The organism is Psychrobacillus sp. FSL K6-2836 (assembly GCF_038003085.1).
Classification (GTDB): Bacteria; Bacillota; Bacilli; order Bacillales_A; family Planococcaceae; genus Psychrobacillus.
In genome coordinates, this window is sequence record NZ_JBBOOM010000004.1 from 1 (window position 1) to 57,671 (window position 57,671).

The 57,671-nt window shown below is 36.1% G+C and carries 58 protein-coding genes (1 of these 58 running past the window's edge); 43 read left to right on the top strand and 15 right to left on the bottom strand.

The window, feature by feature from the left end:
* Window positions 1-110 precede the first annotated feature (110 nt).
* From MKY37_RS21920 to MKY37_RS21940, 5 genes are all read left to right on the top strand, one after another.
* Window positions 111-581 carry a DinB family protein gene (locus tag MKY37_RS21920; RefSeq protein WP_340780330.1) on the top strand — a complete coding sequence of 157 codons (471 nt, stop codon included), beginning with the start codon at window positions 111-113 and terminating at the stop codon, window positions 579-581.
* A 78-nt stretch (window positions 582-659) separates the two neighbouring features.
* Window positions 660-1,064: a VOC family protein gene (locus MKY37_RS21925; RefSeq protein WP_340780331.1), complete on the top strand. Its 405-nt coding sequence runs from the start codon at window positions 660-662 to the stop codon at window positions 1,062-1,064.
* Window positions 1,065-1,133: 69 nt separating this feature from the next.
* Complete coding sequence (locus tag MKY37_RS21930) at window positions 1,134-1,532, top strand: nucleoside 2-deoxyribosyltransferase (RefSeq protein ID WP_340780332.1); 399 nt, start codon at window positions 1,134-1,136, stop codon at window positions 1,530-1,532.
* 358 nt (window positions 1,533-1,890) lie between these two features.
* Window positions 1,891-2,142, top strand: coding sequence for a hypothetical protein (locus MKY37_RS21935; RefSeq protein ID WP_340780333.1), 252 nt, complete (start codon window positions 1,891-1,893; stop codon window positions 2,140-2,142).
* Between the two features lie 94 nt (window positions 2,143-2,236).
* On the top strand, window positions 2,237-2,776 hold the full coding sequence (locus MKY37_RS21940) for a GNAT family N-acetyltransferase (RefSeq protein WP_340780334.1): 540 nt from the start codon (window positions 2,237-2,239) through the stop codon (window positions 2,774-2,776).
* 128 nt (window positions 2,777-2,904) lie between these two features.
* Here the strand turns inward: MKY37_RS21940 and MKY37_RS21945 are convergent, their stop codons facing one another.
* Window positions 2,905-3,444, bottom strand: a complete 540-nt coding sequence (locus MKY37_RS21945; protein WP_340780335.1) for a TetR/AcrR family transcriptional regulator C-terminal domain-containing protein — start codon at window positions 3,442-3,444, stop codon at window positions 2,905-2,907.
* 140 nt (window positions 3,445-3,584) lie between these two features.
* Between MKY37_RS21945 and MKY37_RS21950 the strand changes: the two genes are divergently transcribed.
* Window positions 3,585-4,970 carry a DHA2 family efflux MFS transporter permease subunit gene (locus MKY37_RS21950; protein WP_340780336.1) on the top strand — a complete coding sequence of 462 codons (1,386 nt, stop codon included), beginning with the start codon at window positions 3,585-3,587 and terminating at the stop codon, window positions 4,968-4,970.
* A 138-nt stretch (window positions 4,971-5,108) separates the two neighbouring features.
* Here MKY37_RS21950 and MKY37_RS21955 read toward each other — a convergent pair whose 3' ends face one another.
* Window positions 5,109-5,711 (bottom strand): phosphatase PAP2 family protein, encoded by a 603-nt coding sequence (locus tag MKY37_RS21955; protein WP_340780337.1) that lies wholly within the window; start codon window positions 5,709-5,711, stop codon window positions 5,109-5,111.
* 344 nt (window positions 5,712-6,055) lie between these two features.
* On the opposite strand from MKY37_RS21955, the gene MKY37_RS21960 reads away from it, so the two are divergent.
* The 5 genes from MKY37_RS21960 to MKY37_RS21980 all read left to right on the top strand — a co-directional run bounded on the left by MKY37_RS21960 (window position 6,056) and on the right by MKY37_RS21980 (window position 9,531).
* A complete protein-coding gene (locus tag MKY37_RS21960) occupies window positions 6,056-6,244 on the top strand; it encodes a hypothetical protein (RefSeq protein WP_340780338.1) in 189 nt (62 codons plus the stop codon).
* A 36-nt stretch (window positions 6,245-6,280) separates the two neighbouring features.
* The gene (locus tag MKY37_RS21965; protein ID WP_340780339.1) at window positions 6,281-6,916 is read left to right on the top strand and encodes a class I SAM-dependent methyltransferase; all 636 of its coding nucleotides are present in this window, start codon (window positions 6,281-6,283) and stop codon (window positions 6,914-6,916) included.
* A gap of 559 nt (window positions 6,917-7,475) precedes the next feature.
* Window positions 7,476-8,603, top strand: coding sequence for a serine hydrolase domain-containing protein (locus tag MKY37_RS21970; RefSeq protein WP_340780340.1), 1,128 nt, complete (start codon window positions 7,476-7,478; stop codon window positions 8,601-8,603).
* 38 nt (window positions 8,604-8,641) lie between these two features.
* Window positions 8,642-9,073 carry a GNAT family N-acetyltransferase gene (locus MKY37_RS21975; RefSeq protein WP_340780341.1) on the top strand — a complete coding sequence of 144 codons (432 nt, stop codon included), beginning with the start codon at window positions 8,642-8,644 and terminating at the stop codon, window positions 9,071-9,073.
* Between the two features lie 161 nt (window positions 9,074-9,234).
* Entirely contained in the window at window positions 9,235-9,531 is a 297-nt protein-coding gene (locus tag MKY37_RS21980; protein ID WP_340780342.1) for a hypothetical protein, read from the top strand.
* A 488-nt stretch (window positions 9,532-10,019) separates the two neighbouring features.
* On the opposite strand, the gene speD is transcribed toward MKY37_RS21980, so the two are convergent.
* The 3 genes from speD to serC all read right to left on the bottom strand — a co-directional run bounded on the left by speD (window position 10,020) and on the right by serC (window position 13,690).
* Window positions 10,020-10,835 (bottom strand): adenosylmethionine decarboxylase, encoded by an 816-nt coding sequence (speD, locus tag MKY37_RS21985; RefSeq protein ID WP_340780343.1) that lies wholly within the window; start codon window positions 10,833-10,835, stop codon window positions 10,020-10,022.
* A gap of 664 nt (window positions 10,836-11,499) precedes the next feature.
* Complete coding sequence (locus tag MKY37_RS21990; protein ID WP_340780344.1) at window positions 11,500-12,468, bottom strand: NAD(P)-dependent alcohol dehydrogenase; 969 nt, start codon at window positions 12,466-12,468, stop codon at window positions 11,500-11,502.
* A gap of 124 nt (window positions 12,469-12,592) precedes the next feature.
* Window positions 12,593-13,690, bottom strand: a complete 1,098-nt coding sequence (gene serC, locus MKY37_RS21995; RefSeq protein WP_340780346.1) for a 3-phosphoserine/phosphohydroxythreonine transaminase — start codon at window positions 13,688-13,690, stop codon at window positions 12,593-12,595.
* Window positions 13,691-14,069: 379 nt separating this feature from the next.
* Here serC and MKY37_RS22000 point away from each other — a divergent pair, with 379 nt between their 5' ends.
* The 6 genes from MKY37_RS22000 (at window position 14,070) to MKY37_RS22025 (ending at window position 20,460) form a co-directional block, all read left to right on the top strand.
* On the top strand, window positions 14,070-15,824 hold the full coding sequence (locus MKY37_RS22000; protein WP_340780348.1) for an ABC transporter ATP-binding protein: 1,755 nt from the start codon (window positions 14,070-14,072) through the stop codon (window positions 15,822-15,824).
* The gene (locus MKY37_RS22005; protein WP_340780350.1) at window positions 15,824-17,608 is read left to right on the top strand and encodes an ABC transporter ATP-binding protein; all 1,785 of its coding nucleotides are present in this window, start codon (window positions 15,824-15,826) and stop codon (window positions 17,606-17,608) included. Before MKY37_RS22000 ends, MKY37_RS22005 begins: the two co-directional genes overlap by 1 nt.
* 239 nt (window positions 17,609-17,847) lie before the next feature.
* On the top strand, window positions 17,848-18,492 hold the full coding sequence (locus tag MKY37_RS22010) for an SDR family oxidoreductase (protein WP_340780351.1): 645 nt from the start codon (window positions 17,848-17,850) through the stop codon (window positions 18,490-18,492).
* A gap of 322 nt (window positions 18,493-18,814) precedes the next feature.
* Window positions 18,815-19,525 carry a cytochrome c biogenesis CcdA family protein gene (locus tag MKY37_RS22015; RefSeq protein ID WP_340780352.1) on the top strand — a complete coding sequence of 237 codons (711 nt, stop codon included), beginning with the start codon at window positions 18,815-18,817 and terminating at the stop codon, window positions 19,523-19,525.
* A 19-nt stretch (window positions 19,526-19,544) separates the two neighbouring features.
* A complete protein-coding gene (locus MKY37_RS22020) occupies window positions 19,545-19,910 on the top strand; it encodes a response regulator (protein WP_340780353.1) in 366 nt (121 codons plus the stop codon).
* Window positions 19,911-19,983: 73 nt separating this feature from the next.
* The gene (locus MKY37_RS22025) at window positions 19,984-20,460 is read left to right on the top strand and encodes a CcdC family protein (RefSeq protein ID WP_445323082.1); all 477 of its coding nucleotides are present in this window, start codon (window positions 19,984-19,986) and stop codon (window positions 20,458-20,460) included.
* Window positions 20,461-20,491: 31 nt separating this feature from the next.
* Here MKY37_RS22025 and MKY37_RS22030 read toward each other — a convergent pair whose 3' ends face one another.
* Window positions 20,492-20,944: a DUF2621 domain-containing protein gene (locus tag MKY37_RS22030; protein WP_340780357.1), complete on the bottom strand. Its 453-nt coding sequence runs from the start codon at window positions 20,942-20,944 to the stop codon at window positions 20,492-20,494.
* Window positions 20,945-21,059: 115 nt separating this feature from the next.
* On the opposite strand from MKY37_RS22030, the gene MKY37_RS22035 reads away from it, so the two are divergent.
* The 4 genes from MKY37_RS22035 (at window position 21,060) to MKY37_RS22050 (ending at window position 22,397) form a co-directional block, all read left to right on the top strand.
* Window positions 21,060-21,275 (top strand): DUF1659 domain-containing protein, encoded by a 216-nt coding sequence (locus MKY37_RS22035; protein WP_340780358.1) that lies wholly within the window; start codon window positions 21,060-21,062, stop codon window positions 21,273-21,275.
* A gap of 24 nt (window positions 21,276-21,299) precedes the next feature.
* Window positions 21,300-21,512: a DUF2922 domain-containing protein gene (locus MKY37_RS22040; RefSeq protein WP_340780359.1), complete on the top strand. Its 213-nt coding sequence runs from the start codon at window positions 21,300-21,302 to the stop codon at window positions 21,510-21,512.
* Between the two features lie 67 nt (window positions 21,513-21,579).
* Window positions 21,580-21,702: a YvrJ family protein gene (locus MKY37_RS22045; protein WP_093535645.1), complete on the top strand. Its 123-nt coding sequence runs from the start codon at window positions 21,580-21,582 to the stop codon at window positions 21,700-21,702.
* A gap of 104 nt (window positions 21,703-21,806) precedes the next feature.
* On the top strand, window positions 21,807-22,397 hold the full coding sequence (locus MKY37_RS22050; protein WP_340780361.1) for an SCO family protein: 591 nt from the start codon (window positions 21,807-21,809) through the stop codon (window positions 22,395-22,397).
* Between the two features lie 36 nt (window positions 22,398-22,433).
* Here MKY37_RS22050 and mscL read toward each other — a convergent pair whose 3' ends face one another.
* Window positions 22,434-22,811, bottom strand: a complete 378-nt coding sequence (gene mscL / locus MKY37_RS22055) for a large conductance mechanosensitive channel protein MscL (RefSeq protein ID WP_340780362.1) — start codon at window positions 22,809-22,811, stop codon at window positions 22,434-22,436.
* A 134-nt stretch (window positions 22,812-22,945) separates the two neighbouring features.
* Between mscL and MKY37_RS22060 the strand changes: the two genes are divergently transcribed.
* Window positions 22,946-24,433 carry a putative bifunctional diguanylate cyclase/phosphodiesterase gene (locus MKY37_RS22060; protein ID WP_340780363.1) on the top strand — a complete coding sequence of 496 codons (1,488 nt, stop codon included), beginning with the start codon at window positions 22,946-22,948 and terminating at the stop codon, window positions 24,431-24,433.
* A gap of 17 nt (window positions 24,434-24,450) precedes the next feature.
* Entirely contained in the window at window positions 24,451-25,119 is a 669-nt protein-coding gene (locus MKY37_RS22065; protein ID WP_340780365.1) for a lytic transglycosylase domain-containing protein, read from the top strand.
* A gap of 237 nt (window positions 25,120-25,356) precedes the next feature.
* Here the strand turns inward: MKY37_RS22065 and MKY37_RS22070 are convergent, their stop codons facing one another.
* From MKY37_RS22070 to yfkAB, 3 genes are all read right to left on the bottom strand, one after another.
* A complete protein-coding gene (locus MKY37_RS22070) occupies window positions 25,357-25,608 on the bottom strand; it encodes a GlsB/YeaQ/YmgE family stress response membrane protein (protein WP_211894362.1) in 252 nt (83 codons plus the stop codon).
* A gap of 76 nt (window positions 25,609-25,684) precedes the next feature.
* The gene (locus MKY37_RS22075; protein ID WP_340780366.1) at window positions 25,685-26,236 is read right to left on the bottom strand and encodes a cysteine hydrolase family protein; all 552 of its coding nucleotides are present in this window, start codon (window positions 26,234-26,236) and stop codon (window positions 25,685-25,687) included.
* A 594-nt stretch (window positions 26,237-26,830) separates the two neighbouring features.
* Window positions 26,831-27,931: a radical SAM/CxCxxxxC motif protein YfkAB gene (gene yfkAB / locus MKY37_RS22080; RefSeq protein ID WP_445323083.1), complete on the bottom strand. Its 1,101-nt coding sequence runs from the start codon at window positions 27,929-27,931 to the stop codon at window positions 26,831-26,833.
* A gap of 141 nt (window positions 27,932-28,072) precedes the next feature.
* Between yfkAB and MKY37_RS22085 the strand changes: the two genes are divergently transcribed.
* From MKY37_RS22085 to MKY37_RS22095, 3 genes are all read left to right on the top strand, one after another.
* Window positions 28,073-28,570 (top strand): DinB family protein, encoded by a 498-nt coding sequence (locus MKY37_RS22085; protein WP_340780369.1) that lies wholly within the window; start codon window positions 28,073-28,075, stop codon window positions 28,568-28,570.
* Window positions 28,571-28,690: 120 nt separating this feature from the next.
* Entirely contained in the window at window positions 28,691-31,399 is a 2,709-nt protein-coding gene (acnA, locus tag MKY37_RS22090; RefSeq protein WP_340780371.1) for an aconitate hydratase AcnA, read from the top strand.
* A 149-nt stretch (window positions 31,400-31,548) separates the two neighbouring features.
* Window positions 31,549-34,758, top strand: coding sequence for a BTAD domain-containing putative transcriptional regulator (locus tag MKY37_RS22095; RefSeq protein ID WP_340780373.1), 3,210 nt, complete (start codon window positions 31,549-31,551; stop codon window positions 34,756-34,758).
* 41 nt (window positions 34,759-34,799) lie between these two features.
* On the opposite strand, the gene MKY37_RS22100 is transcribed toward MKY37_RS22095, so the two are convergent.
* The gene (locus MKY37_RS22100) at window positions 34,800-35,048 is read right to left on the bottom strand and encodes a hypothetical protein (protein WP_340780374.1); all 249 of its coding nucleotides are present in this window, start codon (window positions 35,046-35,048) and stop codon (window positions 34,800-34,802) included.
* A 692-nt stretch (window positions 35,049-35,740) separates the two neighbouring features.
* Here MKY37_RS22100 and MKY37_RS22105 point away from each other — a divergent pair.
* From MKY37_RS22105 to MKY37_RS22160, 12 genes are all read left to right on the top strand, one after another.
* Window positions 35,741-36,952, top strand: coding sequence for a substrate-binding domain-containing protein (locus tag MKY37_RS22105; protein ID WP_445323084.1), 1,212 nt, complete (start codon window positions 35,741-35,743; stop codon window positions 36,950-36,952).
* 98 nt (window positions 36,953-37,050) lie between these two features.
* Window positions 37,051-37,818: an ABC transporter ATP-binding protein gene (locus MKY37_RS22110; protein WP_340780376.1), complete on the top strand. Its 768-nt coding sequence runs from the start codon at window positions 37,051-37,053 to the stop codon at window positions 37,816-37,818.
* Window positions 37,802-38,509: an ABC transporter ATP-binding protein gene (locus tag MKY37_RS22115; RefSeq protein ID WP_340780377.1), complete on the top strand. Its 708-nt coding sequence runs from the start codon at window positions 37,802-37,804 to the stop codon at window positions 38,507-38,509. Before MKY37_RS22110 ends, MKY37_RS22115 begins: the two co-directional genes overlap by 17 nt.
* A 12-nt stretch (window positions 38,510-38,521) precedes the next feature.
* On the top strand, window positions 38,522-39,382 hold the full coding sequence (locus MKY37_RS22120) for a branched-chain amino acid ABC transporter permease (protein WP_340780379.1): 861 nt from the start codon (window positions 38,522-38,524) through the stop codon (window positions 39,380-39,382).
* 6 nt (window positions 39,383-39,388) lie between these two features.
* Window positions 39,389-40,393: a branched-chain amino acid ABC transporter permease gene (locus MKY37_RS22125; protein ID WP_340780380.1), complete on the top strand. Its 1,005-nt coding sequence runs from the start codon at window positions 39,389-39,391 to the stop codon at window positions 40,391-40,393.
* Entirely contained in the window at window positions 40,390-41,397 is a 1,008-nt protein-coding gene (locus tag MKY37_RS22130; RefSeq protein ID WP_340780382.1) for a 3-oxoacyl-ACP synthase, read from the top strand. The genes MKY37_RS22125 and MKY37_RS22130 overlap by 4 nt, the downstream gene beginning before the upstream one ends.
* 13 nt (window positions 41,398-41,410) lie before the next feature.
* Window positions 41,411-42,292, top strand: coding sequence for an intracellular short-chain-length polyhydroxyalkanoate depolymerase (gene phaZ / locus MKY37_RS22135; protein ID WP_340780383.1), 882 nt, complete (start codon window positions 41,411-41,413; stop codon window positions 42,290-42,292).
* A 15-nt stretch (window positions 42,293-42,307) separates the two neighbouring features.
* Window positions 42,308-43,048 carry a 3-oxoacyl-ACP reductase FabG gene (gene fabG, locus MKY37_RS22140; RefSeq protein ID WP_340780385.1) on the top strand — a complete coding sequence of 247 codons (741 nt, stop codon included), beginning with the start codon at window positions 42,308-42,310 and terminating at the stop codon, window positions 43,046-43,048.
* A gap of 18 nt (window positions 43,049-43,066) precedes the next feature.
* The gene (locus tag MKY37_RS22145) at window positions 43,067-44,578 is read left to right on the top strand and encodes a class I adenylate-forming enzyme family protein (protein ID WP_340780387.1); all 1,512 of its coding nucleotides are present in this window, start codon (window positions 43,067-43,069) and stop codon (window positions 44,576-44,578) included.
* Between the two features lie 76 nt (window positions 44,579-44,654).
* The gene (locus MKY37_RS22150; protein WP_340780388.1) at window positions 44,655-45,266 is read left to right on the top strand and encodes a hypothetical protein; all 612 of its coding nucleotides are present in this window, start codon (window positions 44,655-44,657) and stop codon (window positions 45,264-45,266) included.
* Between the two features lie 84 nt (window positions 45,267-45,350).
* Window positions 45,351-45,776 (top strand): acyl-CoA thioesterase, encoded by a 426-nt coding sequence (locus tag MKY37_RS22155; RefSeq protein WP_340780389.1) that lies wholly within the window; start codon window positions 45,351-45,353, stop codon window positions 45,774-45,776.
* Complete coding sequence (locus MKY37_RS22160) at window positions 45,776-46,087, top strand: hypothetical protein (RefSeq protein WP_340780390.1); 312 nt, start codon at window positions 45,776-45,778, stop codon at window positions 46,085-46,087. Before MKY37_RS22155 ends, MKY37_RS22160 begins: the two co-directional genes overlap by 1 nt.
* Before the next feature lie 387 nt (window positions 46,088-46,474).
* Here MKY37_RS22160 and MKY37_RS22165 read toward each other — a convergent pair whose 3' ends face one another.
* On the bottom strand, window positions 46,475-47,536 hold the full coding sequence (locus MKY37_RS22165) for a YeiH family protein (RefSeq protein ID WP_340780391.1): 1,062 nt from the start codon (window positions 47,534-47,536) through the stop codon (window positions 46,475-46,477).
* Window positions 47,537-47,665: 129 nt separating this feature from the next.
* On the opposite strand from MKY37_RS22165, the gene MKY37_RS22170 reads away from it, so the two are divergent.
* Window positions 47,666-48,568, top strand: coding sequence for a LysR family transcriptional regulator (locus tag MKY37_RS22170; protein WP_340780392.1), 903 nt, complete (start codon window positions 47,666-47,668; stop codon window positions 48,566-48,568).
* A 684-nt stretch (window positions 48,569-49,252) separates the two neighbouring features.
* Here the strand turns inward: MKY37_RS22170 and MKY37_RS22175 are convergent.
* Both MKY37_RS22175 and plsY read right to left on the bottom strand, forming a co-directional pair.
* A complete protein-coding gene (locus MKY37_RS22175; RefSeq protein ID WP_340780393.1) occupies window positions 49,253-49,546 on the bottom strand; it encodes a HesB/YadR/YfhF family protein in 294 nt (97 codons plus the stop codon).
* Window positions 49,547-49,570: 24 nt separating this feature from the next.
* A complete protein-coding gene (gene plsY / locus MKY37_RS22180) occupies window positions 49,571-50,176 on the bottom strand; it encodes a glycerol-3-phosphate 1-O-acyltransferase PlsY (protein WP_340780394.1) in 606 nt (201 codons plus the stop codon).
* 807 nt (window positions 50,177-50,983) lie between these two features.
* Between plsY and parE the strand changes: the two genes are divergently transcribed.
* A complete protein-coding gene (gene parE, locus MKY37_RS22185) occupies window positions 50,984-52,954 on the top strand; it encodes a DNA topoisomerase IV subunit B (RefSeq protein WP_340780395.1) in 1,971 nt (656 codons plus the stop codon).
* Window positions 52,951-55,377: a DNA topoisomerase IV subunit A gene (gene parC, locus MKY37_RS22190; RefSeq protein WP_340780396.1), complete on the top strand. Its 2,427-nt coding sequence runs from the start codon at window positions 52,951-52,953 to the stop codon at window positions 55,375-55,377. The genes parE and parC overlap by 4 nt, the downstream gene beginning before the upstream one ends.
* 500 nt (window positions 55,378-55,877) lie before the next feature.
* Here parC and MKY37_RS22195 read toward each other — a convergent pair whose 3' ends face one another.
* Window positions 55,878-56,096, bottom strand: coding sequence for a hypothetical protein (locus MKY37_RS22195; protein WP_340780399.1), 219 nt, complete (start codon window positions 56,094-56,096; stop codon window positions 55,878-55,880).
* Window positions 56,097-56,237: 141 nt separating this feature from the next.
* Here MKY37_RS22195 and MKY37_RS22200 point away from each other — a divergent pair, with 141 nt between their 5' ends.
* Complete coding sequence (locus MKY37_RS22200; protein WP_340780401.1) at window positions 56,238-56,786, top strand: copper resistance CopC family protein; 549 nt, start codon at window positions 56,238-56,240, stop codon at window positions 56,784-56,786.
* On the top strand, window positions 56,783-57,671 hold the 5' portion of the coding sequence (locus tag MKY37_RS22205; RefSeq protein ID WP_340780403.1) for a copper resistance D family protein. Its footprint extends 218 nt past the window's final position; 889 of the gene's 1,107 nt are visible here — the first part of the coding sequence; the start codon lies at window positions 56,783-56,785; its stop codon lies beyond the right edge, outside the window. The genes MKY37_RS22200 and MKY37_RS22205 overlap by 4 nt, the downstream gene beginning before the upstream one ends.

Genomic DNA, 57,671 nt, shown 5'->3' on the forward strand with positions numbered 1-57,671 from the left:
GAAATGACTTCCAATGCGGAAGTCATTTTAATATGGAGGAAGGGATTTAGTGCGTTTGAGGAGAATACATTCAAGGGCAGGAGTATTAAACGAAAATAGGGGGAGTAGTATTGGAACAAACAATTTTTAATCATATGCAGGTAGTACGAGGGATAACAGAAAAATCTATCCAGCAAATACCCGAGGAACTAGCAGATATTGTTCCAACAGGATTTACGAATAATATTCGCTGGAACTTTGGTCATATTGCGTATATACAGGAAAAACTTCTATTTGGTGTTTCTGGGCAGAAGATGACTCTTCCTGAAGCATATGAAGTTTTTTTTAGTGCAGGTACGAAACCAGCTAATTGGATTGAAACTCCACCTTCACTCACAGCAATTTCAGGTGAACTGATTGCACAAAAACAACGAATAAGAGATTACCTACCTGGAAATCTTCAGAAAAGATTGCCCGAGCCATTCACTAACAAAGCTGGGATTACTTTTCACACACTCGGAGAAACATTTCTATTTAGTTTCTATCACGAAGCACTACATATGGAATCCATCAAAAGGATTTATAGAGCTATTAAAAACTGAAAAGGTCTATTGCAAAAAATTTTAGGGTAAATTCCACTAATCACAGTATCAATAATAATGGTAACAGGAGGAACTAAATTGGAATATGTCTTAGATCACGTTGGAATTGCGGTTAGAAATATTGATGACGCTCTTCCATTTTATCTTAATGTATTAAATGGATTACTAGAGGATCGTTACACAAGTGACACCCCTGGAGTTGAAGTACACGTAGCTGTTGTAAGAACTAATGATAAAGTAATTGAATTACTAGCACCAACCAACAAGAACTCACCAATGGCTCGCTTTATAAAGCAACGAGGAAAAGGTGTACATCATATTGCCTATCAAGTGGACGATTTAGAGAAAGCAATACTCGAGGCAAGAAATAATGGAATTCGTTTTCTAGAGGAGACACTACGTACTAACAAACGTGGTAGAAGGCTCATTTATATTAATCCCGTATCAACTGATGGAACTTTAATAGAACTTTGTAGTTATTAAAACTTAGACAAATTAGAGAGTTAATCCAATAATATTTACAGTGAATTTGTAATAAAAAGGGGAGAAATTATGAAGTTTTATATTGCATCTAGCTTTAAAAATATAGACATGGTGAGAAATGTAAGTGAAAAATTAAAGAATAAAGGATATATCCTTGTATATGATTGGACTGTAAATGAAAATGTAACAACTTTGGAAGAGCTAAGGGTGATAGGTGAAAAAGAGAAAACTGCTGTAATAGAAGCTGATGTGGTTGTAGTTTTATTACCAGCAGGTAAAGGAAGCCATATTGAACTAGGTATCGCTATTGGAAATGGTAAAAAAATATATCTGTATTCACCAAACAAAGAAATAGATAATATTGAAACAACGAGTACCTTTTATCATTTACCCGAAATCGAAAAGTGTTTTGGAACATTAGATGAGTTAGTTGAAATTATAGACAATACATCACTAAAGCTATCGTAAGCAAGATGGCCCAATATGACAGTCAAGAGTGTTGTTCAACTAAAGGTATAGTATAGTTACATATTTTAGGAACGATAGGTGTGCAAATTCGTCTTCTATTAAGGGTGATGTTCTGAAAAAATGGATAATTATTATACTTTTTTTATTAGCAGTTACATTATTTTTTATTTGGAATAAAACCACTTTAATAAATCCACTTGGGATCGTACATTCGTACAAAACGGAATGGGGAATTAAACTTCCAGTACCAGAGAAAAGGGAAGAGGTATGGAGGTCTCAAGCAAGTTTCCAGGGAGATGGAGAATGGTTCAATGTTTTTCAATACGCTACCCCAAAAATCTCTATTGTCGATAGTGGCATGATTGCACTATCGACAGATAATGTAGATGAGGCTAAAAAGAAAATTGATCACTTTATAACTACTACCATTACAATGTACCAATTCCAGGGAAATGAAGAACAGGTAAAAGAGGCATTTGCACATTATCCAATTGAACCTCAAATAGGTGATTTTTACTTTTATAAAGAAAAAAATGGTGGGTTTGATTACTTTATTGCTCTATTTAAACAAGACGAAAATAAATTGTATACATTTGAGTGGCATCAATAGATTTCTCAAATGGAAGTATTAAAATAATTTTTCTACTCGACTAATGCAAGTAGGTAAAGATAATTCGATGAAATTAGGGAGGAAGAGAAAATCTATGAGATTTCCAATATTGGAAACAAAACGACTGAAATTAGTTCAAGTTGAAAAAGAACATACCCAAAGTTTTTACGACATTATGTCAAGAGACGAAGTGACGAAGTATTATGGAATGGAGAGCTTGAAAAGTATAGAAGATGCTTCAAAAATAGTCGAGTCTTTCCAAAACACATATGAGAGCAAAAGGGGTATTAGATGGGGAATCGTATTAAGAGAGACAGGGGAGTTTGTTGGGACGTTGGGATTAAACAATCTTATCACTTGGAGTAAAAAGGCTGAAATTGGTTTTGAGCTGCATCCTTCATATTGGAACAAAGGAATTACGACTGAAGCAGTAAAAGAAGTATTACGATACTCATTTGAGGATTTAGAAATATTTAGAATAGGTGCCATAACTTATCCACAGAATGAGCCGTCTAAACAATTATTAAAACGGTTGGGTTTTAACGAGGAAGGATTATTAAGGGGTTACCTCTATCAAAATAATCAGTCTCACAATGCTTTAGTTTTTTCATTGTTAAGAACAGAATGGCAATAATAAGAGTGAATAGTTGAATTAGGTTAACATACTGTGGATTAAAGCCATTTGTAGCGGCTAATGAGAACATGCCAAAATGTTGTGAAATCAATGTTTTGGGATTTCATATTTTTTAATAGAAAATACAATTATGATCGATACATAAGATTAATCTGCTCGGCAATATATGCTGAATCCAGATGTAAGCCATCTTTTAACCACCACATAATGATGCCGACAATGGAAGCAGTTTTAATATCAGGATCTACAATGATTTTTCTTCCTATATTCTTAGATTGACTTCTTCGGTTTACTATTAAATCTTTCATCAACAAAAGTAAATGCTGCTCTACTTGTTCAAACTGTACTAAAGCCAAAATGGAATTCCTTTGTTCAACAAGATAATCCAATAGCTGTATTAAGTGCTCTTTTCGATTCCTATCAAAAATGGAGTTTAAAGCTTCTATTTTGTCAGTTAACGCTTGTAAAATATCATTTATTAAATGTTCCTTTAATTCATTAATATTCTGATAGTGTAAATAAAAGGTCGTACGGTTCAATTTTGCTTTCTGTGTTAAAGTTTGAATCGAAATTTGATGGAGTGAGTGGCCTTCTTGTAATAGAGTTAGTAGGGCTTCTTTTAGCATTTCCTGCGTACGAATGGCACGAGGATCTTCTTTAAAAGTCATGTAAATCATTCCTTTTTAATATTATATTGTCTACTAATCGACAGAAATGACCTGATTGTATATGGCTGTTATAATTCTTCTGCTATTATATTTTTTAGACACTTTGTCGATAATATATATTATATGGGAAGGAATTTTATATGCAAAATGAAATGTCGAGTAGTACTAAAAAATTACTACTTATAATAATGATAACAGGAACCTTTTTTTCTACATTAAATCAAACATTGTTAAACGTTGCACTTAGTGATTTAATGGTTGTTTTTGATGTAAATACCGCAACAATTCAATGGTTAGCAACTGGCTTTATGCTTGTAAATGGTGTGTTAGTACCAGTTACAGCTTACTTAATGAAACGTTTTTCAACACGTCAGTTATTTATCAGCTCATTGTTATTTTTACTAATCGGCTCTATTATTGCAGCATGTGCGAATAATTTCGGCGTACTATTAACAGGTAGAATGATTCAAGCAGTGGGTGCTGGAATTATCATCCCTTTAATGATGACTGTAATTGTTTATCTATACCCAGCGGAAAAACGTGGAGCAGTTATGGGGAATATCGGCTTTGCCATTATTTTTGCACCAGCAATTGCACCAACACTATCAGGGTTTATATTAGAGTATTTATCTTGGCGATGGTTATTTATCATCATGATTCCATTCGTAGCAATAATCATCATTCTAGCTAACAAATATTTAGTTAATGTAGCTGAAACGTCAAAAGTAAAGCTCGACGTAGTTAGTGTGATTTATTCGACTGTTGGCTTTGGACTTGTTCTTTTTGGCTTTAGTAGTGCAGGCAGCCGAGGATGGGATGATTATATCGTCATTACATCAATTGTTGGGGGTTTGCTCGTAACAATCTTGTTCTGTCATAGACAAATAAAGTCTGCTGAACCTTTATTGAGCTTAAATGTCTTCAAATTTAAAGTATTTACGATGACGACGGTAGTTAATATTGCAATTACCATTTTAATGTATGCCGATTTAATATTACTGCCAATTTATCTGCAGGATGGACGAGGTTTTACAGCACTTGATGCAGGATTGTTATTATTACCGGGTGCCATCATTAATGCAATGCTTTCCCCAGTAACTGGAAAGCTATTCGATAAATTTGGGGCAAAACCTTTGTTCATTCTAGGAACAGGTTTAATCGCGATATCGATGCTTGCGGTAATTGACTTATCATCAGAAACAACAACAGTATATATTTTAGTTCGTACAATTTTATTGCGTATTGGTTTAGCGTTTATTACGATGCCGTTAAACACAGCTGCTTTAAATGCATTACCAAGAGAACTAGCCTCTCATGGGTCTTCGATTAATAACACAATTCGCCAACTAGCTGGAGCAATTGGTACAGCAGTTATTATGACGATTTATACTATTCAATTATTGAATGTTTCGTTAGAATCTAAGACAGGTTATATTAGTGCCGCGAGTAACACGTACTTGTATATGTTTGTTATCTCTATAATTGCGTTCATAATCACATGGTTTACGCCGAAAAAGACGAGTTAACTTAAATACGAAAATACTAGTGGCGTTAATATATGGATACATAAAAAGACTTAAGTCCTTACTAATTGGACTTAAGCCTTTTTATTAGTTTGTGACAGTTTGGTTGATACAGAAATTGAGAGAAAGAAGGTAGCACACTTATTTGCTAAAATCGTGATTTCCTCTTTTGTACCACCATAAGCAAAGGACAAACCAACTATATCCAAGCAACCAACCAGCTAAAACATCAGAAGCAAAGTGACGTCCCTCTGTTATTCGAGAGAGCCCTATTAATAAGGCGAATAGAATGGCTGCTATCCAAACGATGATTGAAGCCCTTTTTGAAGTGACAGTTCGATTAAATAGATAGGCGATTGTTAATAAAAACAATAAACCATGCATTGCATGTCCAGAGGGAAAACTAAAAGTGGAAAACTGATCTACAATCTCAGGACGTGGTCTTTCAATTACACGTTTTAAAAATTGATACAAGCCATATCCCACACCAACGGATAAAAATACAAAAACCATCAATTTATAGTTCTGCTCACGAATCCAAATAATGAGTAAGACAATTAATGTGACAGCAAATATAAACTTGGTTTCACCTAAATAATGAAACATTGTGATGAATTTGTTTCCATATAATGAATCAGAAGTTATTCTGTCGAAAGCTTGTATGAATGGTGTCTCATAGGTCATCCATAAAATACAGAATACAACGAAAGTACAGAAAGCTAAAACATATTGCAACTTGTTCATATTACCATCCCTTCTAAAATTATACTTAGGTTTAAATAATGTGAGCAGGTCTCAATAAATAAAGAGAAAATAGAACAAATTATTACTATGATGAATATTGGTCTTTTTGTCCTTATATCAAGAAATATATTTTAGTATGGCTAAGCTTTAATTAAAAATACTAATTATGTAATATAGAACATAACTTAGTGCAGAAATGCTTGCCCTTACAAGTTCCCCTTATAATGTATTTATAAACTATTTATTCAAGAAGGAGAATTGCTCTTTGTTATTGAAATAACTGAGAGTAGCAACAAGTAGTTTTATGCTATAAAGTACTATACTTTAATATATGTACCAAAAAGATGGAGGTAAGAAAAATAAGGAAAAAGCATATCATAAATCTTATTGGTTGGATTTTCATTATTTTCCTAACAATAATTAAGTTTAACTTTTCGGAACAATTTTCAATTATTACAACTGGTTTTGGTGGATTAATCTGCATAGTAATAGGAGCAGTTTTAGTATTTTATAAGCCAAAGAAGAAAGATTGAAAAGATTTATAGTTTTAATAAAAGGAGATAAATATAATGGAATTTTGGGAATCGAGTTTTATCGAAAAACAAACTATGTGGGGATTTGAACCTACTGACTCTGCAATCTTAACAAAGGATTTTTTCCTTGAAAAAAATGTTAAGGATATTTTGATACCAGGTATTGGGTACGGTAGAAATGCAAAGGTTTTTATTGATAATGGAATAAATGTTACAGGTATTGAGATTTCAGAAACAGCGATTGATTTGGCGAGGCAAAATGGACTTGATATAAGCATTTTTCATGGTTCTGTAACTGACATGCCTTTTGATAACAAACTCTATGACGGTATATTTTGCCATGCACTTCTCCACTTATTGAATAAGCATGAAAGAGAAAAGTTTATTAATGATTGTTATAGTCAGTTAAAGCCAAATGGTTATATGATTTTTACAACTGTTTCAAAAAAAGCCACAATGTTTGGTAAGGGAAAACAATTGGATAAAGACTATTTCGAAATAATGGAAGGCGTAAAAATGTATTTTTATGATTCGGACTCCATTAAACGAGATTTTGGAAAGCACGGACTAGTAGATTTTACAGAAATTGATGAGCCGAATAAAGATATGAAAAACAAACCTTCTATAAACTTTATCGTTGTAAAATGTAAGAAAAGTTATAAGAATAATTGATAGAAAGGGTATTTCTAGCATATAGAAAGTGGATATTCTAAATGCTGCTCTTTTAAAATAGACCATTTCGATGGTCTATTTTTGTATCCAAAACATCATGAAGAGTTCAAGGTTCCGTTGTTAAATTTACAAAAAATTGCAACTTCTAATTGTGTTGAACGTATTAAAGTAAAGACGGGGATTAAGTGAAATAAACGAACATAAAAAAAGATTGCAATTTTAGTATGAATTGTACTATCTATTTCCGCAGTCTGTTATTTTTCCAAAAGGGTACTTCGTATTCAGAACCTCAGGAAGCTTTATTTGCATTTGAAAAAGATTTATTGTTAATTTCAGTCTATAAATTAAACGAAGATTCCTTTTCTTCTTCATAAAAAATAAGAATAATATCGGAGCTGCATATCTTCAAGAAGGACTACTTGGATAGATGAACATCACTTAGAGGATTTGTGCATTTGGTATTTTGAAAATGAAACTGTGCTAAGCGAAAATATATACACTTAAACCAACGACCAAACTGGAAATAAATTTTTTTTATTAAAGAAAAAGGAGATCGTGTATGAACAAAACTAATTACAAACTAAGTCTAATAACGGATTATATTAACGAAATTATTAATATAGAGCAGGGTGTTGGATTAAGCGTTGGAATTGTTAAAGACTCAGATATTATCTATTCAAAAGGTTTTGGGTACTCTCAGCTCCAACCTGTAAAACGCCCAATTGATGGGGATACTTTGATGAGCATTCAAAGTATTTCAAAAAATTTTATGGCAGTTTCTATTATGCAGCTTGTTGAAAAGAACTTGATTTCCCTGGATCATCCTGTTGTGAAACATTTGCCATACTTCAGAACAAAATATAAAGAACATAGTGATACAATCACCATACGACAACTCTTATCCCATACGGCAGGGTTTCCTTCGAACTTAGGAATTGCTAATATGATCGCTCCTAATGTAAAAGAAATTTTCTCAGATACACCTACAGAATTTCAAGAGGCATTGGATTATTACAACCTTACAGAAGAAGAGATTAGAACTATTCAAACTCGAGATGATATAACGAAGTGGTTTAAAAAAGTAGAGTTAGAATATCCCGTAGGTCAGGGGTGGAATTATTGCACAGATGCATATGTAATTCTTGCTGATTTGTTCGAAAAAATAACAGGTTCCAATTGGGAAAACTGTCTTAAAGATGAAATCCTCACCCCACTGAAAATGAATCGAACAACTAATGATTCACGAATCGTTGAAATGGATATGAACAGTGCCAGATATTATTTAGGCCAGGGTAGAATAGAAACTCCTTTTCCAAAAAACTCTACTTCAGCTCCAATAGGGTACTTATATTCTACAGCAAATGATTTAGGAAAATATATGTTATTCCATTTGAATACACACTCCAAAATTTTACAGCCAAATTTAGTTGAAGAAATGCAAAATGCTATTCATCTTGTCAGTGAGGAATGGCGTTTCGAAAGTGATATCAGAAGTTACGGACTCGCATGGTTTATAGATAAATATAGAGGATTAAGAATAGTAGAGCATGGAGGCGGTCAATTGGCCGTAAGATCACTGATGTCAATTGTACCTGAACTCAATTTAGGTGTAGTGATTTTACTAAATTTTGATGGAACCATTCATCATGATATTTGTAAAAAAATAATAGACATTTTTATAGATTAATAAAATAAAGATCAAATTTGGATAAGGGGAATTTTAATATGGAACATTTGGTTAAATGTAAATTTAGTGATTTAGATGAAATAGTGAAAATTGATATAGAAGTAATAGGTAATGATAGCAGACGAAAATACATAAACAAAGCTATTGAGGAAGATAGATGTATAGCTATTAAAAATGAGTCCTCAGTTGTAGGATTTTTAATATTTGATATTCATTTCTTTAATTGTAGCTTTATATCTTTGATAATTATTAAACCGACTGAAAGACGAAAAGGATATGCAACATCCCTTATAGAATATTTTATAAGCATATCGCCAACTAACAAAATATTCTCTTCAACCAATCAATCAAATATAACAATGCAAGAAGTATTTAAAGCAATTGGATTTATGCAAAGTGGAATTATTGAAAATTTAGATGAAGGAGATCCAGAAATAATTTACTTTATATCAACAAAAGCAACAGTTTAGTATTATAAAATACAACATGGGGTTGTGGAAAATGAACTGCGATACCTGATAGTCAAAATATTGGAGAGTGTAAATGAAAAATGGATAAGCCGAGCTATTTTAACGAAAAAACCTGTTTAGAACATGCTTTAAAACTACTGATTAAAGTTGGAGAAGTGCAATTGAATGAAGTTATAGTACAAAGAACTATTAATGAAGAAAATTACCCAGAAGGTCATTATGAAGACCTATATAATCTTTTACAAAGAACTCAATTTAAAGAAAAGTATAAAAAAGCTGTTTTAGATAATCCATATATGCGTAAACAAACTGAATTTGATGCAAGGGTCTGTCTGTCGGTGGCGTTATCATTTCTAACCGATATAGGAGAATTGGAAGGAGAAGAAATAGCGAAAATTATCATAAACGAAAGTTATCGAGGTGTATATAAACTTTTAGAGAGAGGTATTCAAAAGTAATAGTTCGAAGTTGGTAGACTGATGACCGATGGAGTAGTACCACGCATGAATATGGTTTACCAGCAGTTGTCAGGGAAGAAAATGCCACCTAATAAATAAAGACCGTCAACGGATTCGCGTGCATGGAACAGAAGGGTATAAGGTAATTAGTGCACTACAGAAGGATTTTTAAAATAGCTGAGCCTTCAGAATAATTATATTGAGCTAATAGGTATCAAGAAAAAATTCCATTCTTCCTGGAATAAAGGCAGCGGTGAAATTCCTAAGTAGGATTAATATCTCCCTTGAGTACGCCAGTTGGGATGCGCCTTGATCGTTTAAGTCAGCCTAACGGGGGAGCTTGGTTAAACAAGGAGTTCAAAGGACGATTAGAGAAAGTTAGCTAATAAAAATAAACTCGGGATCGGAAATGACAAGTTCTTATTAGTTTAAAAACGGAAAGAATAAGTGCATAAATAAAAAGGACAAAAAATGTGGTCCTAAAACTTTTATTCAGCTCTTGACATGTTTTTAGCGTAGAAAATCTCATCCATTTCTGTTTTTAACTTCTTCGTAATAGATTTTATTTCTTCATCAGTTAACTCGTCTTCTGTGTAGCCAAAGAGGTAGTTATTTAAATCAAATTCCTTGAGTTTACATTTTGTATGAAATATATTTTCCTGGTATACATTTACATCTATCATTTGATAATATTCCTGTAAGCCAAGGGGAATATAGTTTTGAATGGAATTAATGTCATGATCGATAAATAATTTATGACCCGTTACGTCTCTAGTAAAGCCACGTACACGATAATCCATTACCATAACATCTGTCTCAAATGAATGAATTAAATAATTCAGCGCTTTCAAAGGGGAAATCTCTCCACAGGTGGAAATATCAATATCCGCACGGAATGTGCTAATCCCTTCATCCGGGTGATACTCTGGATAAGTATGAACGGTTATATGACTTTTATCTAGATGTCCCACTACTGTTTCAGGTAGCGGTCCTGGTGATTCTTTAAAAGAATCCACTGGAGAATCATCAACAGGTCCTTCCGAAACCAAAATAGTTACACTTGCTCCCTGTGGTTCATAATCTTGCTTTGCGATATTTAAAATATTTGCCTCAATAATGTCCGACACTTTGGTTAATATTTTAGTCAACCGATCCGCATTATATTGTTCATCGATATAATCAATATAAGCCTCTCTTTCTTCTTTTGTTCTTGTGTAGCAAATATCATACATGTTGAAACTTAAAGACTTCGTTAGGTTATTAAAGCCATGTAACTCAATTCTTTGCTTAGGAGTTAAACTCATATTGAACTCACCTCTTTCACTTGAATTTTTAGACCCAGTTAATTATAAGTATGCGTTAAAACTAGTATTACATTCCCTGTAGTTTATTTTCCCACAAACAACGTATTCTGAAACATAATGTTCTTTTTTTAGTATATCTCCAAGGGGAAGTATTAACGCTCTCTTTGCAGCCATTCGACTAGGGATATGGACTTAGAACTTGTTGATTATTGTATCAAAAGAACAACTTATGAAAGCATGGTAAAGGTTAAAGTTTACTTGCATTTATGGCTAATGGGGCAGATTAGTTCAATAAGGAGATCGAAATAGAAGTTGAGGATCTCGAGTTTGAATAAAGGAGAGGCTGGTACAATAACCAGAGTAGTGCTACTCATATTGAGCGCTAGAGTCTGTTAATTTAAACAACTTTAATGGCCTTACTATATAGTTAATGTAGTACGGTTGTAGTTTTATTAGAAGAAAATTAAATTTTATTTCAATGCATAAGTTTATTTAGCCGTGATTTGACGTACCTATGTGTGAGTTATGAAGAACAGTCCAAGCGCCCTTCAAAGAAAAATCAGCCATAAATGGTCTTGTAAGATCCTGAGAAGTTATTTTGTCCGGACGTTAATTCATACGCAAAGTAAAAATTAGCGCAACTTTCTATTTTATCAAATTTTTTTCACATAGTGATAACGATTTTACCTTGAGTATGCCCTTCTTCAAAATATCTAAAAGCGTTTGGGACTTCACTCAACTTATAGTATCTGTCAATTACAGGTTTTATTTTTCCAACTTCTAGAAGGTCTTTGATGAAAATCAAATCATTTTGATTTGGCCTTTGCAGAAAGCTCCCTAGTTTCTTACTCCCTGTCATGGAAAGTAAAGGACCTAAGATCATAGCTTGAGTTAATTGTACTCCGGAACCTCCGACCATTACATAATTGCCATTCGGACTCAGAGAACGCTTATAAGCCGAAATTGGATGGTACCCGTTTACAGCAAGAATCAGGTCATAATTTTCCGTATTTTTTGTGAAGTCTTCTGTAGTATAATCAATGACATTGTCTGCACCAATAGATTTTACAATATCTAAATTTCTTGTGCTACATACCCCGGTAACCTCTGCTCCAAATGATTTAGCAATCTGTACTGCAAAAGTACCTACACCACCAGATGCACCATTAATCAAAACCTTTTGTCCAGATTTGATCTTGCCTTTATCTCTTAAACTCTGAAGGGCAGTGGTGGCAGCCATAGGCACTGCAGCAGCTTCCGCGAATGAAATATTACTTGGTTTAAGTACCAATGAATGTTCAGAAACTGTTACATATTCAGCAAAACCTCCCCATCCACAGCCAGAGAGATCACCAAATACTTCGTCACCTGGTTTAAAGTGTTTTACATTTTTTCCAACAGATTCAATCCTCCCAGATATATCACCCCCGGGTATGATGTATTTTGGTTTAGAAAGTCCAAAAGCAAAGCGTGCCAGGAACGGTTTTCCTTTTAAAAGAACTAGATTTCCATAATTCAAGGAGGCCGCGTAAATTTTTACAAGTACTTGATCATCGTTAGGAATAGGATTTTTTACCTCTCTTAAATCAATCACATCTGGTGAGCCATATTTGGTAGTTATTATTGCTCTCAAAGATATTCCTCCTAATTATCATTGAATTTTCCTGCTAAACTAATTAGAAAATATGCTAATAAAAATTAAAAAGACCTGAAATTTAAATTAAACCCAAGGTAAATTCACCTTGGGTTTAAACAATTTATTGGTGTTTAGTTTGAAAAGCAATCATAAAATCACTAAGAGCTTTACATGTTTCGAGTGGAACTGCGTTATAAGTAGAAGCTCGGCAACCACCTACAGAGCGATGTCCATTTAAGCCGATAAAGCCTGCATCTTTTGCTTCAGCTAAAAATTGTTTTTCTAATTCCTCATCTGCTACGCGGAACGTAATGTTCATAAGAGAACGACTTTCTTTTGAAGCATGTCCCGTATAGAAGCCATTGCTGTTATCAATCACATCATAAATCAGTTTTGCTTTTTCCTCATTTTGTGTAGCGATTGCAGTTAAACCGCCTTTTTCTTCAATCCATTTTAACACTTCTCCAAGCATATAGATGCCGAATGTCGGTGGTGTATTGTATAGAGAATTACTTTCAGCATGTGTGCTGTATTTTAGGATTGTTGGAATTTCTACGTTTGCCTTCGCCAGAAAATCCTTACGGGCAATAATGACAGTGACTCCGGAAGGTCCCAGGTTTTTTTGGGCTCCAGCGTAGATCATATCAAATTTACTAACATCTACAGGTTTTGACATTATATCACTCGACATATCTGCGATTAATGGAACCTCACCTGTGTCAGGAAACTCGGCCCATTGTGTACCGTAAATTGTATTATTCGATGTTATATGTACATATGCTTCTTCTGAGTCGAAATGGATTTCGTCTAATGAAGGGATATTACGGTATTTATTTTCTTTTGTACTTGCAATTTGCACAGGTTCGCCAAATAATTTCGCTTCTTTATAAGCTTTTTCTGACCAAACGCCTGTCAATATATAACTTGCCTTTTTTCCAGCCTCTAAGAAGTTCATCGGAATCATTGTAAATTGAAGGCTTGCTCCACCTTGTAGGAAAAGAATTTCATAATCGTTTGGAATAGCGAAAAGCTTTCTTAAACGGGAAATAGCTTCATTATGTACTTCTTCAAAGGTTGCGCTGCGGTGACTCATTTCCATAATAGACATGCCATAACCTTGGAAATTAACTAATTCTTGCTGTGCCTTTTCTAATACTTCTAGTGGAAGTGCGGAAGGACCAGCATTAAAATTATACGCACGTTGATTTGATTGACTCAAGATGAACTCTCCTATCGTATTGGTTTGAATTTATTTACCCCGCATTAACAGGCAGTAAGACTTCCACATCAAGGCTTGACCAAAGTAAGCGGGAGATCAACTGCCTGTAAAAGCCCGATTGGTTCAACTAACATTCGGTGGGGGATGGAGAAAACCCCACTGTTCGAGGTTTCACTTTATCCATTATATACGGTTTTTAACCTGACAAATTAAAAATAGTGAAATTTATTTAAAAAAGTGAATAAAGTGTTAACTTTCTAATATTAGTTGAGCCGATGAAAGTATTTCAGAAACCGAATTATTTTGTTTTTCATCTATCGGAATGTTCGAATATTTGCTAAAATAGTAAAGTCTTAATATATATAGTGGGGGAAGAAAAGTGAAAGTATTCTTGGATTTAGGTTGGTTTTTTAAACAAAGGAAAAAGCAATATCTAATTGGAATTCTAATGTTACTGTTTGTTGCATTTCTACAACTATTACCACCAAAAATTATTGGGTATATAGTTGATGAGATCAGTCAAAATTCATTAACAACTGAATTTTTAGTGAAATGGTTAGGTGTCTTAGCATTAGCTTCAATTGGGATGTATATTTTACGTTATTATTGGCGTATTATGATTTTCGGTTCAGCAATATTCTTAGCAAGACAATTAAGAGAAAATTTGTTTCGCCATTTTACAAAAATGTCTCCGTCTTTTTATCAAAAAAAGCGTGTTGGGGACTTAATGGCGCATGCGACGAATGACCTTTCAGCAGTACAACAGACAGCGGGAGCAGGTGTACTGACGCTTGTAGATTCGTTAGCAACAGGAGGGTTTGTAATCGCGGCAATGGCGATAACGATTAACTGGAAGCTAACATTGATAGCATTGCTACCATTGCCATTAATGGCTATTTTAACAAGCTACTACGGAAAACTGTTACATCAGCGCTTTCGGTATGCACAAGAAGCTTTTTCAAATTTAAATGATAAATCACAGGAAAGTATTTCCGGTGTGAAAGTCATTAAAACATTTGGGCAGGAGAAAGAGGATACAGAGGATTTTGTTCAATTATCGCAAGAAGTAGTAGATAAAAACATTCGTGTGGCAAAGGTGGATGCATTATTTGATCCGACAATCTCATTAATTGTTGGGATGTGTTTCTTCCTATCTATTGTATTTGGTACTCGTTACATACTTGCTGGAGAAATGTCGATAGGGGATTTATTTGCTTTTACCTCTTATCTTGGATTACTCGTTTGGCCAATGCTCGCGTTTGGTTGGCTTTTCAATATTGTGGAGCGTGGTCGGGCATCTTATGATCGTATTAATAATTTAATGGATGAAAAGATCGAAATAGATGATAGTCCGGATGCAGTGGATGTAAAGCCAGAAGGAGATATTTACTTTCAAATGGAGGAATTTAAATTTCCAGGAGATGATCGAGCTGCATTACATCATGTAGATTTTACCCTTAGACGAGGTGAAACATTAGGTATTGTCGGTAAAACAGGTGCTGGGAAAACAGCTATATTAAAACTGTTAATGCGAGAATTTGAAGGATATACAGGGGAAATTATGTATGGAAATCATGCGATTGACAAGTACAAAAAAAGAAGCTTACGTGAAGCAATCGGTTACGTACCACAGGATCATTTTCTATTTTCTACTACAGTTGCAGGTAATATAGCATTTGCCAATGCAGGTGCTACTATGGAGGCTGTGGAGGAAGCTGCAAAACTGGCTTATATACATGAAGATATTTTACAGTTTACTAATGGCTATAATACAGTTGTTGGAGAACGTGGTGTATCGTTGTCAGGTGGGCAAAAACAGCGTATATCTATTGCACGGGCGCTGATGATGGAGCCCGAGTTACTTATTTTAGATGATTCTTTATCGGCTGTAGATGCTAAAACCGAAGAAGCCATATTAGAAGCATTGAAAGCTAAACGTAGTGATGAAACAACCATTATTACCTCTCATCGATTAAGTGCGATTCAACACGCACATCAGATCATTGTGATGAATGATGGAACAATTGTAGAAAAAGGGTCCCATGAACAATTAATGGAAAAGCAAGGAATGTATTACGAAATGTATCAACTACAGCAGCTAGAATCATTAGTGGAACAAGGGGGTGAATCATAATGAATGAAAAACAGCCGCAACTGACAGGAAAAGACCAGTGGGTAGTTTTCAAACGTTTACTCAGCTACTTGAGGCCACATAAAAAAGTAATTGCGATCGCTCTACTTTTACTAATATTAACTGTAACCGGTGATATTCTTGGTCCTTATTTAATCAAAACATATATGGATGATTTTTTAACACCGAGACATTTTCCAACGGGTCCGCTTGTTGGTCTTGCAGTAGGTTATATATTTATACAAATTGGAAACGTAATTGTCAGCTATTTTCAACTACTAACTTTCCAAAAGCTAGCACTGAATATTATTCAACAGATGCGAATTGATGTATTTACGAAAGTACACAAGCTAGGAATGCGCTACTTTGACAAAACTCCTGCGGGTAGTATTGTATCTCGTGTAACAAATGACACAGAGGCGATTAAAGATATGTTCGTTAGTGTCTTGGTGGGATTTGTACAAAGTGGTTTTTTAGTAATCGGTGTATATATTGCCATGTTTATATTAAATGTAAAACTAGCTCTTGTTACAACGATTTTATTGCCAATAATGGCTGTCATTATCCTGACGTATCGAAAACATAGTTCGGTAGTTTACCAGGATCTTAGAGAACGACTAAGTCAATTAAATGCAAAGCTTGCAGAGTCATTACAAGGAATGACAATGATCCAAGCATTTAGACAGGAAGATCGTCTGCAGGATGAATTTAATGAGATAAATGATTCACATTGGAATGCAGGAAAACGGAACATCAAACTAGATAGCCTATTGCTTCGACCTGCAATAGATTTGGTTTATGCCTTAGCCATTATTATGGTGCTTAGTTATTTCGGGATTACCTCTATGAACAATATTGTAGAAGTTGGAGTTATCTATGCTTTTGTTACGTATATCGATCGTTTCTTTGAGCCGATCAATCAAGTGATGCAACGACTATCCATTTTCCAACAAGCAATTGTTGCAGCTTCAAGGGTTTTCAAATTACTAGATGAGAAAGACTTAGCTCCAAATCAACAAAACAATGAATTTGCAAAAATTCAACAAGGGAAAATTGAGTTTCAAAATATCACTTTCTCGTATGATGGGAAAACGGATGTGCTGAAGAACATTTCGTTTACTGCAGAGCCTGGTCAAACTGTAGCGTTAGTTGGTCATACTGGTAGTGGGAAAAGTTCTATTATTAATTTGCTTATGCGCTTTTATGAATTTGAACAGGGTGATATTAAAATAGATGGTCATTCTGTGAAAGATTTCAAATCAGAAGAAATGCGTGAAAAAGTAGGGCTTGTATTGCAGGATCCATTTATGTTTTACGGGGATATCGAAAGTAATATTCGTCTTCATGCTAATGATATGACGGATACAGAAGTAAGAGAAGCAGCAGAATTTGTACAGGCAAATAATTTTATCGAAAAACTACCAAATGCTTATAAACAAAAGGTAACAGAAAGAGGTTCAACTTTCTCTAGTGGGCAGAGACAATTGGTCGCATTTGCTCGTACAATTGCTACTAATCCAAAGATTTTAGTGCTCGATGAAGCTACTGCGAATATTGACACGGAGACGGAAGTTGCTATTCAAAGTAGTTTAGAAAAAATGAGAAAAGGGCGAACGACTATTGCAATTGCCCATCGTTTAAGTACGATACAAGATGCAGAGCTAATACTTGTGCTGCACCATGGGGAAATAGTGGAACGTGGAACTCACCAAGAGTTGTTAAACCAAAAAGGTTTATATCATAAAATGTATCTATTACAGAACAATGTTGTGGATGATATCGCATAACTATTACATGCAAATAAACCAGCATGAGTTTAGACTCTTGCTGGTTTATTGCATTTGGGGAGATTGTAGAAGTGTGACGGGCAACGCCATAAAATTACCGAAAAAAAGAGATATTGGTTTAGCACGTTTTTTCTTAACTATCAAGATCAACTCATTTCGCAAAGCGAGCTGATAAATTGTAATGACATTTCACTTATGAAAGGATAGAGAGGGTTACAATTTTGAAGGGAGACGATCTGATGAAAGTAGTAATAATTGGAGCAAACGGACAAATTGGACAGCATGTAGTAATGGAATTACAACGGAGTGACACTCATACGGTGACCGCAGTGGTCCGAAAAGAAGAACAAGCGCAAAAGCTTAAAGCTAACAACATCCAAGCAATTGTAGCTGATTTAGAAGGCTCAGTCGATGATCTTGCAAAAGCAATCACTGGAGCAGATGCAGTTATTTTTATAGCTGGTTCAGGGGGGCATACAGGTCCTGACAAAACATTATTAATTGATTTAGATGGTGCTGTGAAAACGATGGAAGCTGCTAAACAGGTAGGGATAGATCGTTATATTATGGTAAGCGCATATGGTGCGGATAAACGTCAAAATTGGAACGAAGGAATGCGTCCCTATTATGTAGCGAAACACTACGCCGATCGGTTGCTAGAAGCAAGCGGTTTAAATTACACAATAGTTCGGCCGGGTGGACTTGTAAACGAGCCGTCAACCGGAAAAATTGCGGTAGGGGCTGAAGCTAACCCAAGTACGATCACACGAGAAGACGTAGCGCATACACTTATTGCTACATTGGAAAATGAAAAAACCTACAAGAGAGCATTTAATTTAGTTAACGGAGAACATTCAATTGAAACTGCATTAAAGAGCTTATAATTCGAATAGAATAGTCTTTTCATAATTTACGAGTAATAAAATCTGCCTCTTAAGAATTTACTTATATGAGAGGCTTTTTTATTGTAAAAAAACTCTAATAATTTTGTATTCAAGTCTTTCACAAAGGTTGCAGATTTGCTAAACTTAAAAAGTCATATTAGATATTTTGATAAAGCTTATATTATCTAATATACTTGCTTCCAAAAGGAGTAATAGAGAACTACCTGATTAAAAGAGTCAAAAAGCTGTCACAAGCAATTATGAGGTCAAACAAAAGAAAATTTGTTACGATAGGTACAGAAATTCGGAAAGGTTGACTGCCGTGAGTACAGATGTAAACATTCTATTGGCATTTGGTGCGGGCTTTTTAAGTTTCATTTCACCTTGTACGCTACCATTGTATCCTGCATTTTTATCATACATTACAGGAATGTCATTAGAAGAAATAAAAACAGACAAGAAATTAATGCAAAAAAGGGGAATGCTTCATACATTATTCTTCTTATTAGGTTTTTCTATCATATTTGTTGCTATAGGTTTTGCAACGTCATTGGTAGGTACATTTTTCATACAATATGACGATCTACTTCGTCAAATTGGAGCAATATTCATCGTCATATTCGGTTTAGTCATTGTTGGCTTATTTAAACCAGAATTTTTAATGAAAGAAAAGAAAATTCAATTTAAAAATCGACCTGCCGGTTATTTGGGAACGATTATAATCGGTATGGCTTTTGCGGCGGGTTGGACCCCATGTACAGGACCTATCTTAGCAGCCGTTATCGTAATGGCTGGATCAAATCCTGACGCCGGTATTTGGTATATGCTTGCTTATGTACTTGGCTTTGCTATTCCATTTTTCGTATTGTCTTTCTTTGTCACACGCCTTAACTGGATACGCAAAAATAGTAATTTAATCGTAAAAGTTGGCGGTTATATTATGATTGCTCTTGGATTGATTTTATTTTTTGATGGTTTAACGTATATTATTCGTATATTAAGCCCGATTTTCGGAGACTTTACTGGATTTTAAAGTGAGGGGGACAATGCAAGTGCCAACAGTATTAGTAGTAGATGATGCCATATTTATGCGCACGACGATTAAGAGAATGCTAGAAAATCATCAGTTTGAAGTTGTTGGCGAAGCATCTAATGGATTAGAAGCAGTAGAGCTTTATAAGACGCTTTTACCAGATGTCGTAACGATGGATATAACAATGCCTGGTATGAATGGGATAGAAGCTGTCAAAGAAATTATTGCAGAATATCCAAATGCTAAAATAGTGATGGTTACTGCCCTAGGTCAACAAAAGTTAATCGTGGATGCACTGGAGTTTGGAGCAAAAGACTTTATCACAAAACCTTTCGATCCAGATCAAATTGTAAATGTGTTACATAATGTTACTTCAGATATGTAGGAACTTATAGTATAGTAACAGAAGAAATAAAAGATATGGGGAATTACTAATGTTAGATAAAATATCTCCAAATATGATGCTGATTGCTTCCACAGTGGTCGCAATTGGTATGGGAATACTCGTTACAACAGTTCGTGCGAAATCTGCTAAGCGGCCAGCAAGTGTGAAAAAGATATTATTACCACCTATGTTCATGTCAACTGGTGCTTTAATGTTCGTTTTTCCGTATTTCCGTGTTACTTTGATGGAATTTATAGAAGCAATTGGAGTAGGAATGCTATTCTCTATTGTTCTTATTTGGACCTCTAAATTTGAACGAAGAGACGGAGATATATATTTAAAGCAATCGAAGGCATTTATATTCATCTTGTTCGGTTTGTTGATTGTACGTATTATAGGGAAAATAATACTAAGTTCTACTATCGACATAGGTGCACTTAGTGGTATGTTTTGGATACTAGCATTCGGAATGATTGTTCCTTGGAGAATTGCCATGTATGTGCAATTTAAAAAATTACAAAATAAGATAGAAAAAGTGAGCGTCCTATAAACTAGGAACGCTCACTTTTTTTGTTATTGATTTAATTTGATGGCCTGTCCACTGACAGTTCAAAATACTTGTTGAAAGGTGTTACATCAATGTTCAATTCAGCAAGCTTTTTTCGCAAAAATTTATGATCTCGTTTTGGAGTGGCAATAATATATCCGCGTATCAACAGTTCCCGAGTAATAGATGTTGCTTTTTCCTCTATAGCTAACTGCCCAATTTTCCCAGCTATTTTTTGTTTAGCTACTGGTCTGAACAAATCAGGAACTGGAGAAACCAATTCATTGAGCAGATGCTTTTGCTCATCATTCCAAAGATGTATTGTTTGATCTACGTAGTATTCTTCCCAATCTAAATCAGATTTACCGTCTTTCTTAGGTAGTGCCTTTCCGAACTTGCGGAACATAAAGAAACCGCCAATTCCCATAAGCATCACTAAAAGTACAACCCAAAAAAGGATAAACCATAAAAACCAACCTTCTAGCAAACTATTCACCTCATTCTCTTATATTCAGTATAAGTTGTTCCGTAAAATATTTCATCCTCCATGTATACTTTCTTTTAAAAAAGTTCTATTTAGTAATTGAAAGGAGGGGATACACATGGCAAATCTAGAGTATAAGCATGCAGTTTTAAAACTCATTTTTGAAGGAGAGGTAACCGAAGATGGTAAGATGATAACAAAGTCAAAATCTTACCGTAATATTCGATCAAATGTAACAGCAGACCAACTTGAAACTGTTGCTACAACACTTAGTTCATTTTCCGAGAGACCATACATCGGAGCAGAAAAGATTGAAACAATGCAAGTAATCTAATAACTGGAAAGGAGACAGGAGGAAATGAGTAAAACACTACAGCTACAATTTGAAACAGCACTCGGAAAGAATATCACAATATCAGTAGATGAACCGAAAAGCAATCTAACAGAAACGGATCTTCAAACAGGAATGCAGGCAATTATTGCAAGTAATGCTTTTCAATCAGATGGATCCCCTTTGGCTGTTATTAAAAGTGCCAAGGTAGTAGACAGAACTGTTACCGAAATTATTTAACACGCTAAAGACTCTCCCGAAAAGGAGAGTCTTTTTAAAAGAATAAAAAAGGATGGATGTGAATAATATGGAGCAGTGGCTAAGTGTAATTCAAGATGTTGGCTTTCCGATCTTTGTGTCATTTTATTTGATGCACCGAGTGGAAACAAAACTAGAAGAAATAAAAAACGTACTATTATCGCTAAATTAGTGCATTTATTCACAAAACTGTTGAAATAAATAAGGCAATGTAGTTGAAGGTGGAAAATTGTTTCGTTAAGATGAGGGTATGAAGAGAAAAGCGAGGTCTCATGAATGAAAAAGTTATTTGTAGTATTATTTATTTCCGTACTTGTTCTTGTTGGCTGCGGTAGCAGTGGCAATTTTGAAGCACAGACAAACTGGGAAGTTTCCGATTTTGAATATGAAAATCAGCATGGAGAGATGGTTTCTTTAGAAGATTTAAAAGGAACAGTATGGTTATCGACATTTATTTTCACAAATTGTGAAACAGTATGTCCTCCAATGACATTCAATATGAGTGACATTCAAGAAATGTTAAGTGAAAAGGGTATTGAAGATTATAAAATTGTTGCATTTAGTGTCGACCCAGAAGTTGATACTCCAGATAAACTTCAGGAATATATCGGAAATTACGATGTAGTAGATGAAAGTAAATGGGAGCTCTTAACTGGCTATTCACAGGAACATATTAGTGGCTTTGCAGCTGATTCCTTTAAGACCTTAGTTAGAGATGATCCGAATACAAACCAAGTTATTCATGGTACGTCTTTCTATTTAGTAGACCAAAATGGTGTAGTTGTAAAAAACTATAGCGGTAATACTGATGTGCCTAAAGAAGAAATTGTAATTGATGTGGAAACATTAATCGAAGATGGAAAATAAAAATCAGCCTTTCCAAATGGAGAGGCTGATTTTTATTTATGCGTTATTTTGCTTTTTCAATAAATCTCTAATCTCTTCCAATAATACCTCTTTCGAATCAACGGGAGGTGCTTCTTTTGTAACTGCCACAACATCCTCTTTACGTTTAAACTTAGATAATAGTCGAATAAACATGAAAATAGCAAAAGCAACAACTAGAAAATCAAAAACGGATTGTATGAAATTACCGTATAAAATTTCTTTATAATGTAAAGAAGAAAACTTACCACTAGGAAGTAGTAAACCAATAGTTGGCATGATTATATGCTCTACTAACGATGTAACGATCTTTCCAAAAGCCGCTCCAATCACAACAGCAACTGCTAAATCTAGCACATTACCTTTAAAAGCAAACTCTTTGAAGTCTTTCCACATATTTTTCACCTCCATACTGTCATACTACAAAAAAATCAATAGTTTGTATATACCGACATTTTCCACATTTAGACTATTGTTTATACTGATTTTATGCTATTGTTTTTATAGAATTCAAGCAAGGAGGTGTCCTTATGAAGGTGAAAAAAACATATCGAAAAATATCGTTTCGAATTGTTATTATCTATATAATCATCAGTTTGTTCTGGATACTATTATCTGATGTATTATTATTCAGATTCTCCCCAGAAAGTCTGTTTATATCGATGACGAAAGGTATCATTTATATAAGCTTAAGTGCACTTTTACTTTTGTATTTGATGAAGCAATCCTGGAGTGTTCAAAATGACCTCATCGCAAAAGAGTATGAAGATGACTTGACGGGACTTCAAAATAGGAGCTCTTTGCAAAAGAATTTAACAAATATTATACATAATAAGGAAAGATTTCATTTGTTATTTATCGATTTTGATCGATTTAAGATGATTAACGACTTATATGGACACGAAATAGGGGATATTGTACTAAAGAAGGTCTCCGACACATTACGAGATAATTCGCATATTAGATTCTCAGATGTTATATCTAGATGGGTAGCGGATGAATTTATAGTCATATTGAAGAATAAATCGGATTATGAAGTAGACTTGTTTGTAAGTAGCATACTAGCAGAAACTTCCGTTCCGTTACATATTGCTGGTAAAGAAATAGTGAATCATATTAGTATTGGTTCAGTTCATTACCCACACGATACGACAAAGAGCTCTGAACTATTACGATTTGCAGAAATTGCAGCAGAAGAGGCGAAGAAAAATGGTGGGTTAACCCACATAAGATATCGAAAAGAATTATCTGATAAAGTAAATAGAGAATTATATTTAGAAGAAGGTTTAAAGCATTCCTTAGAAAAACAAGAACTATTTCTTAACTTCCAACCACAGATTTCAACAAATACACAGGAGATTATTGGTGTAGAAACACTCATTCGTTGGGTTCACGATGAACAAACAATATCACCAGGAGAGTTCATTCCGATTGCTGAAAAAAGTGGGCTGATTATTCAAATAGGTGACTATGTACTACGCGAAACATGTAAGAACATTCCTTGTATTGAAGATACAATAGGGAAAAGTTTATACTTTAGTGTAAATGTATCAGCTAGACAATTTTATCAAAAAGATTATATTTCTAGAACAAAACAAATAATTAAAGAAACTAATATTAATCCAGCTAAAATTGTATTAGAAATTACAGAATCCATCATTATGGAGTATACTGATTTTGTAATTGAATCATTGCATGAGTTAAGAGAATTTGGCTTTCAAATAGCAATTGATGATTTTGGTACGGGATATTCTTCGTTTAAATATTTAGAATTGCTTCCGGTGAATATTATTAAAATAGACCAAAGCTTTACACAGTCTATTGATAAGGTTAGAACCAAAGCAATTGTACAATCCATCATTTCCCTTGCGCATAACTTAGATATGCAGATTTTGGCGGAAGGAGTAGAAGATCTCTTCCAAGTGAATAGTTTGAAAAAAATGAACTGTCATTTTTTACAAGGATATTATTTTAGTAAACCTTTAACATTAGATAATCTTTTACAGCAATATAAGTAGAATAGGTGAATGAGTAGATGAAGAAACAAAAGGGAATATCCTATAAAACAAAGGTTTGGACGATTGTGTTACTTCTTCCTTTTACCATAACAATTTATATACTAGCAATTATAGGATGGAAAGAACTAGTAAAAATACCAGTTGTACAAGAATGGGCTGAAACGCTTCAAAAAAGTACCGTAAAATTGGATGTGCCTAACGAATATATTGATTTGTATAAAAAAGCAGAAGAAAATTATGGTGTTCCTTGGACATTATTGGCTGCTCACCATCGCATCGAGACTAGATTTTCGACGATGGATCCTTTACTTTCCCCTGCTGGTGCTGAAGGACATTTGCAATTTATGCCCTGTACTTTTGTTGGTTGGTCACACCCAAGCTGTGGGGGATTGGGCAAAGGAGAAATTCCTGAAAAGGATAAGGTTAATCCAGCTATTATTGAAAAATATGGTGGGTATGGGGTAGATGCTAATAATGATGGTAAAGCTGATCCGTACGATTTAGAGGATGCAGTATTTAGTGCAGCCAATTATCTCGCAGCAAGCGGTGCTGCTGATGGTGAGATTGAAAAAGCTATTTTCAATTATAATCATAGCGAGAAATATGTGAAGGACGTTCTTCATTTTTATCATTTGTATGAAAATCAGTTAAAAGAAATTCAAGCAGCATATGCGCCCAAAAAATAAGTAAAACCGGGTAAAAGAACACCATGTCCTTCACAGTCAAAACCTGTTTCTATTGTTTTCGAAGGGCTTTGGACAGACGTGTTGCAATATTATCGCCGAGTCCATCTGAAACTGAAATCATAGGATTATTCATACCATCAAAACCCGTGAACGCAGTGTTTACGCTAAGTTTTTAATACTTTCTTAATCTTTAAAAAAGGAAGTACTCATAATGAGTACTTCCTCTTTTTTGGAGTATTAAGCTTTACGCATAGCTTTTAAGATAAAGCTCAGTACAAGTACTAAAATAATCGCACCGATCAATGCTGGAATAATTGCCATATCCCAAATAACTGGTCCCATGTCAGGGAATATTAATCCACCGATCCATGCACCGATAATACCAGCGATAATATTACCAATAATTCCTCCTGGTATGTCTTTACCTAAAATAAGACCTGCTAGCCAACCGATTATACCACCTATTATTAAATACAAAATGAATCCCATTATTTCCATCTCCTTATGAATGAATTATTGCTTCACACTCTTTATATATCCATTCATAAGTATTAATAAACCTATGTCAATTATTTTTTATAACTTTTGCACCTAAGGAACTGGTAAAATGGCCTAAAGCCCATTCGTGACCGGCAGAATTGAAGCTTGCCACGGCATCTTTATATACAACAATTTCATAACCCAAGTTGTAAGCATCTACCGCAGTGTGGAGAATACAAATATCTGTACATACTCCAACTAAATGAATTTCCTCCACTTTTCGCTCGCTAAGTAATTGCTGTAAGTTCGTTCCGGCAAAAGAGCTGTAACGCGTCTTATCTAGCCAAATGATTTTTTCCTTATTGTCTTCGTAAAGCTTATTTAGCTTACCATACAATTCTCTTCCTTTTGTTCCTCTTATGTTGTGCGCGGGGAAAAGTTTGGTTTCCGGATGAAACAAGTCATTTCTTTCATGTAAATCCACAGGTAGGACAACGAGCTCATTTTCCTCGAGGAATTTTTTTGTTAACGAAACGATCGTATTTTCAATTTCTTGACCAGGTTTACCACAAGTCAATGCACCTTCATCTGAAACAAAGTCTACTGTATAGTCAATAACTAATAACACCTTTTTCACGAATGTATCGCCTCCTCTTTACTTATTTTTAGTATGAAGTAAAACTGCAAAATATCTAGCAAAATATTATAATTAATTTATTCTAAATATTTTGTATTTTTAGGTTAATTGTATTATAATATTGAAAAAAGGGAGTGGAGAACATGGATATTCGTAATAACAAAAGGCTAAATAAGCAAGGAGTATTTTTAGCAATTCTCCATACAATAATTATTCTAAATTTAACAATTGACTTTTTCTTCGTTCATTAATATTTGTTTAAAGGGCAGTTTGCAGCTGCCCTTTATACTGTAGCTATAATAAATTTTATGTATTAATAGAGGCTGGGACAGAAGTAGAAATTTTATTGGATAAGGAGAAACTTTTACTAAATAATGGGTATTTAATAAAATTGATTGAAATGGAGGGGCGACTCCTACGGGAATAGCGTGACGCCTGAGACTACAGGCTCAGGCCACGCCCGTGGAAAGCGTCCTCCGTAACGGAGAACAACGGCTACAAGTAGACATAAAAATAAAGCAGTTCAAATTTTACTCATCGTAAAATTTGAACTGCTTTTAATTTTGAGGTGAGTTCTGTCCTAGCCTCTTTTTCTTATTTTACAGATCCACTAACAAACTGATCAGCTTTATAATACATATTTTTTACTAAAATATTTGGTCCTAAGCATTTAACTGCTGGACAATGGCAATTAAGTGATTTCGAAAGCGGAGTATCTAACCACTTATCAAAAATGGTTGGAAGTGTATCTGTTTGTATATTGCCTAGAGCAGGCGCATCCCCAAAATCAGTGACAATAACCTCGCCAGTAAATATGTTAACATTCAGTCGTGAACGACCATCAGGATCATTTCTTGTAGACACATTTTTTGTTTGACGTAGTCGCTCTAATAATTGAATGCTTTTGTCATTTTGACTGCATGGATAAAAGGGTAATGTTCCAAATAACATCCATACATTGTCATCCCGAAAATCTAGTATTTGTTCAATTGCTTCATGTGTTTCTTCCAATGTTAGTGTCGTTAATGCGCTAGCAAAATCGGAAGGGTACATAGGGTGAATTTCATGGCGAGCACATTTCATCTCATCCACTATTTGCCTATGAATATGCTCTAAATAGGGGAGTGTTTTTTTGTTCAACATCGTTTCAGCTGAAACCATTACACCAGCTTCAGAAAGCATACGGCTATTATCTATCATTCGTTGGAATAAGCTAGCTCGCTGTTCATATGTAGGTTTTCGCTCCATCATAGCAAATCCAGTTTCGACAAATTCATCTACCGTTCCCCAGTTGTGGGAAATATGTAAAACATCTAAATAAGGAGCAATCAGTAAGTAACGTTCAGGCTCTAATGTTAGGTTGGAATTCATCTGTGTACGAACGCCTCTATTATGGGCATACTTTAACAAGGGGAGAACGTAATTAGTAATGGATTTTTTGGATAGCATAGGTTCTCCACCCGTAATACTAATAGTTTTTAAGTGAGGAATCTCTTCTAAACGTTGGAGGATTAGTTCTATTGGAATTGCATCAGGATCTTTCGTTTGTAATGTATATCCTACTGCACAATGCGCACAGCGCATATTACATAAAGTAGTTGTTGTAAATTCGATATTGCTTAAGGTTAGCTTTCCAAATTGCTCCATGTCTCGGTATGCTTCCCACGGATCGTTTATTGGATTCATCGTTTTCATTTCTATCATTAGTTAAACTTCCTTTCCAGTAATATATTGTCGCATATTTGGAGAGAAAAGAAAATAACAGAACATATTAGCTTGTATATCGTTTAAAATGGGTATAAAGGAAGTACAACGTAAGGAGTGGAGGATTTATATATGTTTATAGAAAAAAATAACGAAATAAGAAAGAACTTATTTCAACAAATTGATTCCCTAACAAACGAACAATTTAACGAAAAACCAGATGATGTGTCTTGGTCTCCTAAAGAAATTATAGATCATTTAGTGAAAATGGAACTGACAATTATTAAAGGCATAAAAAAAGAGCTCGCTAACCCAACAAGTCCTAGGGCAAAGAAAAAACCAATACAGATATCTACTTTACGAATAGTAAAAGTAAAGGCTCCGTCTCATACTGTACCGTCCAGTGAATATAAAAGAACGGAAGAAATGAAAGCACAGCTGCATCAAGCAAGAATGGAACTACTAACTATCTATAAATCAAGCAATCCTTCTATACTAAAAGAAAAATCATTAAAGCATCCTATTTTTGGACAGGTACCTCTCATACAATGGTTTGCATTTACGGGATTACACGAAAAGAGACATGCAAAGCAATTAGAAAAGACAATCGAAAAAATAAAAGGTCATTAACAATAATTATGACTTATAATAATTTTAATCTAATTTACTTATCAAGTATATTCAAGTATGATTAGTAGTGGAGAAAAGTCCTAGATAGACACTTTTCAATAGATCTTAGGAGGAATACAAATGGCAAAAAGTAATTTACACAATAGCCGAACTTCGTTTTCTCTAAATGGTAAAGAGTATAACTACTATCGTTTAGCAGCATTAGAAGAAGCCGGCATCGCAAAAGTTTCACGCCTTCCTTATTCAATTAAAGTATTATTAGAATCCGTTTTACGTCAATACGATGGCTATGTTATCAAAGAAGATCATGTAAACCAATTAGCAAAATGGGGTAAGGACGCTAATACTGAAGCAGAAGTGCCATTTAAGCCTTCTCGCGTTGTACTTCAAGATTTCACAGGAGTACCAGTAGTTGTAGATTTAGCATCACTTCGTTCAGCGATGAATGAAATGGGTGGTAACCCAGACAAAATCAATCCTGCAATTCCAGTTGACCTTGTAATTGACCACTCAGTACAAGTAGACAAATATGGTACTGCATCAGCTTTACAAGCTAATATGGACCTTGAATTTGAGCGTAATGCTGAACGTTACAACTTCTTAAAATGGGCTCAAACTTCATATGACAATTTCCGTGCTGTTCCTCCAGCAACTGGTATCGTTCACCAAGTTAACTTAGAGTACTTAGCACCTATCGTCCATGTGAACGAAGGTACTGATGGCACATTAGAAACTTTCCCAGATTCAGTAGTAGGTACTGACTCTCATACAACAATGATCAATGGTCTTGGAGTACTTGGATGGGGTGTAGGTGGTATTGAGGCAGAGGCTGGAATGCTTGGTCAACCTTCATACTTCCCAATTCCAGAAGTAATCGGAGTTAAATTAGTTGGGGATCTTCCAAACGGAACAACTGCAACTGACTTAGCGCTAAAAGTTACTCAAGTATTACGCCAACAAGGTGTTGTTGGTAAATTTGTTGAGTTCTTCGGACCTGGTGTATCTAAATTACCATTAGCTGACCGTGCGACAATTGCGAACATGGCTCCTGAGTATGGTGCTACATGTGGTTATTTTGCAATCGATGAAGAATCTATCAACTATTTACGTCTAACTGGACGTGACGAAGAGCATATTGCTGTCGTAGAAGCTTACTTAAAAGCTAATGATATGTTCTTTGATCCAACTCTAGAACCTGTTTATACAGACGTTGTAGAGATCAATCTTGGAGATATCGCAGCAAACCTTTCTGGACCGAAACGTCCACAGGATTTAATTCCACTTACAGATATGAAAGCTCGTTACCGTGAAGCAGTTGTAGCTCCACAAGGTACACAAGGTTTCGGTCTATCTGAAAAAGAATTTGACAAAACAGCAACTGCTAAATTTGCAGAAGGTGATGTAGAAATTCCAACAGGTGCTGTAGCTATTGCTGCTATCACTTCTTGTACAAATACATCTAACCCTTATGTAATGTTAGCTGCTGGTTTAGTTGCTAAAAAAGCGGTAGAAAAAGGACTTACAGTTCCTGCTTACGTTAAAACTTCTCTAGCTCCAGGATCTAAAGTAGTAACTGGTTATTTAGAGGATTCTGGCTTAAACACTTACTTGGATCAAATCGGATTCAATACTGTTGGTTACGGTTGTACAACTTGTATCGGTAACTCAGGTCCATTATTACCTGAAATTGAAAAAGCAATTGTTGACGAAGATCTATTCGTAACTTCTGTTCTTTCCGGTAACCGTAACTTTGAAGGTCGTGTACATCCACTTGTTAAAGCAAACTACTTAGCTTCACCACCATTGGTAGTAGCTTATGCACTTGCTGGAACTGTAGATATTGATCTAGAAAAAGATTCATTCGGTAAAGACAAAGATGGTAACGAAGTATACTTTGCTGATATTTGGCCATCAACGGAAGAAGTAAACGAAGTGCTTTCAACTGTTGTTACTCGTGAATTATTCCAAAAAGAATATGCACGTGTATTCGATGAGAACGAAGCATGGAATGCAATTGAAACGTCAACTGAATCTTTATATTCATTTAATGACAAGTCAACTTACATTCAAAACCCACCATTCTTCCAAGGATTATCTAAAGAGCCTGGTGCTATCCAATCACTTGATAAAATGCGCGTAGTAGCTAAATTCGGTGATTCGATTACAACAGACCATATTTCACCAGCTGGTGCAATTGGTAAAGATACTCCTGCAGGTAAATACTTGCGTGAGAATGGCGTTGAAATCCGTGACTTTAACTCATACGGTTCTCGCCGTGGTAACCATGAAGTAATGATGCGCGGTACATTCGCTAACATCCGTATCCGTAACCAAGTAGCTCCTGGTACAGAGGGTGGATATACAACTTACTGGCCAACAGGCGAAATTATGCCTATCTATGATGCAGCTATGAAATATCAAGAAGCGAATACTGGCTTAGTAGTACTTGGTGGAAAAGATTATGGTATGGGATCTTCTCGTGACTGGGCAGCTAAAGGAACTAACCTATTAGGTATCAAAGCTGTTATTACAGAAAGCTTTGAGCGTATACATCGTTCAAATCTAGTAATGATGGGTGTTTTACCACTTAATTTCTTACCAGGTGAAAACGTTGAAACACTAGGCTTAACTGGTAAAGAAGAAATTAGCATAAATATCGCAGAAGGTGTAAAACCTCGTGATATTTTACAAGTAACAGCTAAAGCTGAAGACGGTTCTGAAAAAGTATTCAACGTACTTGCTCGTTTCGATTCAGAAGTTGAAGTAGACTACTACCGTCATGGTGGTATCCTTCAAATGGTATTACGTAACAAAATGTTAGAAGCATAAGAAGTACTTTAAAGAGACTATTCCTTTTTAGGAATTAGTCTCTTTTTTTTTGCGTAAAATATTGAAATGAAAGAATTGTTATTTAATTCAAAATATTATTATGTTAGGATTAGGCTAATGTCTGATTGTAATTCGATAGGAGGTATAAGATGGATCAGCCTACCATAATTTTATCCAAATTAAGTGCGCCAGTACCGTCTTCTACTTATATGAGAAGGTCCTCATTGTTGAAGAAACTAAAAGCGAATACTCATAAGAAGCTAACTTTATTACATAGTGGAGCAGGTTATGGAAAAAGCTCTGCACTAGCTCAATATTTTGCAGATTCCAGAGGTCTTTATTCTTGGTACTCTATTACGGAGGAAGATGATGGTATACTTCCTTTTCTTCGTCATCTCATTAGAAGTATACAAAAAACTGTTCCAACATTCGGTAGAGGGTTTAAAGATAAAGACTTAATTTCAGTTTATCCAAAAGAGGCAGAACTTCAGCAATTGTATTCTCTATTTAGTAATGAACTATCTAATATTGATGAGTCATTATCCATAGTGGTAGATGATTTCCATCTTGTGGATCATGTATTTCATATCAATTATATAATGGAAAAAATAATAGAATTTCTTCCGCCCAATATCCATGTAGTAGTTTCTACAAGGCTAAAACCTAAATGGTCCATTTTATTAAAATTAAAACTGAGTGGGCAGTTGGTTGAAATAACAGAGAGTGATCTAATGTTCACAGAGGAAGAAATACTCGTCTTTTTTGAAGACTATTTCGATAAACGTATCTCTATTGATGATGCTTCCGAAATCATGAGACTTACAGAAGGTTGGGCAATCGCCATCCAATTGATAGCTATGCAAGTAGCTGAGACGAATAGGCAAATTAGTCATCTAGTAAACCCAGCTTTGAACGACTTATTTTCCTATTTACTAGAAGAAGTGTTTTTGCTTTTATCGACAGAAGATCAGCAATCTCTTTTAAATTTTAGTATCTTCCCGTTATTTACTGCAAATGATATTCAAGATTTTTTTAATGATGAAGAAGCAAAAAGTATGGTACGACTAGCTAGTAGTCATGCGTTTATACAGCCATTAGGCGATTCTAATACATTTAGATTCCATTCACTATTCCAACAGTTTTTAGAAACGAAATCGAAACAAAAGGATATTCACGCCTTTTATGAAACTCATCGGAAGGCTGCGAATTATTTTCAGGTAAAGGGAAACATCGTTCAGGCAGTTCACCATGCGGTAAAAGCAAATGATGAAAGCTTTTTAGCTGAGCTACTAACTATCTTTGCACCAAAAATGATCAAGGGAGGACAATTCGATTGGTTACTGGATCTATTAGGTGACCATTTATCGAAGGCTATTCGAGATCACTTTTATGAACTGTATTATTATGAGGGCGAATGTCATCGGTACAGAGCCTTTTATGAAAAGGCAAGACTCTCCTATGAGGCCGCTTTAGAGAAAGCCTTTCAAAAAGAAAATATTTTATATATTAGTAGAGCAAATGCAGGACTTGCACATATATACCTTGATACAATTCAACCAGCTTTGGCACAACCCTTCTTAAAAGAAGCAATCGAATGGGCTGAAAAGGGAAAAGACATCTCTTCTTTAGAAAAAGTTTTTTTGCAGCGCTTGATGGCGGAGAATTTAGTTAATGTAGGAAAAGCGAACGATGCAAAAACTTGGATAGAAAAAGAGAAACTAGATCCTGCTATATTAACCGAAGGAAATTTAGATGCGAGGATCTTATTAAGGACTGGTAGGTTGATCGAAGCTCAACAATTACTAGAAAGTAGGACAAGGGACGAAGATAGCTTGCCGGATTCTCATCGTGAAACGGATGTGTTATTATCCTTTATTTATTCACTTTCGGGGAAGGTTGAAAGAGCGAAAGTATCTGCCAATAAAGGAATCGAAACAGGTATTCGGGAAAAGTCTGGATTTGTGGAAGCAGTTGGTTTAATCCGGCTTGGGCATTCTGAATTACTAACTAATCCCTTTGATCTAGAAACTCCAGAAGTATATTATTTGAAAGCGATTCAAAAAATGGATGATTTGAATGTAGCTAGAGCAAAAGCAGAACCGTATATGGGACTTTCCATTTTAAAATCACGGCAAGGTTTTTTTCGAGAAGCAATTGACTATGGAGAAAAAGGTTTACGTGAGACAAAAAAAGTAAATGACTACTGGCTGTCTGCTTATATATTATTGGGTCTTGGTATCGTCTATTTGGAAAATGGTGAGTATATAGAAGCTGTGGAGCATATTAGACAGTCAAATGAATTATTCACCAATTGTGAGGATGTATATGGAGAAGTGATCTCGCATTATTGGTTAATGCGTATTTATAATGAGTTTAATGATGAAGCTTCCTTTAGTGAGCATGCTAAGTGTTTTATGGAATTATGTGGAATGCATAATTATTTCTTCTTTTTACAAAATCGAACTGTTTTTGGCCCAATTGATCTTCAAACAAACTATCCTATTTTGCAAAAGGTATATACGATTCATCACGATAATAAGTATGTCGGGCAAATCATAGATAAGTTAAATATTTCAACTAAAACTAATTATCCTGGCTATACTCTTTATGTTCGTCTTTTAGGGCCTTTCACGTTATATATGGGAACTGATGAAGTAAATGATCGAAAATGGCAACGAGATAAATCGAAGGAACTGTTTGCATACCTCTACTTGCAAAGCCATCGTTATGTACCAAAAGAAGAATTGATACAAATGCTTTGGGGAGAAAGTGACACTAAGAAGCTAGACCGAGATTTTAAGGTTACTTTGAATTCCTTATTAAAGGTACTTGAACCAAATAGGCAAGCACGTGAGGAATCCTACTTTATATTGCGCAAGCAGTCGATGTATCGGTTAAATCCAAATGCGTACGTAGGGAGTGATGTGCTAGATTTTAACCATTTTGCTCAGAATGGAATTGAGGAAATATCTCCTCACTTATCAAAGGAACTTTTGCTAAAAGCAGTCCATTTATATAGAGGAGAATTATTTGAAGACAGAATCACGATAGAATGGATTTCATCGGAACGGGCAAAGGCACAGCAGCTATTTATACAAGTTTTAGAAAGACTCTCCCAAACCTATACTAGATTAAAAGAATTCGAGAAAACGATTTATTGGGCAGAAAAACTATTAATATACGATTCTACCTGGGAGGAAGCTTACCGCCTATTAATGTTTGCCTATTATCAGCTTCAAAACAGAAGCCAATCCGTTAAATGGTATGATCGCTGCGTGCATGTACTGGAGAAGGAGCTAAATATAGAACCAATGCCTACAACCATTCAGATGTATGAAATGATTACTGGTTATGAATGAAAGCAGAGAGTTTTTTTGCTTTTTAAAAGATAAAAAAGTATTTAAAAATGTCCTGTAATACTGGGTTCAAGATGCAATATAGAATAAATAATCCTACTGATTTCCGTTTCAGATGGAGACAAAGGAACAAAGGCTAAGAACGCCACCTCGTGTGGCAACGCCTTCGTGACCAACATCTTGTTGGCCTCCGCAGGGTGAGCGATGAACATCACCGACGCTTGCGCGTTCGCCTGTGATGTTTCATCTGTCTCACTGATCCTGCCGGAGTCGCCACCTTTCCCTACAATCAATCAGTTTGTAGTACTCCACGATAAGTTTTACTCTAACTTATCGCTTAGATGATAGGATTTGTCAAATTTTAGAGAGTGATCAAATTATTTGTAAACGCCTTCAAATTAGAAATGCGATTTTCCAATGAGCGAGGAAGTAAGCAGTAAGTGTTCTTCCAATAAAGAAGCGAAATAGCGAACGAAATTGCATCTTCGAGAGCTTATTCTCTAAATTAGAAAGGATCTTTTCTCTAGTTGTCCAATAACGCATTAACCTGTTTCTAAGAGTTGTAAGAGGGCGACGGACAGACAAACGCCATAAGATTACCGAGAAAAGAGATGCAGGTTGTGACGTCAGTCACGACCTGCATCTCAAAAAAATCAAACGGTAATAATATAGCAAAATGTCTGTCCAAAGCCCTTTGAAAACGATAGAAACAGGTTTTGACTTTAAAGGACCTGGCATGTCTTTTGCCTGGTTTTTCTTATTTTGCTCCTGCGCAAGCTCGTCGCAAATAAAGCAAAAACCTTTGCTCCTGCGTACAGCTCGTCGCAAAACCCATTTACTCTGCTGAGTAAATGGGTTTTGTAACTCTTTTGTAACTCCTCTTTTGTAAGATGAAACAGAAGTATGATAGCGCTTACAAAAAATGTTGAGGGGGATGTATATGGCTAGAAAGTGGAAATTATTATTAACTCTCTTGTTTTTACTGATGATTACTGCTGCTTGCAGTGATAAGGGAAGCACGACAAAAGAAGCTGAAGGTGAAAAAGGTGAAACAACCGCTACTTCTGGAGAAGTAACTGAAGAAGGTGGAACGATCAAAATTGGTGTACTTGCTTCATTAACTGGGGCATTAGAATCTTACGGAAAGCAAACAAAAAATGGATTTGAACTAGGTCTAGAATATGCTACTGACGGAACAATGGAGGTAGCAGGCAAGAAAATAGAAGTTGTATTTGAAGATACAGAAACGAAGCCAGAAGTCGCGGTACAAAAAGCTACGAAACTATTAGAAGAGGATGAGGTTGACTTCTTAGTTGGATCTTCTAGCTCCGGTGATACGTTAGCAGTACTCCCATTAGCAGAAGAATACGAAAAAATTATGATTGTCGAACCTGCCGTTGCTGACAGCATCACTGGTTCCGAATTTAATCCTTTTCTTTTCAGAACTGGTCGAAACTCTTCACAGGATGCTGTTGCAGGTGCTGCAGCTATCGCTAAGCCTGGCGTGAAAATAGCAACATTTGCTCCAGATTACTCGTTTGGTTGGGATGGAGTTGCTGCATTTAAAAACGCTGCTGAAGAACTAGGTGCTGAAATAGTTTTGGAAGAATTTGCAGATCCAGCAGCGACTGATTTTACATCAAATCTACAAAAAATCATTCAAGCAAAACCCGACTACTTATTTGTTGTATGGGCAGGCGCTAACTCACCTTGGAACCAAATAGCAGATTTGAAGCTACAAGAGAATGGCATCAAAATTTCTACTGGCGCTCCTGATATTCCAGCACTTTCTATAATGGAGCCACTTGTAGGTATGGAAGGATTCTCTGTTTATTATCACACTCTACCAGATAATGATATTAATGACTGGTTAGTCGAAGAACATAAAAAACGTTTTGAAGGGGCAGTACCTGACCTATTTACTCCTGGCGGTATGACAGCGGCAATTGCCATAGTGGAGGCACTAGAAAAATCAGAAGGAAATGCAGATGCCAATGAATTGATCAAGATCATGGAAGGAATGTCATTTGAAACACCGAAAGGAACAATGACTTTCCGACCAGAGGATCACCAAGCATTGCAAACACTATATTCGATTAAGCTAGAAAAACAAGATGGTGTGGATTATCCAGTACCCGTTCTCATAAGAGAGCTTTCACCTGAAGAAACGGAGCCACCAATATTAAATAATAAGTAAAAAAAAGTGACGACCTATTTATCTTGGGTCGCTCACTCTCCATAGGATAGAACGATTCTCTATCCTATGGAGAGTGATTTTGGAAAGGGGCTTAAAGGATGGAACCAATATTGAGTACAGAAAATTTAACGATAAAATTTGGTGGGCAAACTGCAGTAGATAATGTCAATTTTGAGATGCCAGAAAAACATTTCAAATCCATAATCGGACCAAATGGGGCAGGAAAGACAACCTTTTTTAATCTAATAAGTGGGGAACTGAAACCGACTAGCGGAGATGTGTTTTTTCGAGGGGAATCACTGGCAGGAAAATCCTCAGTTGCACGTACTCGGAAAGGACTTGGACGTTCTTTTCAAATAACTAATGTTTTTCCTAATCTAACCGTCATTGAAAACGTTCGCCTCGCAGTTCAATCTAAAGAAAAAATTAGATATCAATTTTTTCGACATTTTACGTCATACAAAGATTTACACGTAGAAGCAGAAAGGCTATTAGATATTGTCCTACTGTCTAGCAAAGCAAATGCATTTGCCACACAACTCTCTCATGGCGAAAAGCGAAAGTTAGAGATTGCCATGCTACTAGCACTAGACACAGAGGTTTTACTACTAGATGAACCTACTGCAGGGATGTCATTAGAAGAAGTGCCAGCTATTTTAGATGTTATTAAACAGATTAAACAAACGGGTGAAAGAACGATATTATTGATCGAACATAAAATGGATATGATTATGGATTTGTCTGATTCTATTATGGTTTTGTTCAATGGTAGATTACTTGCGGACGGCACACCTACTGACATTATGAACAATGAAACCGTTCAACATGCTTATTTAGGAGGATTATACGATGAGCACCTTGCTTAAAGTAGAGAATGTGCATACGCATATAGGTCAATATCACATTTTACAAGGCGTTTCCTTCGAGGCAAAAGCCGGTGAGGTCAGTGTGTTGCTCGGTCGAAATGGTGCGGGGAAAACAACCACATTAAAAACGATTATGGGTTTAACTCCTGCCTCTTCGGGTCAAATCACATTTGACCATAAATCTATTGTAAAGACGCCGACTTACCATATTGCCACTAGCGGTATTGGGTATGTACCAGAAGATCAAGGAATTTTCGGTGCATTAACAGTTGAAGAGAATATAAAAGTAGCAATAAGAAAAGAAGATGATGCCGCTTTAGCGAGACAAGAATATGTCTTAGAGCTATTTCCAGATTTAAAGAAATATTGGAAAAAGGATGGTGGCCATTTATCTGGAGGTCAAAAGCAAATGCTATCGATGGCAAGAGCATTCGTAAATGAAAGTAAATTACTATTAATCGATGAGCCCTCCAAAGGTCTGGCACCTGTCGTCATAGAAAAAGTAATGGAAGCAATCAATGAAATGAAAAAACAAACAACAATCATTCTCGTGGAGCAAAATTTTATGATGGCTAGCAAAATTGGTGATACATACACACTAATCGATGATGGAGAAACTGTGCAGTCCGGGCTTATGCAGGAACTGATTGAAAATGAAGAACTCAAGCGTAAGTACCTAGGAATCGGCTAAGGAGGTTATTAAATGGAGTTACTAATCAACTTATTAATTAATGGTTTAGCAACAGGAATGTTAATATTTCTTTTAGCTGCTGGACTAACGTTAATATTCGGTTTGATGGATGTATTGAATTTCGCTCATGGAGGTTTATTTGCTTGGGGGGCATTTTCGGGCGTTTGGTTTTACGGTATAACAGATAGTTTTACCCTTGCTATACTTGGGGCAATATTAACTGGCGTTGTTCTTGGTTTTATAACTGAAAAGCTAATTATTAAGCCGGTTTATGGAAATCATGTACAACAAATACTAATCACACTTGGCTTTATGATCGTGTTATCAGAAATGCTAAAGGTCGTTTTTGGACCAAATCAACTTGCTGCTAAAACACCACCCCTATTATCGGGAAGCTGGGAAATTGGCGATGTAATCATTATCAAGTATCGGTTATTTATTATTATCATTGGATTTATCGTGTTTGGAATTTTTCAGTTCATCTTAAAGCGTACAAAGATCGGTTTAATCGTTCGTGCAGGGGTTATGAACAAAGAAATGGTGCAGGCACTTGGTATTAATATTAAGCAAGTATTTTTATATGTATTTATGGCTGGTGCTGCACTAGCTGCTTTAAGTGGAGTACTCATGGCTCCATATTCCGGAGTAATTTATGCAGAGATGGGGATGGAATTTGCTATACTCGCTTTCATCGTTGTCGTTATTGGAGGAATGGGCAGTTTTCCAGGCTCACTTCTTGCTGCAATATTAGTAGGGCTGGCTGGTAGTTTCATGGCTTACTATGTTCCAGCTTTATCGCTTGCGGTCAATATGATGCTTATGGCAATCGTATTAATATTCCGTCCGCAAGGCTTGTTCACGGCGAAAGGATGATGCAAAATGAAGTCAACGTTCCAAGTTAATAAGATTATATTATTGGTGATTGTCGTCGCTTTAGCCATTTTCCCTTTTGTATCCGATTCACGTACATGGACAATATTACTGACTCAAATATTTATCTTTTCTATCCTAGCAATGAGCTATGACATATTACTTGGATATACCGGTATTGTATCTTTCGGTCATGCGATGTTTTTCGGAATGGGCGCTTATGCTACTGCAATTATGCTCGATCGTTTCGAACCAACCGTTGGAATGTTTGTTTTATCGATAGCAGTTGGAATGTGTATTGCAGGAATTATTAGCTTTTTAGTTGGTTTACTTACACTGAGATTGAAAAGTCATTTCTTCGCTATGCTGACAATGGCAGTATCGGGATTGTTTTTAGTATTAGCAGAGAAATGGAGAACCTTAACGTTTGGTAACGATGGATTTACATTTCGAGCACCAGAGATTTTTAAAGATCGTATGATGTATTATTTACTCGTACTAGGTTGTTTAGTGTTAGTGTACCTCTGCTTACGTAGATTTGTAGATTCGCCATTAGGCAGAGTATTAATAGCAGTAAGGGAAAATGAACAGCGCACCAAATCATTAGGCTTTCAAACTTTGCACTATAAGGTAATAGCGTCTGTTGTTGCAGGTGTAATTGCTAGCTTAGCTGGATCCCTTTATGCAGTGTCGTTGAGGTTCGTAAATACGAGTGTCCTAACGATGGATATCACCTTAGATGCTCTTCTCATGACAATCATCGGAGGAGTAGGTACGTTAATAGGTCCAATTATTGGAGCAGGCGTGATTGAGTTAGCCCAACATTATTTATCCGGGCTTGCAAAAGAGCATCCTATATTTGAACGCTGGATTATTTTCTTTGGAATAGTGTATATATTAGCCGTTATTTTCTTCCCTAGAGGCATTGTTGGTACCGTTAGACAATTGTTTTGGAAGAAAAAGAATCCTATAAAAATTGCTATTTCCCCTAAAAGAAAGGGGTTAGCAAAATGACCATTGGAATTGCGAGCTCAGGTGTTTATATTCCGGAAAATGTGATGACAGCAGAAGATATTGCGGAGCAATCGGGTCTACCTCTTTTTGTAGTTAAAAACAAAATGGGGATAACACAAAAACCAATTCCTGGCCCAGAAGACCACACTGTAGCCATGGCGATAAAAGCAGCAGAAAAAGCATTGCAAAAGGGAAATATAGATCCGAAAGTAATTGATCTCATCATTTACATTGGTGAAGAGCATAAGGAATATCCGCTGTGGACAGCTGCTATTAAAATTCAAGAAGAGCTAGGCGCTTATCATGCATGGGGGTTCGATGTTGCACTGCGCTGTGGAACTACCATCATGGCTATGAAGGTCGCAAAAAGTTTAATGGAATCAGATCCAACTATAAATACAGTACTTTTAGCGGGAGGATATCGAAATAGTGATTTGATAGATTATACAAACGAACGAACAAGATTCATGTTTAACCTAGGGGCTGGTGGAGCGGCAATGATTTTAAAGAAAAACCAATATGAAAATACTATTTTAGAATCGGATTTAATTACAGATGGATCCTTCTCCGAAGACGTACTTGTACCGGTGGGGGGAACAAAGGAACCTTTAACCCCATTACATTTAGAACAGGGACTTTATCGTTTGGATGTAATGGACCCTGAAGGAATGAAAGCAAGACTAGAACAAAAATCGATGCAAAACTTTTTACTCGTTATTAGAAATGCATTAATGAAAAGTGGATACTCCGAGAAGGATATCAATTATTTGGGAATCCTTCATATGAAAAAATCTGCACATGACTATGTGTTAAATGAATTGGGTTTAACGACGGATCAATCTATTTATTTGAGTGATTACGGACATATTGGCCAGATGGATCAAATTATCTCTTTAGAACTTGCCCAAGAGGCGGAGAAACTAAAAAATGGAGATATTGTTGTTCTAGTAAGTGCAGGTATTGGCTATGCGTGGGGAGCAGTAGTAATTAAATGGGGAAAATAAAAGGAGAATGTTTATGAGTTTACCAAAGATTCAGCTTTCAAATGGAGAAAGTATTGCTTATCGTGTTCGTTCGGGTGGAGAGGAAACAATCTTACTCGTCCACGGAAATATGACATCTTCTAAGCATTGGGATGTTCTGATAGAAAGACTAGATAAAAGATTTACGATATACGCTATTGATCAAAGAGGCTTCGGGGAATCGACCTATCACAATCGAATTCATGGAATAAAAGATTTTGCGGATGATTTAAGTGAGTTCGTGAATGCCTTAGACTTACAGAAATTCTATTTAATCGGCTGGTCGACTGGAGGCGCTATTAGTATGCAATATGTAGTGGACCATCCTGGTCGCTGCGAAAAGCTGGTATTGCTTGCATCTGCATCGACAAGAGGCTATCCATTTTACGGTGTAAAAGACAACGGAACACCGGACCTAAATAGCAGACTAGCAACAATCGAAGAAATAGAAGCAAATCCATCAAAGACACTTGTCATACAAGGTTTATATGATTCTGCCGATAAAGAAGGATTAAAAGAAGTATGGAATGCAGCAATCTATTCACATAAGCAACCTGATGCTGCAGCATATGAGGAATATGTAAACGATATGTTGACCCAGCGAAATTTAGCAGATGTCTATCATGCGTTAAACACGTTTAACATTAGCGGAACCAATAACGGACTTTCTGAAGGCACAGACCAAGCAAAGCAAATTACTATACCAGTTCTTATTTTAAGAGGAGATAGAGACTATGTCGTTTCAGAAGAGATGACGCAAGAAATCGTAGCAGACTTAGGAGAAAATGCCACGTATATTCCATTAATTGATAGTGGTCACTCACCGCTAATAGATGATCTAGAACAGCTAACTGAGAAAATTGAAGCGTTTTTATAAAAGGGGAATGAACATATGAGATTGAAGGATAAAGTAGCAATCATAACAGGAGCAGCGAATGGAATAGGATTAGCTGCTGCACAACGTTTTGCAGAAGAAGGTGCAAAGGTTGTATTAGCAGATTATGATGCGGAGGCAGGAGCGGAGCAAGAAGTAGAACTAAACAAACAAGGCTATGAAGTTAAATTTATTCAAGTAGATGTTGCGAATAGAGAAAGTGTAAATGCCCTTGTAGAACAAACAATTGATAATTTTGGCCAGATTCATATTCTTGTTAATAATGCTGGTATTACTAGGGATGCCATGCTGACAAAAATGACCGAGGATGATTTTTCAAGCGTTCTTCATGTAAATATCACTGGTGTTTTTAATTGTACACAGGCAGTTGTACCACATTTAGTGAAGCAGGGTCATGGGAAAATTATTAATACGTCCTCTGTAAGTGGTGTGTATGGAAATGTGGGTCAAACAAATTATGCCGCATCCAAAGCTGCTGTAATAGGGATGACCAAAACATGGGCTAAAGAGTTAGGTAGAAAAGGTATAAATGTAAATGCGGTTGCACCAGGTTTTACAAGCACTGCAATGGTAGCGAAAATGCCGGAAACGATTATCAGCCAAATGAAATCCGTCGTTTCACTGCAGCGTTTAGGTGATCCAAGAGATATAGCAAATGCTTATTTATTTTTAGCATCGGAAGAATCTAGTTATGTGCATGGTCATGTACTACAAGTAGATGGCGGTATTATGATGTGATGGAGGAGGCTGTACCAAATGTATACGGAACAAGCATGGATATATAAACGTGCAGCGCTGACACCAGCTAAAACTGCTCTGATTGATAGTAGCACAGGAATACATTGGAACTATGAGCAATTGATCAGTCAGATTTCTATGTGGACTCATTTTTTCCAACAACATAAATATGAAAAAGGCGATCGCATCGTAGTTTTGTCTCAAAACAGGATTGAATTATTTGCCATTCTATTTGCTTGTGGAATGACTGGACTCATTTATGTACCTTTGAATTTTCGTTTAAGCAATAGAGAGTTGCAGTACATTTTGGATGATTGTAAGCCAGTGTTAATTATTTGCGACGAGGAGCATCAGCAAGCTGGTGAAGCATTTTTAGATATAGAATTAGTATTAGTCACAAACATATTAGAAATTTCAACCATTCATTCTACTAATCACAAATGGAGCTCGGCGGATCCTTGGATGATTATTTACACAGGAGGAACTACAGGTAAACCAAAGGGCGTAGTTTTATCATTTAATGCAGTCAATTGGAATGCGATGAATACTATTATAAGCTGGGGACTTAGTGATACTGATTGTACTTTAAATTATATGCCTATGTTTCACACAGGGGGGATTAATGCACTTTGTATACCTATTTTAATGGCAGGTGGAACGGTCGTCATAGGTAGTCGTTTTCAAGCAGAAGATGCTTTGAAAGCGTTAAATACATACAACACAACAATTTCACTTTTCGTTCCAACTATGTATCAGGCCATGCTCGATACGGAGTATATAAAAACTACTACTTTTCCAACCGTAAAAGTTTTTTTAGCTGGAGGGGCACCATGTCCTCATTCTATTTATGATAAGTTCCAGGAGAAAGGGATACTATTTAAAGAAGGATATGGATTAACTGAAGCAGGTCCAAATAATTTTTTTATTGATCCATTAATTGCTTATAGCAAAAAAGGCTCGGTTGGAAAGAGCATGCAGTTCAATGAAGTAAAAATCATCAACAAGGAAGGGCGAGAGTGTAGAGTAGATGAAGTAGGTGAGCTTTATATTACGGGAAAACACCTATTCACCCATTATTGGAACAGTGAGGAAGAGACGGAGCTTACCCTTCAAGATGGTTGGTTAAAATCCGGAGACTTAGCAAGATTCGATAAAGATGGTGACTACTATATTGTCGGTAGAAAGAAGGAAATGATTATTACGGGTGGGGAGAATGTCTATCCACAGGAAGTGGAGCAATGTCTCATTTTGCACCCGATTGTTCGAGAAGCAGCCGTTATTGGAATCCCAGATAAAAAATGGGGAGAATGTGTTACTGCTTTTATCTGTAGTACTGCATATAACCGATCTTCAGAGGATGAGCTAATATCACATTGTAAATATTATTTAGGTGGTTATAAAGTTCCTAAAAAGATTATCTTTGTAGATAAATTGCCCCGAACGGACGTAGGAAAAATTGATAAAAAGAAATTATATGAATTGGCTAGGGAAGACTCAAATAAAGGTATAGCAAAGAGGGGATCGGTATGATTTTACCGGTCTTTTTTAATTTGTTAACAAAGACGGAAATTAGTTTATACTTAAAGGAACATAAGGAGGAGATTCCATGTTTGGGAATTTATTTAAAAAGAAAGATCCTATCGAGAAGTTTTGGCAATACTTTATAGATCATGAAAAAGAATTGTATAATTTCCGCGAAGAGGACATAGAAAGACTATTTAGAGATTTATATATATTGATAAACAAAGTGAATAACCAACTAGTGTTTTCCATGCCGAAACCATTGATCGACGAAAAAAGGGAATTTACTATTAGTGGATCAGGCATCGGAAATAACTTTCCAGATGTAATTCGTCTAGTAGAGGCTGCTCCAGAAATGGAGCGATTTACAATCATTGCATTTAACCAACGCAATGATGATGAACATGGAACGGCAAGCAATGATATAGAGATTACTCGAGATGATGTCTTCTTCAACTATACATATGACCAGGAATATAGTGCATTCTATCTAACGCTATATATTAAAGGCTTTGATGAAAAAAATGATAACTATTATGCTGTAGTTTTTGATTTGCTTGAGATAGTTATTGGGGAATATGTGCTCGGTACTGAAATTACTGAAATCGAATTTAAAAAGTATGATCATGAAGATGACTTATTACCAATTAATAATTTACCTAAAATACTAGAAGATATTAAAAAGGGATCATATTAAGAAGTGATGAGACATAATTGAAAAGTGTTCCTATACAGTATTTTTATTTGCTATTTAGTATAATAGGCTCTGAGGTGACCATAAATGTTTTTAAGTGAAAAAGAAATTGAAGTACGTTATGCCGAAACAGATCAAATGGGTGTAGTATACCACGCAAACTATGTCATTTGGTTAGAAATAGGTCGAACCCAGCTCATTAAAGACTTAGGATTCTCCTATGCAGGTCTGGAGCAAGACGGATACCTATCACCAGTAACGAATGTGAACGTAAATTATAGAACTCCAGTAAAATACGGGGAAACAGTTATAATTAGAACATGGATCGAAAAACACAGTAAGCTACGAACAACATACGGTTACGAAATTGTCCATGATGATGGCACAGTTGCCTGTACTGCTACATCTGAGCATGTGGTAGTAAAGAAAGATAACTTCCGTCCAGTATCGCTCAAAAAAATTCATGAGGCCTGGGATGCAAAATATGTAGAAATAGCCAAGGTGAATGGTTAATGGCATTTGGTATTAAACGGCATGAGTTGAATGTATGGAAACAGGATGTACAGAATGGGAAAATAGCATTTTTAACTCATTATTGGATTGATGAACGTTTTCCTGGCTGTAACACGGTGACTAAAGTTGGCTGCAATGATGTACAAAAGTTAATCAATTGGGGTCAGCAACATGGCTTACAAGCAGAATGGATTGACTATAAGGAAGCATATCCCCATTTTGATTTGTTCGGCAAATACGAATTAGATATTATGGAAAAAGAAGGGTTAAAGGAGCAGCTAGACAGATTTAAAAAACCATTTAATCGTTAAAATTCATAAAAACAGCCTGTGATATGTAAAAATCACAGGCTGTTTTTATATTCTACTAAGTTCTTCGTAAATGTCTAAGAAAGTCATACAATAAGAAATAAATACCAATTATTTTCAACCAAACATGGGGGATCACATTGACACAAGCAAAAAATCTAGATATAAAATAATACAAGTGGTACATGTTATTGGAGCAGATGCAGGTACTCCATAGATCTTAAAGAACAAGAGAAAATTAAAGCCGTGGCAGAATACGGTCTTTTAGCTTTAAATTTAGGGTGCCAGGTTCTAACACAATTTTGAATTGTTTTAGAACTTGGTACCTTTCATTGTTATTTTTTGCGCGTTTCATAATTTCATCTTCAAATCTATCAAACTTTAAAGCTTCTAAGCAATAAAATAGGCAAGAATGGACAGGAGGACCGAGGTAATCAACATTGCAATCAGCGGTCGCGCTGCCTTGGTCTTTAGATCACGCAAGCTTACATTTAAGCCAAGGCCAACCATCGCGGATGTCATAATAAATGTTGTTGCCATTGCAATCACTTCCATGACTTTGTTCGAAACCGGAATCGAATGACCAAGAACATAGCTTCCAAACAAACTCATTACAATAAAGCCAATTAGAAACCAAGGGAACTCAATTTTTGTATCCCCGGTATTCCCGGAACTTCGTCTTTTTACCCAATACATAAGAATAAAGCATAACGGAACAAGCAGCAGCACCCGACCTAATTTTGCTAGCAATGCGATTGCAAGACCATCTGGACCTGCTGGGGCCCCGGCTAATGCAACATGAGCTATTTCATGAAGGCTGATTCCACTCCAAATCCCATAATCAATCGAAGATAAAGGAAGAATAGGGCGTAAGATGGTATAACCAACTGAAAAAATGGTCCCAACGAGCGCAATAATCCCTACTCCAATAGCTGTATCCTCATCTTTCGCTTTAATAATCGGTGACACAGCTGCAATCGCAGCTGCCCCGCATACACCAGTACCAATACCTAGCATTAGTACGAGGGAGGATTCTGCTTTTAGCAATTTTCCGATCCATACTGTCAATAGAATTGCAAAGGCAATGACAACTATATCTCGTGCTAGCAGCCCCAGTCCTTGATGAAGCACAACGTCAATATTTAACTTCAGTCCGTATAAAATTATCGCAAACCGTAAAAAACGTTTGGTGGAAAATTGGATTCCCGCACGGATCTTTTCTGGGTAATTAAAAAAGTGTCGATAAATGACCGCAATCACGATCGCACAGGCAAGAGGTCCGACACGATCAAAGCCTGGCACTTTCGCTAATAAGAAACCGATTGCGGCAATTGCAATGGTAAAGGTAATACCTCCAAGCCATAAACCAGCGGAAGGCTTTTGTTTAGGCTTTTGTTGCTGCTGTCCTTCATGTTCATTTAAAGATAATACATTTGCATTTTGATCTTCCATTCCTTCACCTCAGTTCACTTTCTACATTTAGCATACTCGCAGTTCGTGCATCAGGAAAATAAAGATATATAATGTAGATGATAACTAAATGGTTATACAAGCGCTAAATTTCAAAAAGGGGAGAAAATAATGGAACAACATTTAGAAGTGTTTGTAAAAGTTGTGGAAAAAGAAAACTTTTCTAAAGCAGCAGGGGAACTGCATATGACCCAGCCAGCAGTTAGCCAATATATCAGAACCTTAGAGGAATCTATTGGCACAAGGCTGCTGGAACGGAGTAATAAATATGTGCGTCTTAATAAGGCTGGGGAGATTGTCTACCACCATGCAAAAGAAATCATTGCTCTTCATACAAAAATGCAGACATTAGTAGATGACCTAACAAATAAAGCAAGTGGACCGATTACGATTGGTGCGAGCTATACGTTTGGTGAGTATATCCTTCCTCATATTATTTCCAAAATGCAGGAGAAACACCCCCTTATTAATCCATCCATTAGCATACAAAATACAAAGAAAATCATTGAACTTGTAAAATCACATCAATTGGATATCGGCATCATAGAAGGATTTTACAAACAAGAAATTCTAAATGCTGAAGTAGTTTCCACAGATAGGATGGTTATTGTTGCTGCACCACGTCTTCTGATTAAAAAAGGGGAAATAAGAATATCAGATTTGGAGGAAGAAACATGGATCCTAAGGGAAGAGGGTTCCGGGACAAGGGAGGCTGCTGATAATTTATTTCGGATGTATGATTTCACCCCAAAGAAAATTATGGAATTCGGCAGTACGCAGCTGATAAAGGAATCGGTTGAAGCAGGGCTGGGTATAAGTTTGTTATCTAGCTGGGCAATCAAAAAGGAGCTCAGGAACGGCTACATAGGAATTATTAACGTAAAAGGACTGCCCTTTAAACGAAACTTCTCCATCCTAACCCATACCACCTATCAAACAAAAGCATTAAAAACGTTCATTGACATACTAAGAGAATACTTGGCTGATCAAAAAAAACATACTTTTAAAGCCTAGTTTAGTTTAAGGTGGACGCTTTCTGTGGGCACAGCTTCAATCTCCTCGGTCCAAAAGGATGTTGGTCACGAAGATGTTGCGATCGTTTGTGGCGCTTTTAGCCTTTGTTCCTTGTAAATGTTCTTGTAGGGCTTTCAGCTATTTCCTCTGGAGTCGCCGCCTTAGACTTCAATCATTAAAGAGAGTTGTACTCAATTATAAGATTTTACAAAGCTTTTTGTTGTTATAAAAAAAATTGTAAAAGTTAAAGTAGTATAAACCATTCCGTCTATGCTGTTGAATTAGGGGAGCGATTTTTTAGTATTTCTGCTCAAATTTCGCGCATTATTATTGGATGAAGTATTGAAAATCTAGATTTACTTTATGTAGTGGAAATACAGAGAAGTAGTTATTGTTTACCAAATAAGGAGGGAAGGGGGCAACCGAAATTACTTCTTCGGGCGCAAATATATGAGTAGGAAAGAATCACTTCTCTAATTATCCAAAAACGCACTAACCTATTTCCAAAAGGTGTAGGAGGGCGACGCTTAGGTAAATGCAGCAAGATTACCGAGAAAAGAGAGGGGGATCGTGAACATTAGTCACGACCACCCTCTCTAAAAAATCAAGCGGTAATTTTATAGCTTTAAGTCTGTTGGAAGTCTACCGAAAAGAATAGAAATAGTTTTTTGCTTTAAATGACACTTACGCTTTTTTATATGCATAAGATAATTCGTCTCTAGTGGAATCCAGTTCTACGTACAGATCATGTCCATCAAAATACCATTCATCTGTTTCTTCTATAAAAAATAGGATATCGTCTTTTTTATAGGTCACAGTAGGCTCAAAGGGTGTGTCCTTTGTAACTCCTAAGGAAAAGCCTTCATGTAGAGGGCTCGACCCGCCATAACGGGCAAAAAAACGAATTGTATCACCTTTTACTGCTTCCATTTCCTTATGAAACCAATTCAATGCATCGGATGAAATAATTATTTTCATACGTACCACCATACTTTCATTAGATTATATCCAAGTTACTTTTGGTTCGGTACCAGCTTTAATGCGTTTAATATTTGCTCGGTGACGATAAAATATAAATACTGCCAGTAGCAGCAAAATAATTATAAGAGGCCAATCCTTATCTACAGTAAAGTAATAGATGACACTATAAATGATAGCAATAATCGCTAAAATCATAGATGTTAGGGACACCATCTTCGTCAATTTCAAGACGATAAAAAATCCAATAATTAAGATAACAAAAATCGGCCAATTATATCCTAGTAAAAGACCACCTGAGGTTGCTACAGCCTTTCCACCTTTAAATCTTGCAAAGATCGGGAACATATGACCGACCACTGCCATAATTCCTAAAATTAGCGGATGAATATTTGCTGATTCGAATATGGCCAAAGAACCTAAAAGAGTTGCAGCGGTCCCTTTAAGAATATCCATTATTGTGACAACTAAGCCAGCCTTTTTCCCGAGTGTTCTAAATGTGTTTGTCCCACCTAAGTTACCACTACCATGCTCTCGTATATCTATATTATAAAATAGTTTGCCAACCCATAGTCCGGATGGAAGGGAACCAATAAGATAAGCGAGTAAGAGTAAAAGAATTATGATCATAGAATACCCCTTTAATATAAATCTAATATTATCTTTAACAATTTTAAGTGTACCATGTACATTTGTAAGTATTCAATGCCCTAGATGGAAAGGTTTTTCAAATCTTTTATTAAGTCATGATACAATTGAAGAGATAAAGTGAAACTTCAATGAGTGGGCATTCTCTTCATCCCACTCATTGAAAAATGAACTCAGGCAAATTACGCCGCATCGTGCGGCAAAGCCTGAGTGTCCAACATTCTGTTGGCTCGAACAAGTCGGGCTTATAGTGGCAGTTAACTCCCACTAATGCTTTGTCACTTGGGTCAAGCCTTGAAGTAGGAGCATACTGCCCGTTAATGCGGGGTAAAAGAACGAAACATACATAAAACCAAATAAATTAGTATTATTAGGTTATAATCATTGGTAGCCGAACTAATCTCAGTTTAAGAGGCTGTAAATTCCCGTTTGGTGGTCAACAGGATGTTAATCACCCAAGAGTTGCCGCACGATGCGGCATTAGGGTCTGAGTTCAATTTCTTTATAAATAGGGGATGTAGAGCCCCACTGGAAGTTTCACTTTATCAAAAGTAGAGTAGATGGAGTAGCCAATGCGTTACTCCAGTTTTTTATTCCTTAATCTCTATTAGTCAAGAAGGAATAGTGTAAAGAAATATAGAATGCATTAAAAGGGAGTTTGCATTCTAATTAATCTTTCCTTACAATTAAATTCTGATATTAACTACTGAAAAAATTGACATAATGAATATCCATTTGTACGCTTAAGAAAGAATAAAGAACAGATGTTTTGTTTTGGAGGGAACGTATTTGAGTAAAGTTGGAACAGTAAATAGCTATAGTGATGATGATATTCAGGTCTTAGAAGGCTTAGAAGCCGTTCGTAAAAGACCGGGTATGTATATTGGTTCTACAGATGCAAGAGGATTGCATCATTTAGTATATGAGATCGTAGATAATGCAGTAGATGAAAGCCTTGCCGGTTTTGGGAATCATATCATCGTAACAATTCATGAAGATCAAAGTATTACAGTACGTGATTTTGGCCGCGGAATGCCTACTGGTACACATAAAACAGGTATACCGACCGCAGAAGTAATTTTTACTGTTTTACATGCCGGTGGGAAATTCGGGCAAGGTGGATATAAAACAAGTGGTGGACTCCATGGTGTAGGGGCTTCAGTTGTAAATGCACTTTCTACTTACGTAGATGTAGAAATACATCGAGAGGGTAAAAAGTTCCATCAACGATTTGAAAATGGCGGTAAAGTTGTTCAGTCACTAAAACAAGTTGGAACAACGAAAGAAACTGGGACATCTGTTCGTTTCTTACCAGATGACACGATATTTTCTGCGTCCAAATACAATTACGAAACATTATGTGAAAGATTAAGGGAATCTGCTTTTCTATTAAAAGGATTAAAAATCGAATTAATAGATGAGCGCACAGAAGCACATGACGTATTCTTTTATGAAACGGGTATAGAAGCTTTCGTTTCCTATTTGAACGAAGAAAAAGATGTCTTGCACCCTGTATTTTACATGGAGGGCATACAAGATGAAATTGAAGTAGAATTTGCCTTTCAGTTCAATGATGGATATTCGGAAACCATTTTATCATTTGTAAATAATGTTCGTACTCGTGATGGTGGAACGCATGAAACAGGAGCAAAAGCTGCTTTAACTAGAGTTTTTAATGAATATGCTCGTAAAACTAACCTATTAAAAGAAAAAGCGAAAAACCTAGAAGGCTCTGATATTCGAGAAGGTATATCTGCTATCATATCTATTCGTATTCCAGAGAATATACTACAATTCGAAGGACAGACAAAAGGAAAACTTGGTACTAGTGAAGCTAGAAGTGCTGTAGATTCCGTAATTTCCGAGAAATTACAATATATCTTAGAAGAAAATTCAGAGTTAGCCTCTTCGCTAATACGAAAAGCAGTTCGTGCGCAGCAAGCCCGAGAAGCTGCTAGAAAGGCCCGAGAAGATGCTCGTAACGGTAAAAAACGGAAGCCTTCTGAATTATTATCTGGTAAGTTAACACCTGCCCAATCAAGAAACGCTGCGAAAAATGAACTTTATTTAGTAGAGGGAGACTCTGCTGGAGGATCTGCAAAACAAGGTCGAGATCGTACATTCCAAGCCATTCTTCCCCTGCGTGGTAAAGTTATAAATACAGAAAAAGCAAACTTGGCTGATATTATGAAAAATGTTGAGATTGCTACAATCATTCATGCCATTGGTGGTGGCGTAGGAGCAGAATTCCAAATTGAAGATATCGCATACGACAAAATCGTCATTATGACAGATGCTGATACCGATGGTGCACATATCCAAGTACTTTTACTAACATTCTTCTACCGCTATATGAAACCGTTAATTGAAAATGGCAATATATATATTGCCCTACCTCCACTTTATAAAATTTATAAAGGTGTAGGTAAAAAAGAAGTTTCTGAATATGCATGGACAGAAAAAGAATTAGAAGCCGCTTCCGGACGGATTGGAAAAGGCTACATACTTCAACGTTATAAAGGTCTTGGGGAGATGAACGCTGACCAATTATGGGACACTACGATGAATCCTGATACTAGAACACTTATTCGAGTGACAATTGAAGATGGTGCACGTGCAGAAAGACATGTGACCACTCTTATGGGAGACAAAGTAGAACCGCGCCGTAAATGGATTGAAGCTAATGTCAACTTCAGCTTAGAAGATGATTCAAATATATTAGAAAATGACAGAATACACACGGAGGATGAATTAGCATGACACAAACCGAACGTTATCAAAATTTGCCATTAGAAGAGGTGATCGGTGATCGGTTTGGTCGTTATAGCAAATACATCATTCAAGATCGTGCACTACCTGATGCCAGAGATGGTCTTAAACCCGTTCAACGCCGCATTCTATTTGCGATGTTCCAAGAAGGTAATACAAATGATAAACCATTCCGAAAATCGGCTAAAACAGTTGGGAATGTAATTGGGAACTATCATCCACATGGTGATAGTTCCGTTTATGAAGCAATGGTTCGTATGAGTCAAGACTGGAAGCTGCGCCATATGACAGTAGAGATGCATGGTAATAATGGTTCTGTAGATGGAGATCCACCGGCTGCGATGCGTTATACGGAAGCTAGACTGTCAGCTATTTCTCATGAACTACTACGCGATATCAATAAAAACACAGTTGACTATATTCCAAACTTCGATGATTCTGATTCAGAACCGGTAGTATTACCAGCTAGGTTCCCAAATTTAATCGTAAATGGATCTACAGGTATATCGGCTGGTTATGCGACAGATATTCCCCCACATGCACTACATGAAGCTCTTGATGCTGTACTGATGAGAATTGAAAATCCTGCTGCAACTGTGGATGAGTTAATGACTGTTATTAAAGGTCCCGATTTCCCAACAGGTGGGATAATTCAAGGTGTAGAAGGCATAAAAAAAGCATACGAAACAGGAAAAGGGAAAATTGTCGTTCGTTCCAAAACGGAAATTGAAACGATAAAAGGTGGTAAGCAACAAATTGTTATTACCGAGATTCCTTTTGAAGTGAACAAAGCAAATCTAGTAAAGAAAATTGATGAACAAAGACATGATAGACGTCTAGAAGGAATTGCGGAAGTCCGCGACGAATCCGACCGTACTGGGTTACGCATAGTCATAGAAATGAAAAAAGAAGTGGATGCACATGGTATTCTTCAATATTTATTAAAAAATACTGATTTACAAGTGACTTACAATTTCAATATGATTGCTATTCATAATCGTAGACCAACGATGATGACTCTACCGCTTCTTTTGGATTCATACATTGGTCACCAAAAAGAAGTTGTCACTCGCAGAACAGTTTATGATTTGAAAAAAGCTCAGGACCGATTACATATTGTAGCTGGTCTGATGAAAGCACTATCTATTCTTGATGAAGTCATCAAAGCAATCAGAGCTTCCAAGGATAAAAGGGATGCCAAGAATAACTTAATTTCATTATTCGATTTTTCAGAAGCACAAGCCGAGGCAATTGTTTCCTTACAACTATATCGATTAACTAATACAGATATAACAGAACTTCAAAATGAGGAAGAAACCCTCAATAAATTAGTGAAAGAATTAGAGAACATTCTTGCAAAGGAATCTGCCCTTTTAAGAGTGATAAAAAAAGAGCTTTTAACAGTACGAAAACAATTTGCAGAGCCTCGCAAATCAATAATTGAAGATGAAATTGAAGAGATTAAAGTTACTTTAGATGTCCTTATTCCAAGCGAAGAAGTATATGTTACTGTAACGAAGGACGGCTACATTAAACGGACAAGTACACGTTCATATACAGCCTCTAATGGACAGGATTTCGCCATTAAGGATTCGGATTATTTACTATATAAAGCACCAATTAATATGCAGAGTCATCTACTATTGTTTACTTCTAAAGGTAATTACATTTACCAACCGGTACATGAATTACCAGATATACGTTGGAAAGATCTTGGCCAGCACATTTCGAGTATTGTACCTCTGGATTCTCAAGAAAGAATTATCCAAGTTATGGGGATAGATTCATTTGACCAAGATTTGAGCGTTTTAACAGCAACGAAAGATGGACAGATTAAGCGTTCATTACTTTCTGATTATGTTGTACAAAGATACGCAAGACCGATTAAGACGATCAACCTAAAGAATACCGATGAACTAATCATGGCAGAACTCGTTGCACCATCTGATGATGTTCTTATAACGACATATGCTAGTTATTCCGTTCGCTTCTCTTTAGATGAAGTGCCAATCACTGGTGTGAAGACTGGTGGAGTTAAAGCAATTAACTTAAAAGAAGAAGATTTTGTAGTAAGTGTTCAGCCAATTTCACAAGAAAGTAACAAAGACATTATGCTTATCACCCATAGAGGTGCCATTAAAAAGATGGTCATAAGTGAGATTGAAGCTGGCGTTAGAGCCAAGCGTGGAGTGGTTACTTTAAGAGAGTTAAAAACGAACCCTCATCGCGTGTTTGATGTATTGTTAGTACAAAAAAATGACCAACTTATTATAGAAACAGAAAAAGGGCAGGAAACGATACAAGTTAATGCATTCCGTCCATCGGATAGATATTCAAATGGTTCATTTGTTATTGATACAGAAAAGGACGGACCTATAGTTCGTGTATGGAAGCAGCCAAAAGAAGAGAATTAATAAATATGAAAGACAGACAAATGTACACATTTGTCTGTCTTTTTAACTGATGAGAACGAGGGGCTCTCGTATAGCAGACATTCTTTCTCGTATAAGCCCGAATCACGCTCACATAGACATAGAGGACTCTCGTATAACCATGTGTCTCTCGTATAGCAGACATTCTCTCTCGTATAAGCCCGAATCACGCTCACATAGACATAGAGGACTCTCGTATAACCATGCGGCTCTCGTATAGCAGACGTTCTTTCTCGTATGAACTCGAATCACGCTCGTATAGACGTAGAGACCTCTCGTATAACCATGCGGCTCTCGTATAGCAGACATTCTTTCTCGTATGAACTCGAATCACGCTCACATAGACGTAGAGGTTATATCTGGACGCGTGTGTGGACTACGGTGATGGCTTCTCGCTCCCCCTGGAGGTTGGTCACAGGGGGTTAGCTCGCTTGGTGGCACTCTTAGCCTTCGTTCCTTTACCTGAAACGGAATTCAGCAGTTTATACAGTAAAGACATAATAAAAAGCATTTCCATCAGGTATTATACCTTTTGTGAAATGCTTTTCGTATTTTGTATATTGTTGCTGTAGTTTCGCTTTTTTCGATTTAGTTATTCGGACATGTGTACTAAAATCAACCTCATTTCTTGCTATTGTCACATCTTTGCCCAGATTACGTAATAGGTGTTCTCGCTTACGTTTTGCAGCCGATTTAGCCATTAAAATCACTCCTATTGATCTAATTTTATCCTTTAAGGGTATCTTATCCTAAAGAAAATTACAAACTTCACACATTCTTCATAGCTTTATGGTATAAGTATAGTGGCAGTAAATAGTATATACAAATATTTGGAGGTAATTATGAAAAAGATATTATGGATGACAATTGCATGTGTATTTTTGTTTAGTAACAGCGCACTAGCACATACTGGCTTGGAAAGTTCTACTCCAGCTCAAGGGAGTACGGTTACAGAAAAGCTAAATGAAATTACACTTACATTTTTAACAAAGATAGAAGAGACAAGCTCATTCACACTAACGAATTCATCGAATGAAGAAATGGATTTAAATGATATTACTGTAAATGACAACATTCTGACTGGTAATGTGATTGAAAGCTTGGAAAATGGAGCATATCAAATCAATTGGAAAATAATCGGGGCTGACGGCCATCCGATGGAAGGTGTAATTGATTTTGTATTAGAAGCACCTGAAGAAGTTGAAGCAGTAGAACCAACTACTGAACCAATTGATGCAGTAGAACCGAATGATTCCAGCACCGAAGAGCAGGAAACAACAGTAGAAGCTGATGAAGAAGAGAGCACCAATTCTACGGTAGGAATTATTGTAGTACTAGTCATAATACTGGCACTAGCTGCTTGGTGGATGACTCGGAGAAATAAAAAATGATGTTTATTTTGACAACTATTAGCGAGGCACTTCTTTATGTGTGCTTCGCTTTGTTGATGGGGAGCTATATTCTAGCATTATTCCCAAATGATTTAATCCCTATTATTATTGTTCCTAGAAAAGTAAAATTAGTTGCAGTAATTGGCATAGCAATCTTTTCTTTTGTTCCGCTTATTAGTTTGATCATGTATTTGTATGAAGACTATGGTTTAGTCGATTCATTACAATCTATTTTATTGACCTTCGAGGTAGGTAAATCATGGTTGTTTATGTTTATTGTCACGTTGTTTTTAGGATTGTATATTCTATTCTTTGAACATAGGCGATCAAACTTTTACTCGATTATGGGGATTTTACTAGTTTTAGTACTTATCATGAGTGTAAGTTGGTCAAGTCATGCAAGTTCTATTCAAAGTATTAAGGGGTTAATCACTCATTTCACTCACTTTACATCAGTAGTTATTTGGGTTGGTATATTGTTTGTAATAACTTGGTTCTCCCAAAATACGAATAATTGGCTTTCGTTTTTAAAATGGTTTCATATAACAGCATTATATTGTTTTGGAATAATTATGATAACTGGATTTTCCTTGATGAGTTTTTCAACACCGCTTGCTGCATATACTGATACTTGGATGGTTTCATATGGGCAAAGCCTACTGATCAAGCATCTGCTGATTATTCCACTAATTGCATATGCATTTATCAATGGAATTCTTATGAAAAAACGGTTACTTAAAAACGATAACTTCGATGCTCGACCATGGACAAAAGTAGAGTTTTTCGTCCTTCTCCTAATTTTTGCAGCTACTGGTGCTATGAGTCAACAATCACCACCACATAATCTGTATGAAACAATAAATAGTGAAGGTTTTTCTTCTTTGT

Coding starts and splice junctions, on each gene's coding strand:
- MKY37_RS21945 (WP_340780335.1), bottom strand. CDS start 3,444: ATGACTTTTAAAGAAGATCCTCGTGCCATTCGTACGCAGGAAATGCTA.
- MKY37_RS21950 (WP_340780336.1), top strand. CDS start 3,585: ATGCAAAATGAAATGTCGAGTAGTACTAAAAAATTACTACTTATAATA.
- MKY37_RS22050 (WP_340780361.1), top strand. CDS start 21,807: ATGAAAAAGTTATTTGTAGTATTATTTATTTCCGTACTTGTTCTTGTT.
- MKY37_RS22165 (WP_340780391.1), bottom strand. CDS start 47,536: ATGGAAGATCAAAATGCAAATGTATTATCTTTAAATGAACATGAAGGA.
- parC (WP_340780396.1), top strand. CDS start 52,951: ATGACACAAACCGAACGTTATCAAAATTTGCCATTAGAAGAGGTGATC.
- plsY (WP_340780394.1), bottom strand. CDS start 50,176: ATGATCATAATTCTTTTACTCTTACTCGCTTATCTTATTGGTTCCCTT.
- MKY37_RS22200 (WP_340780401.1), top strand. CDS start 56,238: ATGAAAAAGATATTATGGATGACAATTGCATGTGTATTTTTGTTTAGT.
- MKY37_RS22085 (WP_340780369.1), top strand. CDS start 28,073: ATGTTTATAGAAAAAAATAACGAAATAAGAAAGAACTTATTTCAACAA.
- MKY37_RS22110 (WP_340780376.1), top strand. CDS start 37,051: ATGGAACCAATATTGAGTACAGAAAATTTAACGATAAAATTTGGTGGG.
- MKY37_RS22120 (WP_340780379.1), top strand. CDS start 38,522: ATGGAGTTACTAATCAACTTATTAATTAATGGTTTAGCAACAGGAATG.
- MKY37_RS21935 (WP_340780333.1), top strand. CDS start 1,891: ATGATTGCACTATCGACAGATAATGTAGATGAGGCTAAAAAGAAAATT.
- MKY37_RS22045 (WP_093535645.1), top strand. CDS start 21,580: ATGGAGCAGTGGCTAAGTGTAATTCAAGATGTTGGCTTTCCGATCTTT.
- MKY37_RS22035 (WP_340780358.1), top strand. CDS start 21,060: ATGGCAAATCTAGAGTATAAGCATGCAGTTTTAAAACTCATTTTTGAA.
- MKY37_RS22025 (WP_445323082.1), top strand. CDS start 19,984: ATGATGCTGATTGCTTCCACAGTGGTCGCAATTGGTATGGGAATACTC.
- MKY37_RS22155 (WP_340780389.1), top strand. CDS start 45,351: ATGTTTTTAAGTGAAAAAGAAATTGAAGTACGTTATGCCGAAACAGAT.
- mscL (WP_340780362.1), bottom strand. CDS start 22,811: ATGTGGAAAGACTTCAAAGAGTTTGCTTTTAAAGGTAATGTGCTAGAT.
- MKY37_RS21975 (WP_340780341.1), top strand. CDS start 8,642: ATGGAACATTTGGTTAAATGTAAATTTAGTGATTTAGATGAAATAGTG.
- MKY37_RS22170 (WP_340780392.1), top strand. CDS start 47,666: ATGGAACAACATTTAGAAGTGTTTGTAAAAGTTGTGGAAAAAGAAAAC.
- MKY37_RS22040 (WP_340780359.1), top strand. CDS start 21,300: ATGAGTAAAACACTACAGCTACAATTTGAAACAGCACTCGGAAAGAAT.
- MKY37_RS22065 (WP_340780365.1), top strand. CDS start 24,451: ATGAAGAAACAAAAGGGAATATCCTATAAAACAAAGGTTTGGACGATT.
- MKY37_RS22195 (WP_340780399.1), bottom strand. CDS start 56,096: ATGGCTAAATCGGCTGCAAAACGTAAGCGAGAACACCTATTACGTAAT.
- MKY37_RS22005 (WP_340780350.1), top strand. CDS start 15,824: ATGAATGAAAAACAGCCGCAACTGACAGGAAAAGACCAGTGGGTAGTT.
- MKY37_RS21960 (WP_340780338.1), top strand. CDS start 6,056: ATGGAGGTAAGAAAAATAAGGAAAAAGCATATCATAAATCTTATTGGT.
- MKY37_RS22060 (WP_340780363.1), top strand. CDS start 22,946: ATGAAGGTGAAAAAAACATATCGAAAAATATCGTTTCGAATTGTTATT.
- acnA (WP_340780371.1), top strand. CDS start 28,691: ATGGCAAAAAGTAATTTACACAATAGCCGAACTTCGTTTTCTCTAAAT.
- MKY37_RS21970 (WP_340780340.1), top strand. CDS start 7,476: ATGAACAAAACTAATTACAAACTAAGTCTAATAACGGATTATATTAAC.
- MKY37_RS22095 (WP_340780373.1), top strand. CDS start 31,549: ATGGATCAGCCTACCATAATTTTATCCAAATTAAGTGCGCCAGTACCG.
- MKY37_RS21955 (WP_340780337.1), bottom strand. CDS start 5,711: ATGAACAAGTTGCAATATGTTTTAGCTTTCTGTACTTTCGTTGTATTC.
- MKY37_RS22145 (WP_340780387.1), top strand. CDS start 43,067: ATGTATACGGAACAAGCATGGATATATAAACGTGCAGCGCTGACACCA.
- speD (WP_340780343.1), bottom strand. CDS start 10,835: ATGAGTTTAACTCCTAAGCAAAGAATTGAGTTACATGGCTTTAATAAC.
- MKY37_RS22105 (WP_445323084.1), top strand. CDS start 35,741: ATGATTACTGCTGCTTGCAGTGATAAGGGAAGCACGACAAAAGAAGCT.
- MKY37_RS22010 (WP_340780351.1), top strand. CDS start 17,848: ATGAAAGTAGTAATAATTGGAGCAAACGGACAAATTGGACAGCATGTA.
- MKY37_RS22150 (WP_340780388.1), top strand. CDS start 44,655: ATGTTTGGGAATTTATTTAAAAAGAAAGATCCTATCGAGAAGTTTTGG.
- MKY37_RS22125 (WP_340780380.1), top strand. CDS start 39,389: ATGAAGTCAACGTTCCAAGTTAATAAGATTATATTATTGGTGATTGTC.
- MKY37_RS22160 (WP_340780390.1), top strand. CDS start 45,776: ATGGCATTTGGTATTAAACGGCATGAGTTGAATGTATGGAAACAGGAT.
- MKY37_RS21940 (WP_340780334.1), top strand. CDS start 2,237: ATGAGATTTCCAATATTGGAAACAAAACGACTGAAATTAGTTCAAGTT.
- yfkAB (WP_445323083.1), bottom strand. CDS start 27,931: ATGAAAACGATGAATCCAATAAACGATCCGTGGGAAGCATACCGAGAC.
- MKY37_RS21930 (WP_340780332.1), top strand. CDS start 1,134: ATGAAGTTTTATATTGCATCTAGCTTTAAAAATATAGACATGGTGAGA.
- MKY37_RS21965 (WP_340780339.1), top strand. CDS start 6,281: ATGGAATTTTGGGAATCGAGTTTTATCGAAAAACAAACTATGTGGGGA.
- MKY37_RS22130 (WP_340780382.1), top strand. CDS start 40,390: ATGACCATTGGAATTGCGAGCTCAGGTGTTTATATTCCGGAAAATGTG.
- phaZ (WP_340780383.1), top strand. CDS start 41,411: ATGAGTTTACCAAAGATTCAGCTTTCAAATGGAGAAAGTATTGCTTAT.
- fabG (WP_340780385.1), top strand. CDS start 42,308: ATGAGATTGAAGGATAAAGTAGCAATCATAACAGGAGCAGCGAATGGA.
- MKY37_RS22070 (WP_211894362.1), bottom strand. CDS start 25,608: ATGGGATTCATTTTGTATTTAATAATAGGTGGTATAATCGGTTGGCTA.
- MKY37_RS22175 (WP_340780393.1), bottom strand. CDS start 49,546: ATGAAAATAATTATTTCATCCGATGCATTGAATTGGTTTCATAAGGAA.
- MKY37_RS22115 (WP_340780377.1), top strand. CDS start 37,802: ATGAGCACCTTGCTTAAAGTAGAGAATGTGCATACGCATATAGGTCAA.